This window comes from Stenotrophomonas maltophilia group sp. SKK55, assembly GCF_057179845.1.
Genome location: NZ_JBXUHP010000007.1, coordinates 56,195 through 109,668, shown reverse-complemented (window position 1 = coordinate 109,668; position 53,474 = coordinate 56,195). Strand labels below are relative to the sequence as shown.

Annotated in this window: 63 protein-coding genes and 1 tRNA gene (1 of these 64 cut by a window edge); 31 read left to right on the top strand and 33 right to left on the bottom strand. The window is 67.4% G+C overall.

The features are described from left to right. A protein-coding gene (locus AC2A1N_RS04580; RefSeq protein WP_242889960.1) for a nuclear transport factor 2 family protein crosses the window boundary here: on the top strand, positions 1-284 show its 3' portion. Its footprint begins 148 nt before the window's first position; the window shows 284 of its 432 coding nt (coding positions 149-432); its start codon lies beyond the left edge, outside the window; it ends in the stop codon at positions 282-284. Positions 285-366: 82 nt separating this feature from the next. Here AC2A1N_RS04580 and AC2A1N_RS04575 read toward each other — a convergent pair whose 3' ends face one another. Then, positions 367-1,647, bottom strand: coding sequence for an NAD(P)/FAD-dependent oxidoreductase (locus tag AC2A1N_RS04575; protein WP_061478140.1), 1,281 nt, complete (start codon positions 1,645-1,647; stop codon positions 367-369). 123 nt (positions 1,648-1,770) lie between these two features. Between AC2A1N_RS04575 and AC2A1N_RS04570 the strand changes: the two genes are divergently transcribed. Next, positions 1,771-2,550, top strand: coding sequence for an NYN domain-containing protein (locus tag AC2A1N_RS04570; RefSeq protein WP_049470953.1), 780 nt, complete (start codon positions 1,771-1,773; stop codon positions 2,548-2,550). Between the two features lie 112 nt (positions 2,551-2,662). Continuing rightward, the gene (locus AC2A1N_RS04565; RefSeq protein WP_061478139.1) at positions 2,663-3,283 is read left to right on the top strand and encodes a glutathione S-transferase family protein; all 621 of its coding nucleotides are present in this window, start codon (positions 2,663-2,665) and stop codon (positions 3,281-3,283) included. 82 nt (positions 3,284-3,365) lie between these two features. Here AC2A1N_RS04565 and AC2A1N_RS04560 read toward each other — a convergent pair whose 3' ends face one another. Next, positions 3,366-5,543, bottom strand: a complete 2,178-nt coding sequence (locus tag AC2A1N_RS04560) for a primosomal protein N' (RefSeq protein WP_072167302.1) — start codon at positions 5,541-5,543, stop codon at positions 3,366-3,368. 412 nt (positions 5,544-5,955) lie between these two features. Here AC2A1N_RS04560 and AC2A1N_RS04555 point away from each other — a divergent pair, with 412 nt between their 5' ends. The 4 genes from AC2A1N_RS04555 (at position 5,956) to sppA (ending at position 11,143) form a co-directional block, all read left to right on the top strand. Further along, positions 5,956-6,960, top strand: coding sequence for a hypothetical protein (locus tag AC2A1N_RS04555; RefSeq protein ID WP_242889962.1), 1,005 nt, complete (start codon positions 5,956-5,958; stop codon positions 6,958-6,960). After that, entirely contained in the window at positions 6,953-7,534 is a 582-nt protein-coding gene (locus AC2A1N_RS04550) for a DUF3106 domain-containing protein (protein WP_242889964.1), read from the top strand. Before AC2A1N_RS04555 ends, AC2A1N_RS04550 begins: the two co-directional genes overlap by 8 nt. A 206-nt stretch (positions 7,535-7,740) precedes the next feature. Next, positions 7,741-9,105, top strand: coding sequence for an MATE family efflux transporter (locus AC2A1N_RS04545; RefSeq protein WP_005419642.1), 1,365 nt, complete (start codon positions 7,741-7,743; stop codon positions 9,103-9,105). Between the two features lie 115 nt (positions 9,106-9,220). Beyond that, positions 9,221-11,143, top strand: coding sequence for a signal peptide peptidase SppA (gene sppA / locus AC2A1N_RS04540; RefSeq protein WP_061478137.1), 1,923 nt, complete (start codon positions 9,221-9,223; stop codon positions 11,141-11,143). A 125-nt stretch (positions 11,144-11,268) separates the two neighbouring features. Here sppA and AC2A1N_RS04535 read toward each other — a convergent pair whose 3' ends face one another. Further along, the gene (locus tag AC2A1N_RS04535; RefSeq protein ID WP_134969306.1) at positions 11,269-11,481 is read right to left on the bottom strand and encodes a hypothetical protein; all 213 of its coding nucleotides are present in this window, start codon (positions 11,479-11,481) and stop codon (positions 11,269-11,271) included. A gap of 111 nt (positions 11,482-11,592) precedes the next feature. Here AC2A1N_RS04535 and AC2A1N_RS04530 point away from each other — a divergent pair, with 111 nt between their 5' ends. Then, entirely contained in the window at positions 11,593-12,369 is a 777-nt protein-coding gene (locus tag AC2A1N_RS04530) for an SDR family oxidoreductase (protein WP_014038643.1), read from the top strand. 49 nt (positions 12,370-12,418) lie between these two features. On the opposite strand, the gene AC2A1N_RS04525 is transcribed toward AC2A1N_RS04530, so the two are convergent. The 9 genes from AC2A1N_RS04525 to AC2A1N_RS04485 all read right to left on the bottom strand — a co-directional run bounded on the left by AC2A1N_RS04525 (position 12,419) and on the right by AC2A1N_RS04485 (position 21,940). Beyond that, complete coding sequence (locus AC2A1N_RS04525) at positions 12,419-13,129, bottom strand: hypothetical protein (protein ID WP_242889966.1); 711 nt, start codon at positions 13,127-13,129, stop codon at positions 12,419-12,421. Positions 13,130-13,163: 34 nt separating this feature from the next. Beyond that, a complete protein-coding gene (locus tag AC2A1N_RS04520) occupies positions 13,164-13,853 on the bottom strand; it encodes a DUF4124 domain-containing protein (RefSeq protein WP_242889968.1) in 690 nt (229 codons plus the stop codon). Between the two features lie 43 nt (positions 13,854-13,896). Next, positions 13,897-14,487 (bottom strand): L-threonylcarbamoyladenylate synthase type 1 TsaC, encoded by a 591-nt coding sequence (gene tsaC / locus AC2A1N_RS04515; RefSeq protein ID WP_005419629.1) that lies wholly within the window; start codon positions 14,485-14,487, stop codon positions 13,897-13,899. A 98-nt stretch (positions 14,488-14,585) separates the two neighbouring features. Beyond that, positions 14,586-17,084 carry a DNA topoisomerase I gene (locus AC2A1N_RS04510; protein ID WP_242889970.1) on the bottom strand — a complete coding sequence of 833 codons (2,499 nt, stop codon included), beginning with the start codon at positions 17,082-17,084 and terminating at the stop codon, positions 14,586-14,588. Positions 17,085-17,277: 193 nt separating this feature from the next. Continuing rightward, the gene (locus AC2A1N_RS04505) at positions 17,278-18,207 is read right to left on the bottom strand and encodes an RDD family protein (RefSeq protein ID WP_061478133.1); all 930 of its coding nucleotides are present in this window, start codon (positions 18,205-18,207) and stop codon (positions 17,278-17,280) included. A gap of 49 nt (positions 18,208-18,256) precedes the next feature. Further along, a complete protein-coding gene (locus tag AC2A1N_RS04500) occupies positions 18,257-19,015 on the bottom strand; it encodes a pilin (RefSeq protein WP_242889972.1) in 759 nt (252 codons plus the stop codon). 39 nt (positions 19,016-19,054) lie between these two features. Further along, the gene (locus AC2A1N_RS04495; RefSeq protein WP_005419622.1) at positions 19,055-19,528 is read right to left on the bottom strand and encodes a DUF494 family protein; all 474 of its coding nucleotides are present in this window, start codon (positions 19,526-19,528) and stop codon (positions 19,055-19,057) included. 43 nt (positions 19,529-19,571) lie between these two features. Beyond that, complete coding sequence (dprA, locus tag AC2A1N_RS04490; RefSeq protein ID WP_154351477.1) at positions 19,572-20,699, bottom strand: DNA-processing protein DprA; 1,128 nt, start codon at positions 20,697-20,699, stop codon at positions 19,572-19,574. A 110-nt stretch (positions 20,700-20,809) separates the two neighbouring features. Continuing rightward, complete coding sequence (locus AC2A1N_RS04485; RefSeq protein ID WP_072167258.1) at positions 20,810-21,940, bottom strand: LysM peptidoglycan-binding domain-containing protein; 1,131 nt, start codon at positions 21,938-21,940, stop codon at positions 20,810-20,812. A 126-nt stretch (positions 21,941-22,066) separates the two neighbouring features. Between AC2A1N_RS04485 and def the strand changes: the two genes are divergently transcribed. The 5 genes from def (at position 22,067) to AC2A1N_RS04460 (ending at position 28,099) form a co-directional block, all read left to right on the top strand. Beyond that, complete coding sequence (def, locus tag AC2A1N_RS04480; RefSeq protein WP_005419619.1) at positions 22,067-22,579, top strand: peptide deformylase; 513 nt, start codon at positions 22,067-22,069, stop codon at positions 22,577-22,579. A gap of 120 nt (positions 22,580-22,699) precedes the next feature. Continuing rightward, positions 22,700-23,623, top strand: a complete 924-nt coding sequence (gene fmt / locus AC2A1N_RS04475; protein ID WP_061478130.1) for a methionyl-tRNA formyltransferase — start codon at positions 22,700-22,702, stop codon at positions 23,621-23,623. A gap of 3 nt (positions 23,624-23,626) precedes the next feature. Next, positions 23,627-24,958 carry a 16S rRNA (cytosine(967)-C(5))-methyltransferase RsmB gene (gene rsmB, locus AC2A1N_RS04470; RefSeq protein ID WP_061478129.1) on the top strand — a complete coding sequence of 444 codons (1,332 nt, stop codon included), beginning with the start codon at positions 23,627-23,629 and terminating at the stop codon, positions 24,956-24,958. A gap of 22 nt (positions 24,959-24,980) precedes the next feature. Then, on the top strand, positions 24,981-26,690 hold the full coding sequence (locus tag AC2A1N_RS04465; RefSeq protein ID WP_242889973.1) for an ArnT family glycosyltransferase: 1,710 nt from the start codon (positions 24,981-24,983) through the stop codon (positions 26,688-26,690). A 152-nt stretch (positions 26,691-26,842) separates the two neighbouring features. Further along, positions 26,843-28,099, top strand: coding sequence for an O-antigen ligase family protein (locus tag AC2A1N_RS04460; RefSeq protein WP_242889999.1), 1,257 nt, complete (start codon positions 26,843-26,845; stop codon positions 28,097-28,099). 30 nt (positions 28,100-28,129) lie between these two features. Here AC2A1N_RS04460 and AC2A1N_RS04455 read toward each other — a convergent pair whose 3' ends face one another. After that, positions 28,130-28,936 carry a glycosyltransferase family 2 protein gene (locus AC2A1N_RS04455; RefSeq protein WP_242889974.1) on the bottom strand — a complete coding sequence of 269 codons (807 nt, stop codon included), beginning with the start codon at positions 28,934-28,936 and terminating at the stop codon, positions 28,130-28,132. Here AC2A1N_RS04455 and AC2A1N_RS04450 point away from each other — a divergent pair. Continuing rightward, positions 28,935-29,993, top strand: a complete 1,059-nt coding sequence (locus tag AC2A1N_RS04450; protein WP_242889982.1) for a CDP-glycerol glycerophosphotransferase family protein — start codon at positions 28,935-28,937, stop codon at positions 29,991-29,993. The genes AC2A1N_RS04455 and AC2A1N_RS04450 overlap by 2 nt on opposite strands. Positions 29,994-30,062: 69 nt before the next feature. Here AC2A1N_RS04450 and AC2A1N_RS04445 read toward each other — a convergent pair whose 3' ends face one another. The 4 genes from AC2A1N_RS04445 to AC2A1N_RS04430 all read right to left on the bottom strand — a co-directional run bounded on the left by AC2A1N_RS04445 (position 30,063) and on the right by AC2A1N_RS04430 (position 34,276). After that, a complete protein-coding gene (locus AC2A1N_RS04445; RefSeq protein ID WP_111200418.1) occupies positions 30,063-31,601 on the bottom strand; it encodes a PH domain-containing protein in 1,539 nt (512 codons plus the stop codon). After that, entirely contained in the window at positions 31,598-32,098 is a 501-nt protein-coding gene (locus AC2A1N_RS04440; protein ID WP_484371629.1) for a PH domain-containing protein, read from the bottom strand. Before AC2A1N_RS04440 ends, AC2A1N_RS04445 begins: the two co-directional genes overlap by 4 nt. A 72-nt stretch (positions 32,099-32,170) precedes the next feature. After that, the gene (ribA, locus tag AC2A1N_RS04435) at positions 32,171-33,307 is read right to left on the bottom strand and encodes a GTP cyclohydrolase II RibA (protein ID WP_484371627.1); all 1,137 of its coding nucleotides are present in this window, start codon (positions 33,305-33,307) and stop codon (positions 32,171-32,173) included. 48 nt (positions 33,308-33,355) lie between these two features. Continuing rightward, the gene (locus AC2A1N_RS04430; RefSeq protein WP_242889984.1) at positions 33,356-34,276 is read right to left on the bottom strand and encodes a lauroyl acyltransferase; all 921 of its coding nucleotides are present in this window, start codon (positions 34,274-34,276) and stop codon (positions 33,356-33,358) included. A gap of 61 nt (positions 34,277-34,337) precedes the next feature. On the opposite strand from AC2A1N_RS04430, the gene dtd reads away from it, so the two are divergent. The 4 genes from dtd (at position 34,338) to AC2A1N_RS04410 (ending at position 37,415) form a co-directional block, all read left to right on the top strand. Beyond that, the gene (gene dtd / locus AC2A1N_RS04425) at positions 34,338-34,778 is read left to right on the top strand and encodes a D-aminoacyl-tRNA deacylase (protein ID WP_005419588.1); all 441 of its coding nucleotides are present in this window, start codon (positions 34,338-34,340) and stop codon (positions 34,776-34,778) included. A gap of 90 nt (positions 34,779-34,868) precedes the next feature. Next, the gene (rpoD, locus tag AC2A1N_RS04420) at positions 34,869-36,722 is read left to right on the top strand and encodes an RNA polymerase sigma factor RpoD (RefSeq protein WP_005419586.1); all 1,854 of its coding nucleotides are present in this window, start codon (positions 34,869-34,871) and stop codon (positions 36,720-36,722) included. Between the two features lie 265 nt (positions 36,723-36,987). Then, a complete protein-coding gene (locus AC2A1N_RS04415; protein WP_061478121.1) occupies positions 36,988-37,299 on the top strand; it encodes a hypothetical protein in 312 nt (103 codons plus the stop codon). Positions 37,300-37,339: 40 nt separating this feature from the next. Next, positions 37,340-37,415: transfer RNA gene (locus AC2A1N_RS04410), tRNA-Ile, on the top strand. Positions 37,416-37,492: 77 nt separating this feature from the next. Here AC2A1N_RS04410 and AC2A1N_RS04405 read toward each other — a convergent pair. The 7 genes from AC2A1N_RS04405 to AC2A1N_RS04375 are packed head-to-tail and all read right to left on the bottom strand — an operon-like array spanning position 37,493 to position 42,429. Beyond that, complete coding sequence (locus AC2A1N_RS04405; protein WP_099484461.1) at positions 37,493-37,747, bottom strand: helix-turn-helix transcriptional regulator; 255 nt, start codon at positions 37,745-37,747, stop codon at positions 37,493-37,495. Continuing rightward, positions 37,734-38,144, bottom strand: coding sequence for a hypothetical protein (locus tag AC2A1N_RS04400; protein WP_087786473.1), 411 nt, complete (start codon positions 38,142-38,144; stop codon positions 37,734-37,736). Before AC2A1N_RS04400 ends, AC2A1N_RS04405 begins: the two co-directional genes overlap by 14 nt. Continuing rightward, positions 38,141-38,713, bottom strand: a complete 573-nt coding sequence (locus AC2A1N_RS04395; protein WP_484371623.1) for a hypothetical protein — start codon at positions 38,711-38,713, stop codon at positions 38,141-38,143. The genes AC2A1N_RS04400 and AC2A1N_RS04395 overlap by 4 nt, the downstream gene beginning before the upstream one ends. After that, complete coding sequence (locus tag AC2A1N_RS04390) at positions 38,710-39,036, bottom strand: hypothetical protein (RefSeq protein WP_234413095.1); 327 nt, start codon at positions 39,034-39,036, stop codon at positions 38,710-38,712. The genes AC2A1N_RS04395 and AC2A1N_RS04390 overlap by 4 nt, the downstream gene beginning before the upstream one ends. Next, the gene (locus tag AC2A1N_RS04385) at positions 39,033-40,160 is read right to left on the bottom strand and encodes a DNA-methyltransferase (protein ID WP_484371621.1); all 1,128 of its coding nucleotides are present in this window, start codon (positions 40,158-40,160) and stop codon (positions 39,033-39,035) included. Before AC2A1N_RS04385 ends, AC2A1N_RS04390 begins: the two co-directional genes overlap by 4 nt. Next, entirely contained in the window at positions 40,157-40,351 is a 195-nt protein-coding gene (locus AC2A1N_RS04380) for a hypothetical protein (protein WP_135966550.1), read from the bottom strand. Before AC2A1N_RS04380 ends, AC2A1N_RS04385 begins: the two co-directional genes overlap by 4 nt. Further along, a complete protein-coding gene (locus AC2A1N_RS04375) occupies positions 40,348-42,429 on the bottom strand; it encodes a DNA cytosine methyltransferase (RefSeq protein ID WP_484371639.1) in 2,082 nt (693 codons plus the stop codon). The genes AC2A1N_RS04380 and AC2A1N_RS04375 overlap by 4 nt, the downstream gene beginning before the upstream one ends. A gap of 52 nt (positions 42,430-42,481) precedes the next feature. Between AC2A1N_RS04375 and AC2A1N_RS04370 the strand changes: the two genes are divergently transcribed. Next, on the top strand, positions 42,482-42,952 hold the full coding sequence (locus AC2A1N_RS04370; RefSeq protein WP_484371619.1) for a hypothetical protein: 471 nt from the start codon (positions 42,482-42,484) through the stop codon (positions 42,950-42,952). Positions 42,953-42,977: 25 nt separating this feature from the next. On the opposite strand, the gene AC2A1N_RS04365 is transcribed toward AC2A1N_RS04370, so the two are convergent. The 8 genes from AC2A1N_RS04365 to AC2A1N_RS04330 form a co-directional block, all read right to left on the bottom strand. Further along, a complete protein-coding gene (locus AC2A1N_RS04365; RefSeq protein WP_484371617.1) occupies positions 42,978-43,268 on the bottom strand; it encodes a hypothetical protein in 291 nt (96 codons plus the stop codon). After that, the gene (locus AC2A1N_RS04360; protein ID WP_484371615.1) at positions 43,265-43,627 is read right to left on the bottom strand and encodes a hypothetical protein; all 363 of its coding nucleotides are present in this window, start codon (positions 43,625-43,627) and stop codon (positions 43,265-43,267) included. The genes AC2A1N_RS04365 and AC2A1N_RS04360 overlap by 4 nt, the downstream gene beginning before the upstream one ends. Beyond that, positions 43,620-44,072, bottom strand: coding sequence for a hypothetical protein (locus AC2A1N_RS04355; protein ID WP_484371613.1), 453 nt, complete (start codon positions 44,070-44,072; stop codon positions 43,620-43,622). Before AC2A1N_RS04355 ends, AC2A1N_RS04360 begins: the two co-directional genes overlap by 8 nt. 10 nt (positions 44,073-44,082) lie before the next feature. Continuing rightward, positions 44,083-44,289 (bottom strand): hypothetical protein, encoded by a 207-nt coding sequence (locus tag AC2A1N_RS04350; RefSeq protein ID WP_484371611.1) that lies wholly within the window; start codon positions 44,287-44,289, stop codon positions 44,083-44,085. A gap of 19 nt (positions 44,290-44,308) precedes the next feature. Then, complete coding sequence (locus AC2A1N_RS04345) at positions 44,309-44,554, bottom strand: hypothetical protein (protein ID WP_484371609.1); 246 nt, start codon at positions 44,552-44,554, stop codon at positions 44,309-44,311. Between the two features lie 190 nt (positions 44,555-44,744). Beyond that, on the bottom strand, positions 44,745-44,969 hold the full coding sequence (locus AC2A1N_RS04340; protein WP_484371607.1) for a hypothetical protein: 225 nt from the start codon (positions 44,967-44,969) through the stop codon (positions 44,745-44,747). Continuing rightward, positions 44,966-45,250 (bottom strand): winged helix-turn-helix domain-containing protein, encoded by a 285-nt coding sequence (locus AC2A1N_RS04335; protein WP_484371605.1) that lies wholly within the window; start codon positions 45,248-45,250, stop codon positions 44,966-44,968. Before AC2A1N_RS04335 ends, AC2A1N_RS04340 begins: the two co-directional genes overlap by 4 nt. Next, positions 45,247-45,762 carry a hypothetical protein gene (locus AC2A1N_RS04330; RefSeq protein WP_308141366.1) on the bottom strand — a complete coding sequence of 172 codons (516 nt, stop codon included), beginning with the start codon at positions 45,760-45,762 and terminating at the stop codon, positions 45,247-45,249. Before AC2A1N_RS04330 ends, AC2A1N_RS04335 begins: the two co-directional genes overlap by 4 nt. Before the next feature lie 126 nt (positions 45,763-45,888). On the opposite strand from AC2A1N_RS04330, the gene AC2A1N_RS04325 reads away from it, so the two are divergent. After that, a complete protein-coding gene (locus AC2A1N_RS04325) occupies positions 45,889-46,563 on the top strand; it encodes a hypothetical protein (protein WP_484371603.1) in 675 nt (224 codons plus the stop codon). A gap of 2 nt (positions 46,564-46,565) precedes the next feature. Here the strand turns inward: AC2A1N_RS04325 and AC2A1N_RS04320 are convergent, their stop codons facing one another. Continuing rightward, positions 46,566-47,273, bottom strand: a complete 708-nt coding sequence (locus AC2A1N_RS04320) for a S24 family peptidase (RefSeq protein ID WP_099498178.1) — start codon at positions 47,271-47,273, stop codon at positions 46,566-46,568. Positions 47,274-47,350: 77 nt separating this feature from the next. On the opposite strand from AC2A1N_RS04320, the gene AC2A1N_RS04315 reads away from it, so the two are divergent. The 11 genes from AC2A1N_RS04315 to AC2A1N_RS04265 all read left to right on the top strand — a co-directional run bounded on the left by AC2A1N_RS04315 (position 47,351) and on the right by AC2A1N_RS04265 (position 53,201). Beyond that, positions 47,351-47,587 carry a Cro/CI family transcriptional regulator gene (locus tag AC2A1N_RS04315; protein WP_158230116.1) on the top strand — a complete coding sequence of 79 codons (237 nt, stop codon included), beginning with the start codon at positions 47,351-47,353 and terminating at the stop codon, positions 47,585-47,587. Between the two features lie 108 nt (positions 47,588-47,695). Beyond that, entirely contained in the window at positions 47,696-48,298 is a 603-nt protein-coding gene (locus AC2A1N_RS04310) for a hypothetical protein (protein WP_241898607.1), read from the top strand. Continuing rightward, positions 48,295-48,621 (top strand): hypothetical protein, encoded by a 327-nt coding sequence (locus tag AC2A1N_RS04305; protein ID WP_049468150.1) that lies wholly within the window; start codon positions 48,295-48,297, stop codon positions 48,619-48,621. The genes AC2A1N_RS04310 and AC2A1N_RS04305 overlap by 4 nt, the downstream gene beginning before the upstream one ends. 71 nt (positions 48,622-48,692) lie before the next feature. Further along, a complete protein-coding gene (locus tag AC2A1N_RS04300) occupies positions 48,693-49,007 on the top strand; it encodes a hypothetical protein (protein ID WP_143569542.1) in 315 nt (104 codons plus the stop codon). Beyond that, positions 49,004-50,005 (top strand): YdaU family protein, encoded by a 1,002-nt coding sequence (locus tag AC2A1N_RS04295; protein WP_478489671.1) that lies wholly within the window; start codon positions 49,004-49,006, stop codon positions 50,003-50,005. Before AC2A1N_RS04300 ends, AC2A1N_RS04295 begins: the two co-directional genes overlap by 4 nt. Positions 50,006-50,027: 22 nt before the next feature. Further along, complete coding sequence (locus tag AC2A1N_RS04290; protein WP_484371637.1) at positions 50,028-50,582, top strand: hypothetical protein; 555 nt, start codon at positions 50,028-50,030, stop codon at positions 50,580-50,582. Further along, entirely contained in the window at positions 50,569-51,099 is a 531-nt protein-coding gene (locus AC2A1N_RS04285; protein ID WP_484371599.1) for a hypothetical protein, read from the top strand. Before AC2A1N_RS04290 ends, AC2A1N_RS04285 begins: the two co-directional genes overlap by 14 nt. Positions 51,100-51,164: 65 nt before the next feature. Beyond that, a complete protein-coding gene (locus tag AC2A1N_RS04280) occupies positions 51,165-51,659 on the top strand; it encodes a hypothetical protein (RefSeq protein ID WP_484371597.1) in 495 nt (164 codons plus the stop codon). Further along, entirely contained in the window at positions 51,649-52,176 is a 528-nt protein-coding gene (locus AC2A1N_RS04275) for an HNH endonuclease signature motif containing protein (protein ID WP_484371595.1), read from the top strand. Before AC2A1N_RS04280 ends, AC2A1N_RS04275 begins: the two co-directional genes overlap by 11 nt. Then, positions 52,169-52,966: a phage antirepressor KilAC domain-containing protein gene (locus AC2A1N_RS04270; RefSeq protein WP_484371593.1), complete on the top strand. Its 798-nt coding sequence runs from the start codon at positions 52,169-52,171 to the stop codon at positions 52,964-52,966. Before AC2A1N_RS04275 ends, AC2A1N_RS04270 begins: the two co-directional genes overlap by 8 nt. Further along, entirely contained in the window at positions 52,959-53,201 is a 243-nt protein-coding gene (locus tag AC2A1N_RS04265; protein ID WP_484371591.1) for a hypothetical protein, read from the top strand. The genes AC2A1N_RS04270 and AC2A1N_RS04265 overlap by 8 nt, the downstream gene beginning before the upstream one ends. Positions 53,202-53,474 lie beyond the last annotated feature (273 nt).

Here is a 53,474-nt window from a genome sequence, read left to right as displayed (position 1 = left end):
ATCCGGACCTGGCCAAGCGCGCTGTGCTCGGCGATACACCCGACGAACGGCTGGGCCTGCGCCGGATGTCGAAGGAAGAGCTGGTCTCGCTGACGAAGCAGGGCGCGTTGAAGACCCCGAAGGATCAATGGGATCGTCGCTGCACGCTGCTGGACGTGACCGGCAACGCGGCCTCGGTGCGGCTGGAGACCCCGTGGTTCGTCGATTACTTCCACATGGGGCGCTTCGACCAGCGCTGGGTCATCGTCAACGCGTTGTGGTACCCGAAACCGAAGGCGCCGTAGAGCCGAGCCCATGCTCGGCTTCTGCAATCCGCGCGAAGTGCAGCCGAGCATGGCTCGGCGCTACAGGAGCATGCGTGCGCTCCTAGCGCCTCGGCCGCCGGTCATCCTGGTCATCACCGAAGATGATGCGCGCACTGCGCTGGTAGCTCCAGTACGCGACCGCCCAGTTCAGCAGCACCACGATGCGGTTGCGGAAGCCGATCAGGAAGAACACGTGCGCGGCCAGCCAGAACCACCACGCCAGCACGCCCGACAGCTGCAGTCGGCCCAGGTGCACGATGGCGGCCATGCGGCCGATGGTGGCCAGGTTGCCGTAGTCGGCGTACTTGAACGGACCGGGCTCGGGCTTGCCGTGCAGCCGTGCGCGGATCACCTCGGCCACGTACTTGCCCATCTGCTTGGCGGCCGGTGCCACACCGGGAACCGGCTTGCCGTCGGCCTGGCTCAATGCGGCCAGGTCGCCGGCCACGAACAGCTCCGGGTGATCGGGCAGGGTCAGGTCCGGTTGCACCGGCACGCGTCCGGCGCGGTCCAGTGGCACGTCCAGCGTGCGCGCCAGCGGTGAAGCGGCCACGCCGGCGGCCCAGACCACGGTGCGCGCCGGTATGAACTGTTCGCCGAGCTTGAAGCCCTGGCTGTCGATGTCGCTCACCGGGGTTCCGGTCAGCACTTCCACGCCCAGTTTTTCAAGTTGGCGGCGCGCCTTCAGCGAAAGCACATCCGGGAACGAGGACAGCACGCGCGGCCCAGCCTCGACCAGCCGCACCCTGGCGCTGGCCGGGTCGATGTGGCGGAATTCGTTGCGCAGCGTGTGGCGCGCGATCTCGGCCAGGGTGCCGGCCAGTTCGACGCCGGTGGGACCACCACCGACGATGGCGAAACTCAGCCACGCCGCCTTCTTCGCCGGGTCCGGTTCGGCCTCGGCGCGTTCGAACGCCAGCAGCAGCTTGCGGCGCAGCGCGATGGCATCGTCCAGCGTCTTCAGGCCGGGCGCATCATCGGCCCACTGATCGTTGCCGAAGTAGGCGTGGGTGGCGCCGGTGGCCAGCAGCAGGCTGTCGTAGTCCAGCGTGCTGCCATCGGCCATGCGGATCTGCCGCGCCTGCTTGTCGATGGCCACCACTTCGCCGAGGCGGACTTCCACATTGCGCTGGTGGCCGAGGATGTGGCGCAGCGGTGCGGCGATATCCGGCGCGGACAGGCCGGCGGTGGCCACCTGGTACAGCAGCGGCTGGAACAGGTGATGGTTGCGGCGATCGACCAGGGTGATGCGTATGCGCTCGCGGGCCAGGGCACGGGTGGCCCAGAGACCGGCAAAACCGCCGCCGACAACGACCAGGTGGGGAACGCGTTCGCGACTCATCGACTCACTCCAGTGGGGGCATCGGGGGAAGCGCCTGGCATCTTCGCACGGCGGCCACCTGTCACGTCAGCGCCTGCCCGGATCGGCGATACTCGGGTTCAGGCAACGGCCCGTGAGGAGCCCATGAGCGAACCGGAAAAGCGCATCGCCCTGTTGATCGACGCCGACAATGCGCCGGCCTCGAAGATCGACGAGGTCCTGGCGGAAGTCGCCCGCTACGGCGTGGCCAACGTGCGCCGTGCCTACGGCAACTGGAAGAGCCCGCGACTGAAGGGGTGGGAAGCGGTGCTGCATGAGTATGCGATCCGCCCGATCCAGCAGTTCGCCTACAGCAAGGGCAAGAACGCTTCGGACATGGCGATGGTGATCGATGCCATGGACCTGCTGTACGCGCGCAACCTTGATGGCTTCGCCATCGTCTCCAGCGATGCGGACTTCACCCCGATGGTGATGCGCCTGCTGACCGATGGCGTGAAGGTATATGGCTTCGGTGAGAAGAAGACGCCCGAGCCATTCGTCAATGCGTGCTCGAAGTTCACCTACCTGGAGGCACTGGGCCAGACCCATGCCAGCGTGCCGGATGCCGAACAGGCGTCCAGCGAGCAGGCCTCGAACGAGCCGGTGGCCAACGACGATGCGCGTCCGCGCAAGAGCGGTGCGGAAATGCGCAGTGACACCCGGCTGGTGAAGATGCTGCGCCGTGCGGTGTCCGCGGCCGAGGGTGAGGATGGCTGGTCGCACCTCGGCCCGGTCGGCAGCCAGATCGGCAACCAGGCCTCGTTCGATCCGCGCAACTATGGCTACGGCAAGCTCAGCGACCTGCTGGCGGCGATCGGCCTGTTCGAACTGAAGAAGGACGGCAAGTCGTCCTACGTGCGCGCGCTGCCAAAAAAGAATCGGTAGTGCCGGCCGCTGGCCGGCAGCGCGCAGGCGCCCGATCCCGCATCCGGCACGCACACACCCGTAACGATCAGGCGTATCGTTGCCGCTCGCATTGCCAGCAAAGGAAACCCGCATGTTGAAGATCTGGGGCCGCCGCAATTCCAGCAACGTCCGCAAGGTGCTGTGGTGTGCCGAGGAAATCGGCCTGCCGTACGAATCCATCGAGGTCGGCGGCAGCCACGGCGGCACGCAGACGCCGGAGTACCAGGCGATGAATCCCAACGGCCTGGTGCCGGTGATCGAAGACCACGGCCTGCCGCTGTGGGAATCGAACGCCATCGTGCGCTACCTGAGCGCGCGCTATGCGCTGGGCACGCTGTACGCCGCAGACCCGATGGAGCGCGCCCAGGCCGAGAAGTGGATGGACTGGAGCACTTCGCGGATGGCGCCGCTGTACAGCGACCTGGTCTGGGGCATCATGCGCACCGCGCCGGCCGACCGCGATGAAGCGCGGATCAATGCCGCCATCGTGCGCGCCGGTGACTACCTGGCGATGGCCGACGCCACCCTGGCCAGGCAGCCGTGGCTGTCGGGCGAGACGTTCGCGATGGGCGACATCCCGCTGGGCTCGCTGGTCTATGCCTGGTTCGAACTGCCGATCCAGCGACCGGAGCTTCCGCACCTGGCGGATTGGTATGCGCGCCTGCGCGAGCGGCCGGCCTACCAGCGCGGCGTGATGTCGCCGCTGACGTAAGCACTGCCCGGTACTGAAACGCAGCCGAGCACGGCTCGGCTCTACGGTAGTGCCGAGCCATGCTCGGCAGTGCTCTACGGGATCAATACAGGTCCGTTGGATCCACATCCAGCGACCAGCGCACCTTGCGTGCTTCCGGCAGCGCATAAAGCTGCGGCACCAGCTGCGCGAGCACGCCATGCAAGGGTGGCCGCTGCGGCGCCGACAGCAGCAGCTGTGTGCGCTGGTAGCCCGCGCGCCGCGGCATCGGCGCCGGCATCGGGCCGTACGCCTCCACCACGTTCTGCTCGCCCAGCAGCTGCCGCGCAGCCAGCAGGAACGCATTGGCATGCTCCACCTGCTGCGCTTCGGCACGCATCAACGCCAGGTGCGCGAAAGGCGGGAATCCTGCGGCTTGCCGCTGGTTCAACTCGGCCTGCGCGAACGGGTGGTAGCCACCGCTCACCAGGGTTTCCAGCAGCGGGTGACCCGGGTGATGGGTCTGCAGCCAGACCTCGCCGGGGTCACGTGCGCGCCCGGCGCGACCGGCCACCTGGATCAGCTGTTGCGCGAGTTTCTCACTGGCGCGGAAGTCAGCGGAGAACAGGCCTTCGTCGATGCCCACCACCACCACCAGGGTCAGCTTCGGCAGGTCATGGCCCTTGGCCAGGATCTGCGTGCCGACCAGGATGCCGGGCTGGTCGCCCAGTTTCGCCAGCTGCTGTTCCAGCGCATCGCGGCGTGAGGTGGTGCCACGGTCGATGCGCACCACCGGGAAATCGGCGAAGGCGGCGGTGAGGTGTTCTTCCAGGCGTTCGGTGCCGATGCCCTGCGGCTGCAGCGCCAGGCTGCCGCAGGCCGGGCATGCCAACGGCGCCGGTTGGCGCGCGCCACAGTGGTGGCACTGCAGGCGTCGGCCGCCGCCATGCACGGTCATCGGCGCATCGCAGCGCTGGCACGGCGCGGTCCAGCCGCAGTCGTGGCACAGCAGCACCGGTGCGTAGCCGCGGCGGTTCTTGAACACGAGCACTTGCTGGCCACGCTGCAGGTGTTCGCCGATGCCGGCCAGCACATCGGCCGAGAGGCCATCGTGCAGCGGCCGCTTGCGTACATCGAGGATGCGCACGCGCGGTGGCCGTGCATCGCCGGCGCGCTGCTTCAGGCGCAGGTGCGTGTAGCGCCCTGCGTAGGCGTTGTGCAGCGTTTCCAGCGAAGGGGTGGCGCTGCCGAGCAGTACCGGAATGCCCAGTGCCTTGGCCCGGACCAGGGCAAAATCGCGCGCGTGGTAACGGATGCCGTCCTGTTGCTTGTAGCTGCCGTCGTGTTCCTCGTCGACGATCAGCAGGCCGGCCTGCGGCAATGGCGTGAACACCGCCGAGCGGGTGCCGACGATGACCCGTGCTTCGCCACGTGAGGCGGCCGCCCAGACGCGCGCGCGCTCGTTGTCGTTCAACCCCGAATGCAAGGCGTGCACGGCGATGCCGAGGCGGCCGCGGAAACGTGCCAGGGTCTGCGGGGTCAGGCCGATTTCCGGCACCAGCACCAGCGCCTGCCTGCCCTGCGCCAGGCAATGGATGATCGCCTGCAGGTAGACCTCGGTCTTGCCGCTGCCGGTCACGCCGTCCAGCAGGAACGGCTGGAAGCCGTCGGCAGCGTTGATCGCAGCCACCGCCCCGGCCTGGTCCGGGTTGAGCGTGGGGCCGGGCAGCGGCTGCGCATGCTGCGGTGCCACCGTCATCGCCACGCGCTCGGCCAGCGCGCGCTTGGCCAGGCTGCGTGCAGCGGTGCGCCAGTCGGCCATGCGTTCGCCGAGCACGTCCTCATCCACGATCGCTCCGGCCAGCAGCTCGGCCAGCTGCCGCGGACGGCTGCCGGCGCGCAGCTTTTCGCGCTGGGCGTGGCCTTCGGTGGTCAGCTGCCAACCCCAGTGGTGGGTGTCGGGCAGGGCCTCGCCATGGCGCAGCGGTCCGGGCAGGGCGGTGCTCAGCACCTCACCCAGTGGCGCATGGGTGTAGCGCGCCAGCCACTGCAGGCTCTGCCAGAGTTCGCCCTGCAGCAGCGGCTGCCGGTCGCACCAGGCCAGCGCCTGGCGCAGTCCCTGGCCGTCGTCGGTCTGGCCGTGGCCAGCCACCACGCCGACCAGCTCGCGGTTGCCGAACGGCACCTTCAGGCGGCAGCCGACCGCGGCCGTGGGGCCATCGCCCTCCGGCGACAGGTAGTCGAACAGGCGGGGCAGGGGGACGGGCAGGGCGACCTGCAGGGTCGGAATGGGCGAAAGCATCGGGCCAGTGTAACGGGCCATGCGCGCGCGAATGGCAGGGGGCAGAGGTGCCCGGGCACGACCGTTGAATCATAAATGTCACCTAAATATCGGTGTCCATTGGAGATTCAGTCTTATCCACATGTTCTGTGGATAACGTTGTGCGTTACCGGTCGACGGCAACCCAGGAGGCCGATGGCGACGAGCTCACGCTTGGGTTGGTCAAAAAATCGCCACACTTAAAAGGCATTCAAAATCAACAACTTGAGTGTGAAACATTGCTGAAACAGAGTGAATTCAGCTGCATGCCGCAATTTCCCGCGCGGGGAGCGTGGTGCTGTGCACAACCTGCAGCACGAAGTGCCTGTGGGCGCAAGTCCTACGGGGGCCGATGGGCTGCCGCTATCATGCCGGCAGACCTTTGGAGTGACCGATGACGGCTGTGCCCGCCCCTGTTTCCTCGACCGCGGCCGGCGCGCTGTCGGCGTTCCTGCGTGGCGTCGAACGCCGCGCCCTGGTGGTGGCTGAACTGCAGTGCGGCGATGCCGCCCGTGCCGAGCAGACCCTGGTGGCAGTGATGCGCGCGTTTGCGGCGGTCGCCAGCGACCTGCCGATGGCGCAATGGCCGACCCGCTTCTGGACCCTGCTGGGCCAGCGCCAGGCGCTGCGCGAGCCGGCGGGCGGGCAGTGGGCGCCGTCGTTGGCCGCGTTGGGCGCGATGCCGCCACTTCCACGACTGGCGCTGCTGCTGCGAGTGGGCGGCAGCCTGGACGAGGGCATCGCCATGCGCGTGCTCGACCAGGACGAGGCCGGATACCAGCACCTGCTGGCTGACGCGTGCCCGCGGGATGCCCATGGCCAGCCAGACGCCGCAGCCTGGCGCCAACTGGCCGAGCAGGTGCAGACGCGTATCCGTGAACTGCCGGCCACGCGCCTGCAGCAGCTCCAGCAGCCGGCCGCACCCGCCGCCCACAACGAGGCGCCCACGTCCAGCTGGCGCGCTCCTCAGCGCGACGAGCGGGCCACCGCCAACGGCAAGCGCCGCCGCGCGAATGCCAGGCCGCGCTGGCGCGGTCCTCTGATCCTGCTGGTGACCGTGGCGGTGCTGCTGGCCGCGGCGCTGGGTTGGCGCCACCTGCAGGGACATTCGTTCGGCAGCGATGCACCCTTGCCGGAGGGCGTGGTGGCCGAAGCCGGTCCGGTGACCGTGGAAGCCCTGCCACCGAGCAGGGTCGACGCCGCACCGGACGCGGGCCAGGCGCAAGCCAATGATGACGCAGCGATGCTGGCAGACCGCGACTACCCGCTGGTCGCCGATGCCGACCTGTACGCGTGGACTGCCGCGGGCGGCCCGCTGCCGGTGGATGAATCGCAAGCCAAGCCGAGCCGGCCGGAGCCGGCCAGTGCCACGCTGGAAACTGCTGCCGCCGATGAATAAGTCCGTGCTCGCCAGCCTGCTGCTGGCCCTGCCGCTGTCGCTGTCCGCCGCACCGCAGCCGTTGAGCGTGCCGTTGCCGCCACCAGTTCCGGGCAGTTCGCCGGCCACGCCGGCGTCGGCCGCTGCAACAGCACCTGCCGAATTCGCCCAGCTGGATACGCAGCAGCAGCGACAGCGCCGTGCCGACTACGCCGCCTGGCGCGCATTGCCGGAAGCAGAGCGCGAGCGCATCCGTCAGGCGGCTGCGCGCTTCAATTCGCTGCCGGCCGATCAACAGCAGCGCATGCGGCAGCAATTCCAGGCGCAGGATCAGGCGTTCCGCGCCGGATGGCGGCTGGGCCCGCAGCTGGGCCTGGAATTCCCCAAGCTGCACGGACTGTTCGGATTCGTGCCACCGGCGCAACGCGAGACCGCGCTGGCCGTGCTGCGCCAGCTCAGCCCGGCGCAGCTGGCCCAGCTGGCCCTGGTCGCGCAGCGCACGCCGCCGCAGGAACGCGACACGGTACGCAGCGCCTTCCTCGCCGTGCCCGCCGCCGAGCGCGACAGCTGGCTGAAGCGCCAGGCCGGCCAGTAGAAAAGGGGACGGAGGGGATTAAGTCGTATCCGGCACTGACTGGCGTGATACGACTTAATCCCCTCCGTCCCTTTTTTGTGTGGGGCGGCTGAAACCCAGCATTCACGCCATGTCATGGGAATGCAGGCGCCGCCCGCGTAAGATGAGCGCCCGCAACCCGGTGCCTGTGCCCTTCGCGCGCAACCGCAGTTCGCGTCAAGCACCTTATGTCTACTGCAACCTCCACGCCGCGCTTCAGCAAGGAAGTCGGCGCCACCGGTCTGCTCGCCCTGCCGCTGGTGCTGGGCCATGTGTCCACCGGTCTGATCTCCTTCGTCGACAACGTGATTGCCGGCCACCACGCTACGGCGACCCTCGCCGCAGTCACCATCGGTACGGCGCTGTTGTGGCTGCCGATGCTGATTCCGATCGGCACCCTGATCTCGCTCACCGCCTCGGTGTCGCAGCTGCATGGCGCCGGCCGCGAGCGCGAGATCGGCCCGCTGTTCCGCCAGGCACTGTGGCTGGCGCTGGGGCTGGGGCTGATCATGTTCACCTTCCTCACCGTGGTGCCGCCGCTGCTGCCGGCCTTCGGCATCGCGCCGGACATCGTGCCGGGGGCGACCGCGTTCCTGCATGCGGTGCGCTGGGGCGGCCCGGCGCTGACCCTGTACTTCTGCATGCGTTATCTCAGCGAGGGCATGCACTGGACGCTGCCGACCATGCTGCTCGGCTTCGGTGGCCTGCTGGTGCTGGCACCGATGGGCTACGTGCTGGCCAATGGCAAGCTCGGCTTCCCGGAGTTGGGGGCCGAGGGCCTGGGCATCGCTTCGGCGGTGATGATGTGGCTGCAGGCAACCGCATTCGCCCTGTATCTGTGGCGGACCAAGCGCTTCGCCCATCTGCAGCTGTTCTCGCACTTCGAGGGACCGCGCTGGAAGGCGATCTGGGAGCTGCTGCGCACCGGCCTGCCGATCGGCATCACCGTGCTGATGGAAGGCGGCCTGTTCATCGTCACTGCCTTGCTGATCGGCCGCCTGGGTGCCAATGAAGCGGCGGCACACCAGATCGCGATCAACGTCGCGCAGCTGTGCTTCATGATCCCGATGGGCGTGGCCGAGGCCACCACCGTGCGCGTCGGCCATGCGGTCGGCCGTGGTGACGGCTTCGGCGTGCGGCGTGCGGCCTGGGCCGGCTACGCGATCATCATGGGCACGCAGACGTTGTCAGCGGCGGTGCTGCTGTTCGGCCACGATGCCATCGTCGGTGTGTACACCAACGACCTGGCAGTGGCCGGCCTGGCCTCGACCCTGCTCCTGTACGCGGCCACCTTCCAGTTCCCGGACGGCATCCAGGTGCTGTCGGCGGGTGCGCTGCGCGGCCTCAAGGACACCCGCGTGCCGATGTTCATCGCCATGTTCGCGTACTGGGGCCTGGGCATGCCGCTCGGCGCCGGGCTCGGCCTGGGGCTGGGCATGGGCCCGCAGGGCATGTGGATCGGCCTGATCGTCGGCCTGACCGCCGCTGCCATCCTGATGGGCTGGCGCCTGCGCCGCAGCAGCCAGCGCATCGGGCAGTCCGCGCTGTCCTGATCTTCCTGCCCGCCACGTTCACCCGTGACGGGCGATCCCCTGACTTGTGTCCGATGCTGCATCACGCGGCACCGGCTATGCTGGTACCACGGCAAGAAGCCATCCGGAGCGTTCCATGAATCAACCCGTGCCCCCGCTGCCCCCGGCGCGTCGCAACCCCGTCGCCAGTTTCTTCATCGGGCTGTGGGACGTCATGAACTTCACCCGCCGGTTGATCCTCAACCTGGTGTTCTTCGGCCTGCTGTTCCTGCTGCTGGTGATGTTCGTCATCGCCGCCGGCATGGGCGCCGGTGCCAGCAAGTCGCTGCAGGACCGCACCACCCTGGTGATCGCGCCGGAGGGCCGCCTGGTCGAGCAGTTCAGTGCCGATCCGGTCAGCCGCGCACTGGCCAAGGCAGTGGGTGACAACGGTGCCGAAGAGATCCAGCTGCGCGATCTGCTGCGGGTGATCGAGTCGGCCAAGGACGACAAGAAGATCGAGCGCGTGGTGCTGGAGCTGGACAAGCTGCAGCCGTCCGGCTTCGCTTCGCTGCGCGAAGTGGCCGCCGCGCTGCAGGATCTGCGTGCCTCCGGCAAGCAGCTGGTGGCCTACAGCGAGAGCATGGGCCAGTCGCAGTACCTGCTGGCCGCGCAGGCCGACGAGGTCTACCTGGACCCGATGGGTTCGGTCGTGCTCGAAGGCCTCGGCCGCTACCGACAGTACTTCCGCACCGGCCTGCAGGACAAGCTGGGCGTGGACGTGCACCTGTTCAAGGTGGGCGAGTACAAGTCCGCGGCCGAACCGTACGTGCTCGACGCCGCGTCGCCGGCCTCCAAGGAAGCCGACCTGTTCTGGATGAACGATGTGTGGCAGCGCTATCTGGGCGACATCGCCAAGGCGCGCCGCCTGGATCCGGCGCAGCTGGCTGCCGGCATCGACACGCTGCCGGAAGGCATTGCCGCCGCCGGTGGCGACCTGGCCAAGTTCGCGCTGCAGCAGAAGCTGGTGACCGCGCTGAAGACCCGCGAGGAGTTCGAGGATCTGATGATCGAGCGCGGCGTGGCCGACGAAGACGCCGACGGTGGTTTCCGCAACGTCGACTTCGGGCGTTACCTGGCCCTGCTCGACGCGCGCCGCAACCCGGTGGACTCGCGTCCGCAGGTGGCCGTGGTGGTGGCTGCCGGCGAGATCAGCGGTGGCGACCTGCCGGCCGGCCGCATCGGCGGAGAGTCGACCTCAGCGCTGTTGCGCGCCGCGCGCGACGACGACAACGTGAAGGCCGTGGTGCTGCGCGTCGATTCGCCGGGCGGTGAGGTGTTCGCCTCCGAGCAGATCCGCCGTGAAGTGGTGGCGCTGCAGGCCGCCGGCAAGCCGGTGGTGGTGTCGATGGGCGACCTGGCTGCCTCCGGCGGCTACTGGATCAGCATGAATGCCGATCGCATCTACGCCGATCCGTCGACCATCACCGGTTCGATCGGCATCTTCGGCATGGTGCCGAACTTCAGCCGCGCGCTGGACAAGATCGGCGTGCACACCGATGGTGTCGGCACCACCCGTTTCGCCGGTGCATTCGATGTCACCCGCCCGATGGATCCGGCCGTGGGCCAGGTCATCCAGTCGGTGATCAACAAGGGCTACGCCGACTTCACCGGCCGCGTCGCCGACGCCCGCAAGAAGCCGGTCGAGGCGGTGGACGAGGTGGCTCGCGGCCGCGTGTGGAGCGGTGCGCAGGCCAAGGAACGGGGCCTGGTCGATGCCTTCGGTGGCCTGAAGGATGCCGTGGCCGACGCTGCCAGCCGTGCCAAGCTGGGCAAGGCCGACGCTTATCGCGTGCGCTACATCGAGAAGGCGGCCACGCCGTTCGCACAGTTCGTCAGCGGTTTCGCCGGCAGCCGCGCCGGTGCCTGGATGCTGTCCGATTCGGGCATGGCACGGATGATGCTGGCACGCACGATGCCGGAAGTGGATACGCAGCTGCGCTTTGTCGAGAACGCGGCCCGCGAGAAGGGCAATGGCGCACCGGTGAAGGCGCTTGCTTACTGCTTCTGCGGGTTCTGACGGAAGCCATCCACGCAGGGCGTGGAACTACTGGACAGCGAAACGCCCGGCCTTGGCCGGGCGTTCTCGTTCATGGGGTCGGATCCCTTGGCTTCGCAAAGGGCTCTGACCCCATAGGCCACTCGTCATTGCGCCGCGTCGACCTCGGCCTTGCGCTCGCGAGCGGCGGCTTCATCCACGGCCTTCTGCGCGCCCTTGGCGCGGTCCAGCGGCTCCTGCATCGCACGCGACATCGCCTTGGGTACCGGTGGCTTCTCCGGGTTCGGCGTCGGCGGACGCTGGCAGGCCACCAGCAGCACGATGGCCAGCAGGGACAACGACAGGATCAGGATGCGCATGGCGGTACTCCGCGGTGGGCGTTCGCGCAGTGTCGCATCTCCGGCAACGCCCTGCCGTGAGCGCGTATCCTTGCGGCATCGAAACACAGCGGGCGCGGCCCCGGAGGACACATGACCCAGCAACGGTGGCGCCTGGACGGCCAGACTGCCCTGATTACGGGCGCCAGCGCCGGCATTGGCCTGGCCATCGCGCACGAACTGGCCGGCCTCGGTGCCGACCTGATGATCGTGGGCCGTGACATCGATATGCTGGAGACGGCGCGCGACGAACTGCTGGACGTGTATCCGCAGCACCAGGTGCACGCGCTGGCTGCCGATGTCTCCGATGACGAGGACCGCCGGCAGATCCTGGACTGGGTGGAAGACCACAGCGATGGCCTGCACATCCTGGTCAACAACGCCGGTGGCAACGTCACCAAGGCGGCCACGGAGTATTCCGAGGACGAATGGCGCAAGATCTTCGAGACCAACCTGTTCTCGGCCTTCGAGCTGTCGCGCTACGCGCATCCGCTGTTGGCGCGGCATGCGTCGTCGTCCATCGTCAACGTCGGCAGCGTATCCGGCCTGACCCACGTACGCAGTGGCGTGGTCTATGGCATGACCAAGGCCGCGATGCACCAGATGACCCGCAACCTGGCCGTCGAGTGGGCGGAGGATGGCATCCGGGTCAACGCGGTGGCGCCCTGGTACATCCGCACGCGGCGCACGTCCGGTCCGTTGTCGGACCCGGACTACTACGAGGAAGTGATCAACCGCACGCCGATGCGTCGCATCGGCGAGCCGGAGGAAGTGGCTGCCGCGGTAGGCTTCCTGTGCCTGCCGGCGGCCAGCTATGTCACCGGCGAGTGCATCGCAGTGGATGGTGGTTTCCTGCGCTACGGGTTCTGATCTTCCGAAGGGTAGCGCCGGCCAGCGGCCGGCACTGCCGGCATGTCAGTCACCCCGGTACCGGGCAGTTGCTGGCCTCCAGCACGCCCTGCAACCGTTCGCGTTCCCCCCGGGCATTGTCGCGGTTCTCCGGCGAGGCGAACCGCTCGCGGCCACGTGCGTCGCGGAAGCGTTGCTGCCAGCTGGTGCAGCGCTGCGCGTCCGGCAGTTCCTCGCAGCGGTCGCGCACCACTTCGCAGCCTGCAGCGTTGACCGGTGTGGCGCCGCCCAGGCCCTGCACGGTCATCAGTTCGCAGCGGCCGGGGGCAGCCTCGTATTCGTGCAGGTAGCCACCGCCCTGGCTGTCGGTGCACTGGAAGATGGGCGGCAGCGGCGGCTTCGGCGGCGCATTGCTGTCCGGCGCGGCATCGGCCTGGCGTGGCAGCGATGCACTGTCGAGTATCAGATCGCCGCCTTCGCGTTCGACCATGCCGGCTTCCATGATCGTGCGTCCTTCGCCGGGGCGGCGGGGGCTGGGCGCGGAAGCCGGCGGCATACCCGCCGCCGCCGGTGCGGGTGGCGACGGCACAGGGGCCGGCGTGGGCGACGCACTGGCAGCGGCCGGAATCCGCACCACCTGCTGCTTGCTGCCGGCAGGGCAGGGCGTACGTTGCAGGGTGGGCACATCGCTGTTGCTGGAGGTGCAGCGGTAGATCACCCCGTCGTCGGCCACTGCGTTGCCGGCGAACAGGCCCAGGGCCAGCCAGATCAGGTTCTTCATGCGCACAGCGTACATGCCACGGCAGGTGCTGCGCTCAGCGTTCGCAGTCGCGCGACAGGCGCGCGTCGATGCCACGCTGTTCGTTGCTGATGGCGGTGCGTTCACTCTGCAGCGCGCTGTTGTAGCGGCGGTCCAGTTCCCAGCGGCGGTCGCGCAGGCGCGCGCAGACTTCCTGTGGCGGCAGCGCATGGCAGCTGTCGCGGACCAGCACGCTGCCGGCCGGAACCTGTACACCGACACCCACCGCTGGCGGCCGGTAGCCGGTTCCTTCACCGATGGGGGTGCCGACCGGCGTGCCGAAGGCCGGGCGTGAGCCGGGATGGACCGGGCCGTGGTGCCCGTGCGGGAGCCAGACGCTGGTCCACAACGGCACCCAGCGCGGATTGCCCTCGTTGTTGTCGCTGGTGTAGCGGCGACCGTCGTCGCTTACGCACTCGTACAACGGTTGTGGTGGCTGGAGGTAGACGTGGCGGACCTCACGATCACGCATCACCGGAACCTTGTCCGGCCGGGCGGGTGCCGCGTCGCTGCGCACCACCCGGGGGGCCGGGTCGCGCGGGCGCTGCAGGTCACGCACTTCCTGCCGGCCACTGCTGCATGGCTTGTCCTGCAGGGCCACGGCGCCGTTGCTGGCGACACAGCGGTACACGCGCACGTCCTCGGCGGCGGGTGCGGTCCATGGCAGCAACAGGCACAGGCCCAGGGCGGTGCGCAGCAGGTTCATGGCGGCAGGGTGCGTGATTGTCCGCGGCAGTGCAATCGTCGGTTCAGGAGCGCAGTACGTTGCCGCTGAGCGCGTCGCGGATCGGGGTTGGCTGGGCCAGGCCGCCGGTCTCGCCGTCGAGGAGGCCATCGAGCAGGCGCAGCAGGCGCGGATCGAGCTCGGCACGGCTGCGGGCCGGCGGTTCACCGGCCAGGTTGGCGCTGGTGGAAACCAGCGGGCCACCCCAGGCGCGGCACAGGGCGGCGACCAGCGGGTGGGCGCTGATGCGCACCGCGATACCGCTGTGTTCGCCGGTGACCCAGGGCTGCGCGTGCGGACCGGCCGGCAGGATCCAGGTGTTGGCGCCCGGCCAGCTGGCCAGCACCGCGCGCTGGCGGGCGTCGGGCAATGCCTGCAGGCGGACCCAGCCCTCCAGCTGCGACAGTTCGGCGGCGACCAGGATCATGCCCTTTTCGATCGGGCGCTGCTTCAGCCGCAGCACCGCGTGCACCGCGGCTTCATGTGACGGATCGCAGCCCAGGCCCCAGACCGCTTCGGTCGGATAGGCAATCACGCCACCGGCGCGGAGCGTGGCGACAGCAGAGTTCAGGGTGAGTTCTTTCATGACGGCGACCGGCCCGGCGTGGGCCTCCATTATCCCCCCGCTGCGTGCAGAAGGGGTGGTCGGCGCGGACGGTAGGTGCGGACCGTTGGTCCGCACACCTTGCCACCTCATCCACGCATGGCGTGGATCTACTTCTTTGCGGCGGTCTTCTTGACGGCCTTCTTCTTGACGGCCTTCTTCGCCGGTGCCTTCTTTGCGGCAGCTTTCTTCACCGCCTTCTTGGCCGGCGCTTTCCTGGCCGCTGCCTTCTTCGGCGCTGCTTCCTTCTTCACTGCAGCCTTCTTGGCCGGCGCCTTCTTCGCGGCGGCTTTCTTGGCGCCGAAGCCCTTGCGCACCGGCTTGCCGGTTTCTTCCATCAGCTGTTGCACTTCGGCCAGGGTCAGCGAGGCCGGCTCGCGATCCTTGGGGATCTTGCCGTTCATCTTTCCATCGCTGATGTACGGGCCGAAGCGGCCGTTCAGCACCTGGATGTCGCTGCCCTCGAACTCCTTGATGATCCGGTTGCGCGCGATCTCTTCCTTCTCTTCGATCAGGAATACGGCGCGGGCCAGGTCGATGGTGTACGGGTCATCTTCCTTCTTCAGCGAGGCGTAGGTGCTGCCGCGCTTGGCGAACGGGCCGAAGCGGCCGATGCCGACGCTGACCGGCTCACCATTGTCCTCGCCCAGCGCGCGCGGCATCAGGAACAGTTCCAGCGCGTCTTCCAACGAGATGGTGTGCATCGACTGGCCGGGGCGCAACGAGGCGAACTTCGGCTTTTCCTCGGCGTCCTCGGCGGTGCTGCCGATGGCGGCATACGGCCCGAAACGACCCAGCCGCACGCTGACCGGCTTGCCTGTCTTGGGGTCGGTGCCGAGCTCGCGCGCGCCACTGGCCTCGGCGCGGTCGACCGATTCCTTCTTGTCTTCGACCAGTTCCTTGAACGGCTCCCAGAAACGGGCCATCAGCGGGATCCATTCTTCTTCACCGCGCGAGACGGCATCGAGCTCGTCCTCAAGCCTGGCGGTGAAGTCGTAATCCACGTACTGGGTGAAGTGGCTGGACAGGAACTTGGACACCGCGCGGCCCACGTCGGACGGGCGGAAGCTGCGGCCTTCCATTTCCACATACTTGCGGAACAGCAGGGTCTGGATGATCGAAGCGTAGGTCGAGGGACGGCCGATGCCGTACTCTTCCAGCGCCTTCACCAGCGCCGCTTCGGTGTAGCGCGGCGGTGGCTGGGTGAAATGCTGTTCGGCCAGGATGCGTTCCAGCGGGATGCGGTCGCCCGGCTTCATCGCGGGCAGCTTGCGGCCCTCATCTTCGTCCTCGGCGCTCTTGTTGTCCTTGCCTTCCTCGTACACGGCCAGGAAGCCGGGCACGACCACGGTGGTGCCGCTGGCGCGGAACACGTGTTCGCTGCCGGCCGACAGGTCGACGCTGACGGTGTTGAGCGTGGCCGGGATCATCTGGCAGGCCACCGCACGCTTCCAGATCAGCTCGTACAGGCGCCGCTCGTCGTCGGTAAGGAAGCGGGCGACCTGCGACGGCGTGCGCAGGGCCGAGGTCGGGCGCACCGCTTCGTGCGCTTCCTGGGCGTTCTTCGACTTGGTCTGGTAGGTGTTGGGCTGGTCCGGCAGCGAGGCGATGCCGTAGTCGCGGGCGATCACGTCGCGGATTTCCGCCAGCGCGTCCTGCGACAGGTTCACCGAGTCGGTACGCATGTACGAAATCAGGCCGACGGTGCCTTCGTCGCCGATGGCCACGCCCTCATACAGCTTCTGCGCCACCTGCATGGTCTTGCGGGTGGTGAAGCCGAGCTTGCGCGAGGCTTCCTGCTGCAGGGTGGAGGTGGTGAACGGCGGCGCCGGGCGGCGCTTGCGCTCCTTGCTGGCCACGTCGGTGACGTGCAGCGAACCCTGCGCGGCCTGCTGGATGCGCATGCGCGCCGCTTCAGCGGTGTCGCCATCGGTGATGGTGAACTGCTCGAACTTCTGCCCGTCCAGCTTGACCAGCTTGGCATTGAAGTGCTGGGACGGGTGCGCGCACTCGGCAGCGATCGACCAGTACTCGCGGGCGATGAAGGCTTCGATCTCTTCCTCGCGCTCGACGATCATGCGCAGCGCCGGGCTCTGCACGCGGCCGGCGGACAGGCCGCGCTGCACCTTGCGCCACAGCACCGGCGACAGGTTGAAGCCGACCAGGTAGTCCAGCGCGCGGCGGGCCTGCTGGGCGTCGACGAGGTCGCTGGCGATCGCGCGCGGCTGGCTGATCGCTTCCTTGATGGCGCGCGGGGTGATCTCGGTGAACACCACGCGCTGCATCGGCTTGTCCTTGACCAGCCCGCGCTCCTTCAGGATCTCGGCGATATGCCAGCTGATCGCTTCACCCTCGCGATCCGGGTCGGTTGCCAGCAGGATGTCGTCGGCGCCCTTGGCGGCCTTGGCGATCGCATCGACATGCTTTTCGTTCTTGTCGATCACGTCGTAGTGCATGGCGAACCCGTTGTCCGGGTCGACCGCGCCTTCCTTCGGAATCAGGTCACGCACATGCCCATACGAGGCCAGGACGGTGTAGTCCTTGCCGAGGTATTTGTTGATCGTCTTGGCCTTGGCCGGCGATTCGACGATGAGCAGGTGCTTGGGCATGGCAGCAGTGTCTGTGGGGCGAGCCGCAGGGAAGGGGCCGCTAGGGTGGAGCAAACGGCCGCATTAGTGAAGCGGCCACGGACAAATCAATACGCTGAACGCCCGGTAGTGTGCCGGGCGTTCAGGTTTCACCTTATTAGAGGAATCACGCCCGGCCAGCCCCTGTCAAGCAGCCAGACGTGAGGATGGCCGTTCATGAGGCCATCTTGGCGATGAAGCCGACCGCAGCCACCAGCAGCACCAGGCCCGCCACCGTCAGCAGGCCGGTCAGTACCAGGATCACGATGGTGACCGTACCCAGCTCATGGCGCTGCAGCTGCGGCTGGTCAGTGTAGGCCCAGCGGTCGACCACCAGGGTGTCGCAGATCATGTCGTGCAGGCCCTGCTTGCGCTCGGTGAAGGCGGCCATCAGGAAGCCGATGCCCAGGGTGAAGCTGCTCAGCAGCATGGCCCAGTAGCGACCGAAGGCGCGGCCACGGGTCAGGCGGTCACCGTTGCTGCGCACGACCTTGATGCCGACCGCCATCTTGCCCAGCGTGGCGCCGCCCGGCGAGGAATGGAACCAGGTGTAGTAGGCCACGCCGATGGCCATGTTGATCAGCGCGCTGGCCAGCTGCGCGACGATTTCGATGGAGGTTTCGCCACTGCCCACCGCGCCCATGCTGGCGCCAAGCACCACACCGATGATGGCGCCGATGATGCCGCCCGGCACGGCCAGCACGAAGTAGTCGATCATGTAGGCCGCGACGCGCTTCCAGAAGCCGGCGTAGACCACCTCGCCGCCGATCACCGGCCGCGCGCCACCGGCAGCGGCGGCGGCCGGGGCGTTGTAGGGCGAGCTGCTGAGCGCGCCCGTGCCAGGCAGCGGCGCAGTGCCGTTGTCGATGGCGGCGTAGTCGCTGCGCAGGTCGAAGCCGCCACTGGCAGTGGCGGTGCTGGCGTCGGCCAGCGTCTGCAGGCCCAGTTCATCGACCACCTGGCGCAGTGCAGCCCACTGGGCCATGCCTTCGCGCCAGACCAGGGTGTCCAGGTTCAGTTCGCCGCGCTGGAAGCGCTGGCGGATCTCCTGGACCGACAGCGGGCCCTGGCGTTGCTGTCCTACGGCGTAGTACCACTCAGTCATTGCATGTTCCCTGTTGGATCGTCCTTGGAGGTGCTGCCGTGCGCGTGGCTCAGCCGCGGCATGACGTCGGCAGGTACTTGTCGTCGCTTTCACCGCTGCATTCCCAGCGGCCGCTGTCGCGATCATATTCCAGCCACAGCAGGTCGCCATCGAGGCTCTTGCCGGGCACGGCCAGTGTTGCTTCGATGCCACAGTGGCCGTTGTTGAAGCGGCCGATGTTCACCGCCGACAGGCCGGCCTGGGTGAAGTCACCCGGGGCCGGGAAACCGGCATCGTTGGCGCCGGGGCAGCGGCCTTCATCGTCGGCGAAGTGCTGCACCTGCTGTTTCAGCGGCTGCAGGGCATTGACCGCGGTCGCGATCCTGGCACGCACGGTGTAGTCGTTGTATGCGGGCAGCGCGATCGCCGCGAGGATGGCCAGGATCGGTACCAGTACCAGCAGCAGGCCGCCGCCGATGATCGCGGTCAGGGCGCAACCGGAGAGCTTCTTCTTCGGCGGCGGCAGGACCCCGGCCGCCGCCTGGGTGGCATAGGGCGTGGACGGCGGCAGTACAGGCGGCTGCGGCGGAGGCGGGGCCACCGGTTCCGGTTCCGGCTCGGGTTGCTGGGCCGGCGCAGCAACGTCCAGCGCCGGCACGATCAGGCCCAGCTCGTCGACAACGGTGCGCAAGGGCTGCCATTGCGTCAGGCCGTCGCGCCAGACCAGGGTGTCCAGGGAGATCTGGTTGTTTCGGAACAACTCGACCAACTGTTCCGCCGGCAGCGGGCCTTGCTGCCGGTTGCCTTCTGCATGGAACCACTCGCTCACGGGGACGCTCCTGAATGCGCTATGCCCCCAAGTGTACGGTCAGTGAAGGGGTTCTGGCTCGTCCATGAACATCTGCGTCTCCATCCAGGCATAGGCCGCTTCGGAGCCGGGCTGGTTGAACAGCACCATCAGCACGACCCATTTCAGGTCGTCCAGGTCCAGTTCGTCCTGGTCCAGGGCCATCGCCCGGTCCAGCACCAGCTCGCGCTGGTCGGCGTCGAGGATGCCGTGCTGTTCCAGGTACAGCAGGAAGCCGCGGCATTCCACATCCAGCTTGTCCAGCTCGGGGCCATGGTAGATGCGCACGGGGCCGTCGACCCGCGCCTGGGCCACGCTCGGCCGCTGGGCGGCCAGGGCATCGAGCCAGTCGAACGCCTTGTTGATCTCGGTGGGGCTGAAACCGGCCTGGATCAGGCCGTTCTGCAGCGAATCGCGGTCACGGATCAGGTCCGCATCTTCGCTGAAATAGTGTTCAAACAGGTACAGCAGTACATCCAGGATGCTCTCTTTCATTGCCCCTCGGCCTGCGTCGCGCGACGCTGTGGAGGTGAAGAAACTAGGGAGTTCGACAGTAGCGGCCGTGTACGCACACCACGATTCCCGCCAGTTCCATGGCCAGCAGCATGGAGGACACCTGGGACGCCGTCAATCCACAGCGCGTGATCAGTGAATCCATACCGCTTGGGTTGTGGTCCAGGGCTCGCCACAAGCACTGGTAGTCAGGGTCGTCGGCCCAGCGCGCCGGCAGGACGGCCGGCAGTGCCTGTTCAGTGGGGGTGGCCAGCCGCGATTGCAAGCCCGGCAGTTGCTGGCGAAGGGCGGGGGCGAGCAGTTCCAGAACCTCCTCGGGGCGCTCGACCAGCGCCGCGCCCTCGCGGATCAGGCGGTGGCAGCCAGCCGCGCGCGGGTTGAGCACCGACCCGGGCAGGGCACAGACCTCGCGGCCTGCCTCGGCGGCCAGGCGCGCGGTGATCAGCGCGCCCGAACGCTGCGCGGCCTCGACCACCACGGTGGCCAGCGCCAGCCCGGCTACCAGCCGGTTGCGCGCGGGGAAGTGGCCTGGGCGGGCCGCCGTACCCGGCAGGTACTCACTGAGCACCACGCCCTCGGCGGCGATGCGCGCCTGCAGCCGGGCGTGGCTGTCCGGATAGGCGCGGTCAGGGCCCGTGCCGATCACCGCCACGGTGCAGCCACCGGCCTCCAGCGTGGCCTGGTGCGCAGCCGCATCGATGCCTGCGGCCAGGCCGCTGGTCACCGCCAGGCCCGCCTCGACGAAACAGCCGGCAAAACGCGCGGCCAGTGCGCGCCCACCCGGGGTGGGGGAACGGCTGCCGACCAGCGCCACCGACGGGCGCCAGGCCAGGCTGGGGTCACCGGCGACGAACAGCGCCAGCGGTGGGTTGGGCACCTCCAGCAACGAGGGTGGAAAGGCCGGATCGGTGCAGGGCAGCAGGTGATGGTTGTCCTGTTCCAGCCAGCGCAGGGCGGATGCACACGCCCGGGCGTCGGGACGTTCCAGCGCGGCGCATTGCTCCGGCGTGCAGCCGTGCGCGCGCCAGTTCGCCGGGCCTTGCGCGATGGCGGCTTGCGCACCGCCCGCGGCCTGCAGCAGGGCCCGTCGTGGCGCCAGTGCGCCTCCCGCCATCAACAGGCGCAGCAGCGCCTCATATGCATGCGTGGTCATCCCCCACTATCGGCCGCACCCAACAAAGGCGCCCTAGGGCGCCTTCGCATGTGATCGTCAGGTTTTCCCGCAGACGCCTGCCGGGCAGCGGCCGGCACGCCCGGCAACGGTTACTTTGCGTCCGGGTGCAGCGCGTTGTAACCCACCTGCACCGGCTTCACGCCCTGCATCACCAGCGCGTAGCTGACGTTGTCGAAGGTACGGAACACCATCGCGTGCGCGGCATACTCGTCCGGCAACGAGACCCGGCCCGCGCCGGTGCTGAGCGAGTCGTCCATGCGCGAGGAGCCCGGGTACTTCATGCGGTGCGCCACATGGCGGCCCGGGCGCCACAGCGAGAACACGGTGCCGTTGTCCACGCCCTGGGCACGGCCGGCCGAGATCGCGATCACGTCGCGCGGGCCACCGGCATTGAACATGTCGGTGACGGCCAGCACGCGCACGTCCACACCCTCGACACCGGCAGCGGGTACATGAGGGATGAACTGCAGGTCGTACGGCTTGGCTTCGACCGGCACCAGGCGGTCACCGGCGCGCACTTCGCGGCCGCCGTCGTTCTTGTCCAGCACCAGCGTGGAGGCCTCGACCTTGCCGCCGGCAATCTGGGTGATGGTGCCGGTAGCGACCTGGGCCAGCTCGTAGCCGAGCACGCCACGGCGGGCGTTGGGCGCGTTGTAGGCCTTCCACAGGTTGCCGCTGCCCGGGGTCACGTCGCCATTGGCGGTCAGGTCTTCGGTCGGCTTGGGCTGGGCGTACCGCACGGTCGGGCGTACCACGGCCCAGCGCTGGCCCACCTGGGCATCGGCCAGGCGCACGTAGACGGTGTCACCGCCGGACACGCGCAGGCGGCTGTCCTCCAGGCCGACCACGTAGGGCAGCTGCTTGATGCTGTCGACAACGCTCAGCTGCTTCAGGAACGGCTCGACCTGGGCCAGCGGAATGGCGTCGATCGGGGCCTCCTGGCGCGGGCCGGCCTGGGATACGGTCACCCGGTCCAGGTAGGCCAGGCTCAGCACGTCACCTGGATAGATCAGGTGCGGGTTGGCGATCTGCGGATTGGCTTGCCAGATCTCCGGCCACAGCCAAGGCTTCTGCAGGAAACGTGCGGCGATATCCCACAACGTATCCCCTTTTCGGACCACATAGGTGTCCGGGTGCCCGCCATTCACTTCCACGGCGGTAGCATAGGCAGCCACGGTCAGCATCGCCGCGGCGACGACCGTACGAAAACGAAGCAACATAGGTGTGAAGCCCTGATTCCCCAACAGGTCCGCGCACTATAGTCCAGAAACCGGGGCGCAAGGCAAGCGTTGGAGCTAGAATCTGCGACGTATGCCGGCGTGCCGGCCCCCTATCCGGAAACAGCCATGGCCCTTCTCCCCATTCTCGAGTTCCCCGATCCGCGCCTGCGTACCAAGGCTGCGCTGATCGACGCCGCCGAAGTCACCACGCCGGCCTTCCAGGAACTGATCGACAACATGTTCCAGACCATGTACGACGCCCCGGGCATCGGCCTGGCGGCCACCCAGGTGGACGTGCACAAGCGCTTCATGGTCATCGATGTCAGCGAAGAAAAGAATGAACCGCATGTGTTCATCAACCCGGAAATCGTCGCCAGGGACGGGGGCCGGGTGTACCAGGAGGGCTGCCTGTCGGTCCCGGGCATCTTCGCCGACGTCACCCGCGCCGACACCATCACCGTGAAGTATCTGGACCGCAACGGCCAGGAACAGCAGCTGGAGGCCGGTGAAGTGCTGGCCACCTGCATCCAGCATGAGATGGACCACCTGGACGGCAAGCTGTTCATTGACTACCTGTCGCCGCTCAAGCGCGAGATGGTCCGCAAGAAGCTGGCCAAGCAGCGCAAGCACGTGGCGTGATCGCCCATCCGGGCCGCCCTTCGGGTGGCCCGTGCCTGCGCGACGCGCGCGGGCTGCACGGCGCCGGCCGACGGCGCCGTTTTCTTTCCTGCACGAATCCATCCTGCAAGTGGGGTAGCCATGAGGATTGTCTTTGCCGGTACGCCGGAATTCGCGGTGTCGTCGCTGCGCGCCGCGGCGCGCCACCACGAGGTCGTGGCCGTCTATACCCAGCCTGACCGGCCGGCCGGCCGTGGCCGTGGCCTGGCGCCGTCGCCGGTCAAGCTGGAAGCCGTGGCCCGTGGCATTCCGGTCTACCAGCCCGAATCACTGAAGGACGAGGCTGCCCAGCAGCAGCTGCGCGACCTGCAGCCGGACCTGATGGTGGTGGTGGCCTACGGCCTGATCCTGCCCAAGGCAGTACTGGCGATCCCGACCCACGGCTGCTGGAACGTGCATGCCTCTCTGCTGCCGCGCTGGCGCGGTGCTGCGCCGATCCAGCGCGCGATCCAGGCCGGTGACGCAAAGACCGGTGTGTGCCTGATGCAGATGGAAGCGGGCCTGGATACCGGCCCGGTGCTGCTGCACCAGGAACTGCCGATCGCTGCCACCGATACCGGTGGCCAGCTGCATGACAAGATGGCCGAGCTGGGTGCACAGGTCCTGTCCGACGGCCTGGGCCTGCTGCGGGCCGGCATCAAGCCGATCGCGCGGCCGCAGCCGGAGCAGGGCGTGACCTATGCGCACAAGCTGGACAAGGCCGAAGCCCGTCTGGACTGGGCGCAGGGCGCCGATGTGCTGGCGCGTACCGTGCGTGCCTTCAATCCGTGGCCGATCGCCGAAGCGACGCTGGCTGGCGAACGCGTGCGCATCCATGGCGCGGTGGCGCTGGATGCGGCCCACGGCCAAGCGCCGGGCACGGTGCTGGCGGCCAGCCGCGATGGCATCGACATCGCCTGTGGCCAGGGCGCACTGCGCTTGCGTACGCTGCAGCGCGAAGGCGGCAAGGCGATCACCGCCGCCGACTACCTCAACGCCCGCCGTGATCTGCGCGTGGGAGCATAAGGGGTGTCGAAGCAGAACGATTTCTCCGTGGCCAAGGCGGCGCCGGGCGCGGCCACGCGCATGCTGGCCGCGCGTGTGCTGGCACAGGTGTTCACCCGTGGCCGTTCATTGAAGGCCGAACTGGCCTGGGCGCTGCCGAAGCTGGCCGACAGCCGCGATCGTGCCCTGCTGGAAGCGCTGTGCTTTGCGGTCCTGCGTCGCCGCAGTACCTATGACGCTGCCTTGCAGTCGTGGATGCAGAAGCCGCTGTCGGCGCGCGACGCCGACCTGCGCACCCTGTTGATGGTGGGCTTCGCCCAGCTGGACGTGCTGGAACTGCCGGCGCATGCGGCGCTGTCGGCCACGGTCGATGCCGCGCGTGCGCTGGGCCGTGAGCGCCAGGCCGGCCTGGTCAATGCGATCCTGCGCCGCGCGCAACGCGAGGGTTTCCCGGAGCAGCCGGCGCGCGATGCCTTCCCGGAATGGCTGGCCGATGCGGTGGAACGCGATTGGCCGGCACAGGCCGAGGCGATCTTCAGCGCCAGCCTGCAACCGGCACCGTTGTGGCTGCGTGCCAACCGCCAGCACGGTGGCCGCGACAAGGCACTGGCGGCACTGGCCGAGGCGGGCATTGCCGCCGAACCCAGCGCGCTCTGCGCCGATGCATTGCGCCTGGCAGCCCCCGTTGCGGTGAACCAGCTGCCGGGTTTTGCCGACGGTGCACTGTCGGTGCAGGACCTGTCGGCGCAATGCGCAGCCGACGCGCTGGCGCCCGCGACCGGCGCCCGCGTGCTGGACGCCTGTGCGGCGCCCGGTGGCAAGTCGGCGCACCTGCTGGAACGTGACCCCAGTCTGCGCCTGCTGGCGCTCGATATCGATGCGCGTCGCCTCGCGCGCGCCCGCGATACCTACACCCGCACCGGTGTGGGTGAGGGCGCGCAGACCCGGGTGGCCGATGCCAGCGATCCCGGGGCCTGGTGGGACGGCACGCCGTTCGACGCCATCCTGCTCGATGCCCCGTGCTCGGCCACCGGCGTGATCCGCCGCCAGCCGGACGTGATGTTCCACCGCCGCGCCGAGGACATCGATGCGCTGGTCGGCGTGCAGGCCCGCCTGCTGGAGGCCTGCTGGTCGATGCTGCGCCCGGGAGGCGTGCTGCTGTACGCCACCTGTTCGATCCTGCGCGCCGAGAACGTCGATCAGGTGCGAGCCTTCCTGAAGTGGCATCCGGACGCAGCGGCACAGCCTCTGGATGACACATTCGGCCTCGATTGCGAGGGGATTGCGCGCCAGCGCCTGCCGGGTGACAACGATGCTGACGGTTTCTTTTACGCGCGTCTGCTAAAAACAGCCTGACCCCGCTGACGTTCCGAGTCCCATGCTGAAATCCCGCGCGTCGCGCGAGACGTGGTTGTTCGTGGTGATGGCCCTGCTGGTGCTGGGGGCCGGGCTGGGCCTTCGTGATCCGTGGCCGTCGGACGAACCGCGCTTTGCGCTGGTGGCCAAGCAGATGTTCGACAGCGGGCAGTGGCTGTTCCCGCATCGCGGCACCGAGCTGTACTCGGACAAGCCGCCGATGCTGATGTGGTGGCAGGCCACGCTGTACAGCCTGGTCGGGCAGTGGCGCGTGGCCTTCCTGCTGCCGTCGCTGCTGGCGGCCCTGGGCACGCTGTGGTGCGTGGTCGACCTGGGGCGGCGCCTGTGGACGCGGCGGGTGGGGCTGTATGCCGGCTGGGCGCTGCTGTTCGCGCTGCAGTTCACCTTCCAGGCGAAGAAGGCGCAGATCGACCCACTGCTGCTGCTGTTCATCACCCTGGCCAACTACGGCCTGCTGCGCCACCTTCTGCTGGGACCCAGCTGGCGCTGGTGGTGGCTGGGCTGGTTCTTTGCTGGCATCGGCGTGATCACCAAGGGCGTGGGGATGCTGGCGCTGCTGATGCTCGTGCCTGCGGCGATCGCCGCGGCGCTGCAGTGGCCACGGGTGGGACTGCATGCGCGCGATGCGCGCTTCTGGCTGGCGCCGCTGGCCTTCCTGCTGGCGGTGTCGTTGTGGCTGGCGCCGATGCTGCTGGCCGGCTTTGCCACCGGCTCGGACGAGTACCGGGCCTACATGGACGACATCCTGTTCCAGCAGACGGCGCGGCGCTACGCCCATTCCTGGGACCACCACCAGCCCGCCTGGTACTTCCTGGCGACGATGCCGCTGATGTGGATCCCGGCGTTCCTGGCCCTGCCCTGGGCGATTCCGGCGTGGCGCCGCCGGCTGCGCCGCCGCGACCCGCGCTACCTGCTGCCGCTGGCCTGGTGGCTGATGGTGGTGCTGTTCTTCTCGATTCCGGCCGGCAAGCGCGATGTGTACATCCTGCCGGCGCTGCCGATGTTCTGCCTGGTGCTGGCGCCGCTGTTGCCTGGATTGCTGAGGCGGCGCGATGTGCAGGCCGTGGTGGGGGTGTTCACCGGCCTGCTGTCACTGGGCCTGGCCCTGGCCGGTGCGATGGCGGTGCTGGGCGACCCGGCCTTCGAGCTGCGCCTGACCCACAGCCGCGGGCTGGGGCCCGGCGCTGTCGACGCACTGGCCTGGACGATCCTGGCGATGGGCGTGTGGGGCGGATTGAGCCTGCTGGCCTGCGGCGGTCGCCGGCATCTGGCGCTGGTGTCGACCCTGGCGATGGTCTGGGTGCTGTACAGCCTGGTCGGCTATCCGCTGCTGAACGATTCCAGTTCCGCCCGCGGCCTGATGCGCACGGTTGGTAGCCGTCTGGGTCCGGATGCCGAATTGGGGCTGGTGGCCTGGAAGGAGCAGCATCTGCTGCTGGCCGACCGTCCTGCAGCGACCTTCGGTTTCGAGACGGACTGGGACGAGCAGCTGTTTGCGGCCACGCGCTGGCAGCGGCTGGCGCCCGGACGCCGCTGGTTGCTGGTGCACGAATACGCGATGCTGTCGTGCGTCGACCGCAACCGTTCTGAACTGGCCGGCGTGGCCAACCGGCGGCGCTGGTGGCTGGTGCCGGCAGCAGCGGTGAAGGTTCCCTGCGTGGTCACTGCAGAGGAGCGCGAACGTGAACGGCGTTTGCAGGAACATGACTAGCCACCACGATTCCGGCTTGTCCAGTCTGCCCAAGCGGGCCCAAAGGCAGTAAAACAGCAGGCTGGGACGGCCTGCGTTGGCCCGTCCCGTTCTTCCCGCAGATTGCAGCGATACTTCCCGACGTGCCAGCTTCACCGGACAACCTGAACCCCTTGGCCGGAAACCCGCTGGGCGTTCCCGCCGGTGGGCGCCATGGGGCCGCGCATGCGCTGGCCCAGCTGGGCCTGTTCTGCCTGCCGGCACTGGTGCTGACCGTGCCGATCAACCTGCTGCCGTATGGCCTGCTGCTGCTGCTCAGCACGCTGCTCGCGCCGGAGCTGCTGTGGCGCGCGCGCGGCATGGCCGGTCAGCCGGTGAAAGTGCTGGCCTGGCTGATGCTGGCGGTGCTGGCGCTCGGCGTACTGTCGGTGGTGTTGTTCGAGCAGGGCCTGCGTGACGTCGACAACCGCTCGCGATTCGTGGTGATCCCGTGGATCGCGCTCTGGGTCTGCGCGCTGCGTCCCAACCTGCGGTGGCTCTGGTACGGATCATTGACCGGCCTGCTCGCCACCTTCGCGATGTCGCTGTGGCAGGTGCTGGGTGGCGCCCCGCGCGCAGAGTTGTTCACCAACGCCATCGTGCTGGCCGACATCGTGATGGTGTTGATGGTGCTGCTGGTGTTCTGTCGCCCATCGCGGCGCTGGTCGCTGGTGATCCTCGGCATGGCCGCCGGCTGCGGCACCATCGTGCTGACCGGCAGCCGCGGCGTGTTCGCCGCCCTGCTGGCGCTGCTGGTGGTGCTGGCACTGAGCCTGCGCTGGCGCACCGGTGCGGCGCGCCTGTCGGTGCTGGCCGGCATGCTGGCGATCGGTGCGACCCTGCTGCTGTCGGTACCGGAGCTGCGTCACCAGGTTCGCCTGAGCGAGCTGCACAGTGACGTGCAGCGGATGGAACTGGGTGACAGTGATTCTTCCGCCGGTGCCCGCGTGGAACGCCTGCAGGTGGCCTGGGAGACCTTCCTCGATCACCCGCTGGTGGGCGTTGGCATCGGTCATTTCGACAGCGCGATGCTGCGCGTGCCGGTCTGCCGTGAGAATCCGGAAGAGTTGCGTTGCCACCTGGGGCATGCACACAACGATGTTGCCGAATGGGCAGCGACCCAGGGCGTACCGGGCCTGCTGCTGTTGCTGGCGGTGTATGGCATCCCGCTAGGGGTGTTCGTGCGGCTTCATCGCCGCAGCGGACGGTCGACCTTCCGGGGGCCGGCCGCAGCCGGCATCATGCTGGTGATCACCTATGCGCTGTGCGGCCTGACCCAGTCGATGTTCGCGCACCAGATGACGGCCAGTTTCTACGTGACCCTGGTCGGCCTGCTGACCGGCCTGTCGATCGTCGAAGGCGCGCGCCACCGGGCAGTCACCGGGGCGTGATGCATCGGCGCGCCGGGCAGGGCCCGGCGATCAGGGGTTCGGCGGGTCGGCTACGGCCTGGCCGTTGCCCAGCATCCACAGCATGATGGTCTTCTGGCGCACGTAGTTGGCGCGCACATAAGCGTAGACCAGGCCATGCCAGCCGTCGCGGAAGCCGCCACGGAACACGAAGCCGCGCCAGAACCGCCAGGCCGGTGCCAGCACCAGCTTGGCCAGGGTGGCCCGCTTGCCGCGCGCGAACTCGTGCTCGGCCATCATCCGCGCGTACTTCTCGGTCTTGGCCAGCTGCTGCTGCAAGGAGCGGTAGGGGTAGTGGACCAGGTCGCCGCGCAGGGTACCGACACTGCCATCGACGCTGGCGGCCTCGTGGATCTCGCGCTTGCCGCGCCAGCCGCCACGGCGGCGGTCGAACAGGCGCATCACCCGGTCCGGGTAGGCATTGCCATGGCGCAGGAACTTGCCGAAGTACTCCGACAGGCGTGCGAAGCGATAGCCGGCATGGCCAGCGAAGCCACCGTCGCGGGCCTGTTCGATGGCCGCACGCAGTTCCGGGCTGATCCGCTCATCGGCGTCCAGGCACAGCACCCAGTCGTGGCCGGCCTGCTCGACGCAGTACGCCTTCTGGCTGCGGAAGCCGTCGAACGGGCGCTGCAGCACGCGGGCGCCTGCGGCCTCGGCGATGGCCACGGTGGCATCGGTGGAGTAGGAGTCCACGACGACGATCTCATCGCAGAAGGCCAGCGAGGCCAGGCAGTCGCCGATGCGGCCGGCCTCGTTGAACGCGATAATGCAGGCCGAGATGCGAGGCCGTTCGATGGGAGCGGTCGTGGAGGACATGATGGCCGGGTACCTGTTGTTTGCGACGGAGCGCTATGCGCTGCCTATTCTCGCCCCGTTGGCGCAGGCCTTGCACGCCTCCGGGCAGGAGGTGGCGGCCTGGTTCGAGGGCGGCGCGGCCGGCAGCCAGCTGCCGGGCGTGCCCAACATCGGCCTCAAGCAGGCGCTGGCAATGCGGCCGCGGGCGGTGTTCAGCGCCGCCAACTGGGTGCCCACCTTCCTTTCGGGAGCCAAGGTGCAGCTGTTCCATGGCTTCAACGTGGAGAAGCGGGACAGTGCGCGCGGCCACTTCCGGGTGCGCGGCATGTTCGACCTGTACTGCACGCAGGGGCCGGCCACCACCGGGCCGTTTCGTGAGATCGCGGCCCTGCAGGGCCACTTCGCGGTGGCCGAGACCGGCTGGCCGAAGCTGGATCCGCTGTTCCGCGACGATGGTGGCGAGAGCGCCGCGCTGCGCGCCGCCGCTGGAGGACGTCCGGTGATCCTGTTCGGTTCGACCTTCACCGAACGCCTGAGCGCAGCCCCGCACCTGCATGCGCAGATTGCTGCCGACATCGCAAAGGGCAACCGCTACTGGCTGCTGACCCTGCACCCGAAGTGCCCACCGGAATTGTTCGAACGCTACCGCGCGCTGGCCGGTGCCAATGCGCGCTTCATCGAGCCGGAGCAGGTGATGGCCGCACAGCGCGCCGCCGATGTGCTGGTGTCCGATACGTCCTCGATCGTTTCGGAGTTCATCGTCCAGCACAAGCCGGTGGTGACCTTCCGCAACCGGGTGCCCAAGCCGCACATGATCGACTTCGATGACCCGGTGCAGCTGCCGGCGATGCTGCAGCGCGCGCTGCATCCCGACGCCGCGCTGCAGGCGGAGATCGTGCGCTACGCCGATGCCATCCATCCGTACCGCGATGGCCTGTCCAGCGAGCGCGTGATTGCGGCTACCGAGGATTTCCTGTCCGGTGAAATGGGCGTGCTGCGGCGCAAGCCGTTCGGCAGCTGGGTGCGCGACCTGCAGATCCGCAAGGACCTGGGGTATTGGGGGCCGTCGCAGCGGTAAGCCGAGCGTGGGCTCGGCTCTACAGTAGATCCACGCCATGCGTGGATGCGCGACCCCGGCCGGCGCTACCTACCAGCGCAGCTTGCGCCGCGCCAGCGCGGCCGCCAGTTGATCCATCACCTGTTGCGCCTGCGCCTGCGGCAGGTAGTGCAGGATCAACGCCACATCACCATGCGCGCCGGCGGTATCCAGCTGCAGGCTGCTGGTGCCCAACAGCTTGTCCAGTGGCGAGCGCAGCAGGCGCAGGCCCTGCACCTTGTCCAGCTCGGCCCAGCGCCACCAGCGCTTCCACCAGCCGCCGCGCACGGCGACGTAGTGGTCATCCAGATACCAGCCCATGCGCGCCATCTGCCGGTGGGCCACCAGCAGCGCCAGCGGCAGCCAGGCCAGCACGATCAGGCCCCATGATCCCCAGCGCCAGTACGCGGCGGCGGCCAGCAGGGGAACCAGCAGCAGCGCGCCCAGGCACAGCCGCCACCAGCCACGCTGCGGAATGGACTGCCATTGCGCCGGCGGCCACTGCAGTTGAGGCAACAGGTGCTGCACCAGCTGCTCGCAGCGCATTGCCGGGGCCAGCGGTGCCAGCTCGCGCAGAGCGCGGTCCTGGTCCCGCGAAGGGCCGCCGGCGGCGCTGTCGACGCGCAGCTGGCGCAGGCCGAACCAGCGATGCAGGGTGGTCTCGTACAGCGTCCAGGCCTGGATGCGGCGACGCGCGACACTGCTGCGGGTTCGGCTGACCAGGCCAGCCGAGACGGTCAGCCGGCGATCCTGCTCGCTGAGAGTGAAGCCGTGATAGCGCAGCAGGGTCAGCACCACCGACAACGCACGCAGCGCCAGCCAGCCCAGCAGCAGGGCTGCGGCCAGCAGCAGGAAGGCGCCGGCCACGCCGGGATGCAGGTGGCTTGCGTAGCCGAAGGCCTCCCTGCCACCACGCTGGATGGCCGCGTCCATCACCGGCCGCGGCACGGTCTGGAACAGCACGCCGAAGGCGGCGATCGCCAGTGCCCATCCGCGGTTGGAGAGCAGGCCCATGCGCACCACGTCCCAGCTCGACAGGCGCAGCAGCACCTGTTCGGTGTCGGCCCCGGTGATCGAGGGAGTGGCAACGGCGCCGGCGGGCTGCGGTGCCTGCCCACGCTGGCGCACCAGCCGTTCCAGCGCCAGCGCCTGGTCCAGCCTCAGTACCCGCATCTCGGCTTCCGGCCGCACGCCGCCGGCCGATTCCAGGCGCAGCTCGGCCACACCGAACAGCCGGTGCAACGGGTTCTGCCGCACTTCCACGTTGTGGATGCGGGCGAACGGGATCTCGCGGCGGTTGCGCGCCAGCAGCCCGCTGCGCACGGTGATGGCATCGCTGCCGATGCGGTAGCGGTAGCTGAGGTACTGCAGCACCGAGACCAGCACCAGTGCCGCGATCGCCGACAGTGGAATCAACTGCGCCCACATCGGGTCGCGCTCGCCACGCTGGCCGAACACCAGCAGCGCGACCAGCGGCAGGAAGTAGTGGCGCAGCTGCATCAGCAGCACGAACAACCACGACCACGGGTGCAGGCGATGGTCCTCGCCACCGGCAGGCAGCGATGCGGGCAGGGGCGGCGGCAGGCTCACAGGGCGTCGGCGTCCTGGTCGAGCTGGTGCGAGAGGGTGTCGCGCAGGTGCTCGGCGTCGGCTTCATCCAGGCCGTTGACGGTGACCGCGCTCATGCGGGTACCGGCAGTGTGCACGATCAGCGTGGCCAGGCCGGCGCGTCGCTCCAACGGGCCCCGGCGCAGGTCCAGGTGCTGTACGCGCGATATGGGAATGCGGGTTTCCAGCTGCCACATCAGGTCGCGGCGCAGGCCCAGGCCCTGGTCATCCAGGCGCCAGCGGGTGCGGGTCAGTCGCCGGCGGCCGAGCCAGGCGCCGAAGAGGATGCCGATCAGCAGCCCCAGGGCGGCAGTCCACAGGCCGCCGGGCAGATCGAAGAACCAGGCAGCTGCGGCCAGTGGCAGACCCGGTACGAACAGTCCGCCGAAGGCGCCTTCCAGTGCGGCCAGGCGGGCGGCACGTTGCGGCAGCGATTGCCAGGCTTCGGTGGTCGGGGCGATAGGGGCGACGTCGGTCACGCGGGCTCCGTCAGGTGGCAGGGCGAGCGGCGGCGGTGGCCGCACCGCGCAGACGGTAGCAGGTCGGCTGTGTTACTGGGCAGCCTGGATCAGCGCATCGACATCCAGCAGGTGACCAGCACGATCGGCCTTGGTGCGCAGGTAGTGTTCGTTTTCGGCGGTGATCTCGCCGGTGACCGGAATGCAGTCCAGCACCTCGATGCCGGCATTGCGCAGGCGCTGTGCCTTGGTCGGGTTGTTGCTGAGCAGAGCCACGCGCGAAATGCCCAGGCCATGCAGCATCGCCACCGCACTGCCGTAGCGGCGTTCGTCGGCACCGAAGCCCAGCTGTGCATCGGCGTCGATGGTGTCCAGGCCGTCGTGCTGGTAGCCGTAGGCGCGCATCTTGGCGGCGATGCCGGTGCCGCGGCCTTCCTGGTCCAGGTACAGGAGCACGCCACCGCCCAGTTCCTTCAGCTTGCGCAGCCCGCGCCGCAGCTGGTCGCCGCAGTCGCACTTGAGCGAGCCGAACAGGTCGCCGGTCAGGCACGAGGAGTGCACGCGTACCGGTACCACCGCCGACAGGTCCGGTTCGCCGACGATGATCGCGACCTGGTCACGCTGGGCCACGCCGCCGCGGAACACCGCGAAGGTGGTCATGCCGACGTCGCGCAGCGGTACCGGCGAACGCGCCACCAGTTCGTAGTCGTGGGCCGCATGTGCTGCGCCTTCGGCGAGGTCGCACAGGGCCACCTCGGCGGCACCGTCGAACGTGTGGTCATCCACGTCCAGGCGCACCGCGACCATCGCCGGCAGCAGCAGGCCCAGGCGGGTCAGCTCCACCGCGCCGGCATCGAAGGCGTCGCCGGCCGCCCAGCCGTCGGGCATGGGGCCGGGCTCGCGCAGGTAACCCAGCGAGGGCAGGGTATCGAAGGCAATGCCGGCCAGCGGCAGGCGCGCGCCTTCCGGTGCTTCCACGCCGAGCACGCGGGCGCGGGTGGCGGTCAGGAACAGGTAGTGGCGCTCGCGCGCGGCAGCGGCGAACGTGGCAAAGCTGCTGGCAGTGGCGCTGTCCAGTGCAATCACCGCCAGGCGCTGGCCCTGGCCATCGTGGAGCAGTACCGGGCGACCGGCACGCAGTTCGGCCACCGCGCGTTCGCAGCGGATCGCGGCGGGGTCGCCGAACAGGGAAGAGGCAGCAGGCATGGCAGGACCGGGGGAGGCGGACATCGCAGTCTCTATGGGGGCGACGGCGTCGTATTCAACGTGGTGCGACCGTCAGTGCGGATGCTCTTCGGTCGCGTACGGGTCTTCCTCGCCGCTGCCTGGTGGCCGCAGCGTATAGCGCTTGTAGGTCCACTGGTACTGCGTCGGGTCGCGGCGGGCGATGCGCTCGATGCCGGCGTTGAGCGCGGTGGCCGCCAGCTGCGGGTCCGGGTCGGCCACGGCGGGGTCGGTCGGCTCGATGTGCAGGGCGAATTCCATGTCCGGCCCGATGCGCTCGCACCAGCCATACAGCACGGTGGCGCCGGTGCGCTCGGCCAGCCGGTTGACCAGGGTCATGGTCAGTGCCTGCACGCCGAAGAACGGCACGAACACGCCGTCGCCGGCCTTGGGTTGCTGGTCGGGCAGGATGCCGGTGGCACCGCCGTCCTTGAGCACCTTGAACAGCTGGCGCACGGCGGGGCCCTCGGCGCGCACCTGCTGCACGTTCTGGCCGCCCCGCACCAGCTGCAGGAAGGCGTCGCTGGCCTCGTCCTCCGGTGGCTTGTAGACGATGGCGATGTGCCCGCGCGAGGCCAGCCACTGGTTCAGCAGCTCCCAGTTGCCGAAGTGGGGTGCGGCCACGATCACGCCCTTCCCGCCGGCCAGCGCCGCGTCGTACAGGGCTTCGCCGTGGCGCTGCTTCAGGTGCAGGCGCAGGTTGTCGGCCGGCCTCTGGCTCCACAGCCGCAGCGTCTCGATGGCCTGCAGGGCGGTGGAGCGCAGCAGCTCGCGGTGCAGGCGGTCGCGCGCCGGACCGTCCAGTTCCGGGTAAGCCAGTTCCAGGTTGCGCCGGGTGACGCGGCTCTCGCGAGCGTTGAGACGGACCCACGTCCACGCCAGGGCATGCGCGAACCCCCGCAGCACTGGCCAGGGCAGGCGGGCGAACAGAGTGGTGGCGCGGTAGACCAGCCGGGCTTTGCGTTGCGGATTCATCGGCGCCAGTTTAGCCAAGGGCGCTGCTATCGTGGCCGGCCCTGTTCATTGGAAGCCCACGATGCTCGTCCTGATCCAGCGCGTCAGCCAGGCCGCCGTCCATGTCGACCAGGAAGTGGTGGGGCAGATCGGCCCCGGCCTGCTGGCCCTGGTCGGCATGGAACCGGGCGATACCGAGGCCCAGTTGCGACGGATGGCCGAGCGCCTGCTGGGCTACCGGGTATTCGCCGACGAGGCCGGGAAGATGAACCGGTCGCTGCGCGACACCGGCGGCGGCCTGCTGCTGGTCAGCCAGTTCACCCTGGCCGCCGATACCCGTTCGGGCATGCGCCCCAGTTTCACGACCGCCGCACCGCCGGACGAGGCTGAACGCGGGTTCAATCGATTTGTCGAGATCTGTCGTGAAAATCACGCGCCCGGGGTGGAAACGGGCCGATTTGGTGCCCATATGGTCGTCAGCCTGGTCAATGACGGTCCCGTGACCTTCCTTCTCAGGCCCTGAGCCTGCGGGACCACCGCCCGGCAGGCGGGGCCCCGGGATGGTATAATGCTACGTTCCCTATTTCTCCCTAGCCGGTGGCGCGAGCACTACATGGCCAACGAACGTCCTGCCCAATCCGAAATCAAGCAACTGATCAGCAAGGGCCTGGAACAGGGCTACCTGACCTACGCCGAAGTCAATGACCATCTGCCGGACGACATGGTCGACCCGGAACAGATCGAAGACATCATCGGCATGATCAACGGCATGGGCATTGATGTCCATGAAGTTGCGCCGGATGTGGAAACCCTGCTTCTCAACGATGGCAACACCGGCAACCGCGAAGTCGATGACACCGCGGCTGAAGAAGCTGCCGCCGCGCTGAGCGCGCTCGACACCGAAGGTGGCCGTACCACCGACCCGGTGCGCATGTACATGCGCGAAATGGGCACCGTCGAGCTGCTGACCCGCGAAGGCGAAATCGCCATCGCCAAGCGCATCGAGGAAGGCCTTTCGCAGGTCCAGGCGGCCCTGGGCCAGTTCCCGGTTTCGGTCGAGTCGCTGCTGAACGACTACGAAGCCCACAAGGAAGGCAAGAAGCGCCTGGCCGAAGTGATCGTCGGCTTCAACGACCTGGTCGACGAAGAGCCGGCACCGCCGGCGGTCGTTGCCGATGACAGCGCCGATGCGGACGCCGAAGGCGACGAGGACGAGGACGACGATGTCGACGGTGGCGATGAAGAAGCCGCACCGACCGGTCCGGATCCGGAGGAAGTCGCCGCGCGCATGCAGGCACTGAGCGATGCCTTCAACGCTTTCAAGAAGGCCGCGACCAAGGGCGACAAGAAGAACCTGCCGCGCCTGCGCGAAGAGATGTCGGCGGTGTTCGTCACCCTGAAGCTGCCGCTGCCGCTGACCGACGTGCTGACCAAGCAGTTGCGCGACACCATGGCCGACATCAAGTCGCATGAGCGCCGTGTGCTGAACCTGGCCACCGTCACCGCGCGCATGCCGCGCAAGGACTTCATCCGTTCCTGGGAAGGCAACCAGACCAACCTGGAGTGGGTGGAAGACGCACTGAAGCGCAAGCAGAAGTGGTCGTCGGCCCTGCGCGAAGTGAAGGACCAGATCATCGCCGAACAGCAGGCGACGATCGACATCGAGAAGCTGACCCAGCTGGACCTGGAAGAGCTGAAGGAAATCAGCCGTGCCATGGCCTACGGTGAAGCCAAGGCGCGCAAGGCCAAGAAGGAAATGGTCGAGGCCAACCTGCGCCTGGTGATCTCGATTGCCAAGAAGTACACCAACCGTGGCCTGCAGTTCCTCGACCTGATCCAGGAAGGCAACATCGGCCTGATGAAGGCCGTGGACAAGTTCGAGTACCGCCGCGGCTACAAGTTCTCGACCTACGCCACCTGGTGGATCCGCCAGGCGATTACCCGCTCGATCGCCGACCAGGCGCGCACCATCCGTATTCCGGTGCACATGATCGAGACGATCAACAAGTTGAACCGCATTTCCCGCCAGATGCTCCAGCAGTACGGCCGCGAGGCTACGCCGGAGGAGCTGGCCAAGGAAATGGACATGCCGGAAGACAAGATCCGCAAGGTGATGAAGATCGCCAAGGAGCCGATCTCGATGGAAACCCCGATCGGCGACGACGAGGATTCCCATCTGGGCGACTTCATCGAGGACACCAACGTGGAGTCCCCGATCGAGAACACCACCAACATCAACTTGTCTGAAACCGTTCGCGACGTGCTGGCCGGCCTCACCCCGAGGGAAGCCAAGGTGCTGCGCATGCGCTTCGGCATTGACATGAACACCGACCACACGCTGGAAGAGGTCGGCAAGCAGTTCGACGTGACCCGCGAGCGCATCCGCCAGATCGAAGCGAAGGCCCTGCGCAAGCTGCGTCACCCGAGCCGTTCGGAGCAGCTGCGCAGCTTCCTGGATATCGATTGATAGCCAGCGGCTGTTGAAGCGTTGAGAGAGACCCCGCCTGGTGCGGGGTTTTTCTTTGGTCGTTCCCGGCCATGCCGCTCGGATCCTGACGATGTCGCGTCTGCCATTTGATTACGTCCTGCGGTGGCCGCACGCTGACCGTGCAGATGCTCAACACATCGCGTAGGCAGGCCGGTCTCCATCGGCGCTGATGCAAGCGCGCAGCAGGTCACGTACATCACATGCGGCCTGCGGCACTGATTTGCCATGCATCCGGAGTAACGCCATGAATGATGTGGAGCACGATCTGTCTGATTCCCGGCAGACTGATTTTTCGTCGCTGCTTGATTGGGATGAGGTGATGCAGGATGAGCGTGAGGATCGGCTGGGGTTTGCCCGCCGCACGACGTATGCGTTGCTGACGCTGTCTGGTGCGGAACTGGTCGAGGGCTTTGACGGCGGCAACCAGAAGGCACTGGAAGAGGCCAGGAGGACGGTGGCGCTGTTCCAGGCACATCTGCGGCGGCAGATGTGGTTTGCGGAAGCGGCGGAGAAGCGGTTGGGGCGCGTTGCTGAGGCTCTTGCTGCTGCCGGGTAGCCGATCGAGCATGGCCTCCACTACACTGTGGCGCTGCGCAGGGCCTATAGCTCAACGGTTAGAGCAGGGGACTCATAATCCCTTGGTTTCAGGTTCGAATCCTGATGGGCCCACCATCGAATCAGGCACTTAGGATCATCCGCAGTGCCTTCTTCGTCAAGCCAGCGCCGCACGGTGACCGCTCGGTGACCGTTTACGCTCCGCTGCTGTCGCAGTTGGCCGCTGGTCGCCCCACATCCTCGGGCGTCCACTGCGGGGCGCTCCTACGTGCGCGAATCCAACGCTGGATGTCGCTCTGGTACCAGCGAGTGCCGCCGCCGACCTTGTGCCTGGGCGGGAAAGTGCCCTTCTCCATCTCGCGGTAGATGTAGCTCTTCTTCATCCCGGTCTGGGCTTCGACCTGTTCGAGCTTCAGCAGGACTTCGGGGATGTTCTCAGCTGCGCCCATCTCGGGCCTCCGTTACTTCAGTGGTGGGCGCCAACAGCAGCGCAGTGTGCGATTCCAACCGCGCCGTGGACACAAGGTTTGCGATCTGTGTCAGGTCCATGGTGGGGTCATCGAAAAGGGCAAGGCCGATCTGGGCCGTCAGCCGCTGGGCCGCCGTCTCCGCCAGCGGCGCCTGCGTGTCGATGGTGGCGAGGGCGTATGCGCGCCAGGCGTCGCACGCGGCCTGCAGCTGCGGCTCACCGGCAAAGGTGAAGGTCAATGCGCGGCCGCCGCCGCTGGCGGGGCGCGTGCTGGTCAGGGCGGTTTCGAGAGCTGCTGCAACCGCTATGGCCGCGCGCTGCTGGTGGATCAGTGGTGACCGCTCGCCAGCGGCGGCCTTGATGTGCTCAACGGTCAATGTGATTTCTCCTTCGTATGCTCTTCGATTGACTTACGCATCTGCGCAATTCGGAAACCCCACTCGTCCCTTTCCCGCTTGCCTTCACGCTTCAACGCTCGCTCCAGTCGGTCGAGCAGCGGGAGAACCCAGGACGGATTGAACGGCTGGGGCTTCAGCACGATCGGCGCCGGTGGCTTGGGTGGGTTGCAGTACGGATCGGCCCAATCGAAGGGGTCGTTACAGACGGTGCAGTGCGTTCGATCCGCCGACCAGATGTGATCCCGATCATTGCCGGCCCTGCGGACCTCGTGGAGAAGCGGCTGGGTGTAAAGAGCCCGGACCTGTTCGCCAGCTGCGAGGGCTCGGTACCACTGCCTTTCATCGATCTGGTACCAGAACGATCCGCCCCATTGCTCGAGCCTGACGGCTCGCTGCTGACCGAACAGACGCATCAGCGTGGTGGCCCATCGATTCACCTGATCGGCCGGCACCGCATGACCGGCGCGGCCTGCTGCTCGCATCTCGCGCACGGCGTCACTCGCAGTCTGCGGCGGTGCTGTGCTGATGGTCGAGGCATCGCCGCTCATGCTCCGCCCTCGAGCAGCATCTTGGGATCGATGTGCCACCCGGCCTCGCGAGCAGCGCGCAGCCGTAGCTCGTTCGCATCGAACTCGTCCAGCTGCAGCGTTGTGATCGCGCCCTCAACCTGATGCGGCTGCAGGGGGCGAGACGTCCGGCCGAATGCGCGCCAAACGCTGAACACCTGGCAGCCCCAGGCGGGCGCAAGGCAGGCAAGCTGCTTGCCGTGCTCACGGCAGTGGCGGCGGATCATGTCGCGCGCTGTTACGTGCGCGGGCGCCGGGCCGCGAAGAGCGGCGCGGATTGATGCGGCGTTGCGTCCTGGGCTCATGCGACGTCTCCAAACGAAAGGCCAGGCTGTGCGACCCGGATTCGTGCCTCGGCGATTGCGGCGTAGACGGGGTCCTGCTCGATGCCGACGAACTGGAAACCTTCGAGTACTGCCGCCTTGCCGGTGCTGCCGCTTCCCATGAACGGATCCAGCACCAGGCCGCCGGCCGGGGTGACCAGTCGACACAGGTAGCGCATGAGGTTTGTTGGCTTCACGGTGGGGTGGTGGTTCCCGTTCCGCTCTGACCAGTCGGCAGTCTCGCGATCGCGCATTGTCGCGCCGGCGGAGACAGCCGGTACCGGGCCAGAATCCAGGCCGTCGTTGCGGTCCTCGCGCGTAGCCTTAGCGCAGTAGAAGAACCGCGCTGCGCTGCCGGAGTCGCCTCGAGCTCGATGCTCAGAAACCGCGGCGAACTCGCCGTAGACCTGAGCGGATCGTGCAAACAGCGGGCCAGTGTCTCGCTGCTGCCCTGGTGCGTCAGGGAACTCAGCGAGTACTTCAGCACTCCCGTCGTGAACCAGGTTGGCAGGCCATCGGCCGAGCGCTTCTGCTTTGGCGACGTTGGCATTGCAACGATGGGCATGCGCCGCTTTGGCCTGCTCGTCCTGCATCCACGGGCGATGCCATCCATCGGGACCGACCTTCGGCGCGGACGACTGATCGCCGCCGCCGAGCTTGTCCATCGTCTCGATCCGGCAAGCGTCGATGTTGAGCCCACCGGTGCCGTGCTGATGCCAGTTGGCAGCCACCGTGCCTGTAAGCGGCTTGCGGGCGACGGTAATCGGCTCGAGCGCTGGTTTCAGCGCGGTGCCGCCCCAGGGCCCATTGTGCGACTTCGGGAAGCCGCTGCCGTAGACCCACGCGATCATGTCGCGGATCTCGAAGCCTGCGTCCTCGATGCGCACGGCCATGCGGTGCTGCGTGCGGGTGCCGGCGAAGGCCAGCAGATGGCCGCCAGGCTTCAACAAGCGCAGGCACTCGGCCCAAATCTCGGTGCTGGGTACGTCGTAATCCCAGCGCTTGCCCATGAACGACAGGCCGTAGGGTGGATCGGTCACGACGGCATCAACCGAGTTGTCGGCCATACCTCGCATTACTTGCAGGCAGTCTCCGATGTGGATCATGCGAAGAGGTCCAGTTGGGCCGGCAGTGCCGGTGCGCGCGGCGATGCCGGCAGTGGTGCGGGAGCGGTCGCGCGCATGCGCGCGCGCTGTGCAGCGTTGAAGGCAAACCAGAAGCCGAGGCCGTGTCGGCGCACTCGGCATTCGGTCAGCAGCACGCGGGCGACGTGCTTGGCCAGGGCAGCGCCGGTCATGCCGCCACCGCCATGTCGGCCGGAACCGGGTCAAGGTTGGCCTCTGCGATCGCGAACATCGGTGGCGGGCTGACGCTGTTGCCGCACATGCGGACCTGCGCTGTGGTCTTCAGCTCGGTGCCGTCGGCGGTGCGGTCGATGATGTAGGTCCGTGGGAAGCCCTGCGCACGGAAAAGCTCATGCGGCTTGAGCATGCGCAGGCCGATATCCACGATCACGTAGGGCGTGCCCTTGATGACCACGGTGACCAGCGCCAAGCGGTCCTTGGTGGTGACCGTGTCTACGGGGTCATGAAGCCCCACGGCGATGCCGCTGCCGTAGTACTTCACCAGGAACGCTGCCACGCGCAGGGCGCCTGCCTCTTGCTCCGGGGAAAGTTGCGCCAGCTCCGCCTCCGCAACGGCATGCCCGCCGTTGCCACTGGCGGTGACCGTGCCGACCGGCGAGCGAGCATCCTTGCTGCCAGTTCCCCAGCGCTGGACGCCGCCAGTTCGACCTTCGCCGTGTGCGGCCTGGACCATGAAGGCACTCGATACCGCGTGGTGTTCGGCCTGAGCGGCTACGGTGGTGAGCGGCGTTCGCGCATCGGCGCCGACCATATTCCGCCGCAGCGTTACCAGCGAGGCGGCGGCTACACCGAGGGCATGCGCTGCGCCGGCCGGCCTGGCTGCACCAGCACCAGAAGTGATCGTCGGCACGGGCTCGGTGGCCGCCGTGCCGATGCTGTTGCCACGGAACTTCACCAGGTGCGGCGCGGCCACAGCGTGCTTCACACCGCCCGCGACAATCGTGCCCAGCGGCTGCTTCAGGTCCAGCGCACGCGGGGCCTGGCCCTCGCGCTCGCCATACCCGGTCTGGACAAGCGTCGGGGATACCACCGAGAAGTGCCCACCCTTCACCCCGGCGCAGACAGTGGGAAGTGGCTCGTCCGCTGCCATCGTCCGCTGACGGCTTGCGTTGGCATGCTCGGTGAGGAACGGCGCCAGCTCCGGCGCCACCAGCATCAGCTCGCCGCGATTGGCGGCGGTGATGGTGCGCATGGGGTCGCGCACGCTGTGCACGCGATCGCCGCCCTGGTGTGTTGCAGGGACGATGAAGGGATCGGCCGAGTTGATGACGTGCCGCATGACGCCCTTGGCGATGCGGCGCATGGTGGCGTCGGCCAGCGGCCGGTCCCGAGTAAAGATGGACGGGCAGGGAATCGAGAAGTCCAGGCAGTCAGCAGCAGTCACGCGCGGCTTCTTTCCCGGGGCTGTGCCATGGGTCGGCTCAGGCCACACGATGGGCTGGCCATCCCGGCGGCCGAGCAGGAACAGACGTTCGCGGCTGGTGCCGGCGCCGTAATCGCTGGCCACCAGCTTCCGCCACTCCACCGCGTAGCCCAGCGCCCGCAGTGCTGCGACGAACTGCCTCCAAGTGCGGCCGCTGTAGCGCTTATGGGGAACAAGAGCCTGGCGCTCGACGGGCACCCGCTCGCCCTTGTCGGCGACTCGGTTGACCATGACCGGCTTGCCGCGCCGGAATAGCGGCTTTCCCGACTCCGGATGCACGGCCTGGACCAAGTCTAGGGTGATCACCCGGCCGGTCTTGGAGCAGCGCTTTGCCACCAGCGGACCCCAGGTCAGGATCTGCCACACGTTCTCCATGGAGATGATGCGAGGCGCGGTGTTGGTCCCGTGCAGGCGATCAGCACGCAGCAGCTGGCCAACCCACTTCAGCACCACCCACGACAATGCGCGGGTCTTGCGGCTGCGCGGCTGGCCGCCCTTGGCCTGGCTGAAGTGCGTGCAGTCCGGAGAGGCATGGAACCAGCCGATGGGCCGGCCGGCCACGTCCACGCGTGGGTCGGCGTGCCAGATATCCTCGCGGTGATGCTGGGTCAGCGGGTGGTTGGCGGCGTGCATGCCGATGGCCAGCTCGTCGTGGTTGTAGGCCAGGGCGGGATCGATGCCGAGGGCCTGCTTGAGCCCTTCCGATGCGCCACCACCGCCGGCGAACAGATCCACGACGATCTCGCCGGGGCGCAGCCGGGAGCGCTGCGGCATGGGGAAGTTGAAAGCGTGGGAGCCGTCAGCCATTGGAACGATCTCCGCGGTGATAAGCTCGGGCAAACCCCAGCGAGCTGATGCCATGTCGCACATCCAACCCGATCATTCCGAAGTCTTTCTCGTTCATCAGGACGGTCTCTTTGCAAAGGTCGACGTGAAGAAGACAACCAACGGTTGGTCTGTGCATGTCGTGGAGGTCAAACAGCCGAATGGAAATACAGTCAGATTTGGGCATGGGCTTGCTGTTCCAGGCTCGCTGGAAGATGCGCGCGAAGCTGGCGTTCGCACCGCCCGTTCGCAGATTGCTCAGACACTGCATCGCGAGATCAACGAGAGCGGGCACGTGCTCCAAGCGCGTTGCCAGCAGCGATCGGATGGCACTGGCTACTTCGACGCTTACGTGGAAGTGAGCCAAGGCGATTCCGTTGTGCACAGGCACTTGATGGAGCCTGTGCCGAGCCGTCAGATGGCTGATCGCGAAGCGATAGATTTTGCTGCGCAGCTGCTGCGACATGTGACGAGCATTCGTGGAGACGGCACGCTGGTCATTTGAGAGCAGCAGGCCAATAGGTCGCGGCTCAGCCATTGCACACCGCATGGCTGAGCGGAGCCATCAGCTGCACGAAGGTGACCCACGGATGCGCCTCATGGGCTTTCACGCCCTTGCAGCCGGCAACGTGCGGGAACGGGTAGCGTGCGTAGCTGGTCAGCTGTGGGCGTTGGCAGATCCGGCAGCGCATGTAGTCGCCATCGAGTTCCCATCGCATCGAGAACGAGCAGAGTTTTCCGTTTGCCTCAGCGATAGCGTCGCCGCCGATGATCTCTGGCCTATCCATTGCGCTGTGCGTGTCTGTGGTGATCGTAGTCATCGCCAGCCCCGCAGAAATTCGCCGAACGTCACACCACCGTCGTAGCGCAGGAACTGCTGGTAGCGCTGCTGCGACCTGGTCAGTTTCGGCGGCGGCGGAGTGCGCTCCTGCACCGCTGCTCGGCCGGCCTCGGTGACGTTGAACAGGTCGCTCCCGCCGGTAATCGCGTTCCCCGCGCGCTGGACCATGAACCCGCGCGCTACGAGCGCCACGCAGTGCTTGTGGTCGGCGCCGCCTGGGCCGGTGACGAAGTGATTTCGGTAGCTGCGCTCCCTACCGCAGTCGCCGACGCCCAGGGCATGGCGAAGGATCTCCAGTTCTGCATCCGGCAGAGCGCCGGCGATCGCCTGGTTAGCCACAGCGCACCTCCGGAGTACCCATCAGCACAACTTCACGCACGGCGGCGTCGGTCAGCAGGCGCGCACGGTCGGCCATATCGCTGAATACCTGTCGTAGGTGGTGCTGCACGCCGATCGGAAGCGTGGTCAAAACTGGACCGCTGCGGCGGCGTACCTCCTGCTGACACTGGCTCAGAAGATCAGCCAGCACCGGCTCGCGCGCTGCGGCGGCTTCACCATTCAGGGCAATGTCCAGCTGGCGCACCAGGTAGGCCTGCGCATCCTGCTCGAGCGAGAGCAGAGCGTCATGGCTGATCAGTGGCGCTGCGGCGGCGAGGCCGGCACGGATGGCTTCCGCGTAGCCCTTTTGGGTGCCATGGGTGGCGTAGGCAGCGCGGAACGCTTCAATCGCGCTATCGGTGATCGGTATTGAAGGTTTGGCGTCGCTGGGCTGAGGCTGTTTCATTCGGGAGATCTCAGGCTGCGGTGGTGGCCGGCTTCTCGGCCATGGCTGCCAAGCGCTCAAGGCGTTCGGCTTCGGCGATGTAGTAGTCGTGACGGTCCTTTCGGACCTTCTGGGAGAAGAACGGATCGGTCAGGGCGTTCTCGGCCGCAACGCGGTTGGCCTTGGCCAGGCGGGCTGGGTCGTGGTCGAAGATGTCGAGCTGGTTGCGGTGGTCCATGGATGCCGCCGGCGAAGCGTCAGCGGAGTCGTGTGCGTGGCCAGAGGGCCGGCATCTGCCGTTGCCACGCTGCGTAGCCCACCTGGTTGCCGTTCTTGAGCGAGCGCTGCAGGATCTGGCCGAACTGCACGCGGAGCGAGAACCAGCGGCACGGGTGTACAGCAACTGCTGCCGCGTACCGCTGCAGCCTCTCTTCAGGCGTTGGCGTGGCCGTGCTGACGATCACCGCGTCCAGGCCGCCGCCGATCGGATGCAGGCCGTCCATCAGCGCACCAACCTGTGCAGGTTCGGCGCGACGCGCTGGCGCTGCTCTTCTGCCTCGCGCTGACGCTGCGCGCTCGCCTGGTGCGTGCAGTACACGCGGTAGGGATGCCGGCGGGGGCGCTTCGCGCGCTCCAAGGCCGCGCGCTGGTCCGGTGTCAGGTCAGGTGCTGGGAGCTTGATCGCTGGCGCCCTCATGCTGCACCGCCTTGTGCGCGCACCATGCGGCGCAGGCTCTTGCGCACGTCGGCGATGGCTCGGCCGGCGCTGGCGCGGCGCTCCAGCACTGCGCGCGCGGCAACGTCAGCGGCTGCGGCGACCAGATTCGGGGCGAACCCCATACCAGTGGCGGCGGTGGCGGCTGCCTTGGCGGCGACGGCCGCTCGCTGGGCGAGTAGGTAGGTGATGGCGGCGATCATGCTGCACCGGCCTGGCTGATCGTGTAGCCACGGCTGCGGGTGGCATTGATGCGGTAGCCGTGCTGGGCCAGCTTCTGGCGCAGGCGGCAGATGGTCACCTCGACGGTGTTCGACTTGCGGCCGGAGGCGCCGTAGATCTCCCGCTCGATCTGGAACCGGCTGATCGGGGTGTCACCTGCGTTGATGATCAGCTGCAGCACCCTAGATTCGGTGGGGCTCAGGGGCAGGCGCTGTGCGCCGATCATCGCGGCGCGGGGTTCAGTAAGGAGGCCGGTGATCACGGCGCCACCTCCACGAAGGCCAGTTCGTGCATGACGCACTGCGCCCGGGCCAGCACCGGGGAGGTGCTCGGCTCTTTGCCGTCTGCGGTCGACAGGGGGACAACCGCATTGGCCCGGACGCATGCCGCCGGGGAAATCTCATAGGAGCCGCTCAGGACGGCATCTGCCGCGTCGAGGGCAAGCTGCCAGCGCGCCGGCTCGAAGTTTTGCGTCAGCGCCGCAGTGACGCCTGCCGCACAGTCGGGCACCCGGTCTGCATCGCGGAAGGCGTTGAGGGTCGTGTTGGCGACGGTGGCACGCAGTGCCCAATCGTCCCCGGCGGCCAGCTCATACACAGCCAGAGCGGCGCAGATGCGGGGGCTGGTGATCACCAGCCCGTTCGGCGCGTCGTCTGTAGCCGCGGCGGGTGCATCGGAGGGGGTGGCCCAGGCAACCACGCCCAGGGCGATGAAGCACGCCAAGGCGGCCATGCCGACGCGGGCGGTGCGCTTGGTGCTGAGGGTCAGGGGCATTGCTAGGTCTCCGTAGGCGGCGGAAGCCGGCTGTGGCTCTATAAAAGCACGCTAATACGAAGAATGCAAGCACGCTTATTCAGCGTGCTTCTACGCTAATCGCTGATTGGAGCGGGGGATGTAGAGATGGACTGGCGGAAAGCCTTTGTTTTTTTGGCCGGCGGAGTCATAGGAGCGGCCCATGCAGCGGCGCAGCCGTTGGTTGTCGTCAAAGAGGGAACGGAAGAGACGAACCCAGTCGAGCGCTCCCTTGCTGCAACTGCGGGGGCTCCGTTTGAATTCATGGGCATCACGATTGGAGCGCCATTGGGTCCCGAGTGCCCGCGCGAGCAGATCCCGCATGCTGGGGCGGTCTACAACCTGGGTGCTGCGAAGTCAGCGTGCTGGGTGGCAACCGGCATGCAGCCAGGGGCACGGACCAACACGATCAACAATGACCTGTTGACGGTGGTGCCGCTCAGCAACAAGAGGCCCACTGGAACAGGATCGGTCACGGCGGTCGTCGTCAACGGGGTGGTCGAAGGCCTGACAATCTCGACCGATGGTTTCGTGCACGCTCAAGAACTGTTCGAGCAGCTGAAAGTGAAGCTGGGCGCGCCGACAAAGCACGACACAGTGCAAGTGGTTTCCGGTGTTGGCGCCAACTTCGTTGGTCCGAGAGCAGTTTGGGAACTGCCCGGCACGTATGTCCAGTTCAACGGCATTGTCGGAGCCGTCAACTCAGGGATCATCCTGGTGTATACCGAGAAGGGCAAAGCTCGAGAAGCGGCGCGCCAGAAGCAGCGCGCTAAGTCCTTCTGATTTCAGACTTCTTGGGCACTTCGTAGCAGCGCCAGGCCCAGGATCTTGCCGCCCACATGAAGCTGATCCGCTTCTTGTGGCGGCACAACCTCGCTCAGGTACTTCCTGTTGGTGCTGATGACGTGCAGGCCATCCCGCAGCAGCTGCAGGCGTTTGACGTAGGTCAGCCCATGCAGATTGATCAGGTACAGGCCATCGCCGTCGAAGTAATCCTTGGCGACGTCCACGAACACCACGTCGCCATTCTTGATGTCGGGATACATCGAGTCCCCGCGCACGGTCACCAGGCGCACACGGTCACCCTCGGGCACGAACCCCAGCTGCTGGCGCACCTGCCACTCTGCGATGTCGAGCTCCCGGACGACGTCCGGGTAATCCTGATTCATTGCGCCAAAGCCCCCTGAAGCCTCGCCTTCCATTACTCGAAGGCGAACATAGCCAGCGGGTGTCTCACTGACTGATATCGAGGACCCGTGAGACTCGTCCGAGCGCTCGGGCAGCTCACCAGTGATCAGCCATTCGACCCGGAAAGGCCTGTAGACACGGGCCAGCTTCACCGCCGTCTCGCCGCTGAGCGACTTCGTCTTGCCGTCCTCCAGCTGGTAGAGCGCTGATGCGGTGATGCCGGCACGACGCGCGGCATCGGCGGGTTCGGTAATGCCGCACTCAGTTCGTGCGCGCTTCAGGCGGGTAGCGAGGGCTGTAGTCATGTTAGCGAGCTTATTAGTCCGTTAAGTAAGCGTGCTTGCACAGGCAATGAAAGCGTGCTTATATAGGTGGCATGAACATGCCCCGGATCACCAAGGAAGAAGCCATTGCCGCTTACGACGGCAATGCCGCCGCGCTCGCACGCGCTCTCGGAATCACGCCGTCGGCTGTCTATCAGTGGCCCGATGGGCAGATCGACGATCTGTGGGCGCTGAAGCTGCGCTTCGTGCTGATGCCAGCCCACTTCCAGGCACTTGAGCGACCTCCGGAAAACGACCCGGACGCTGACCGGATCGTGCCGGTCGACGCGGTGTGACCGCCTTCCCACCAGACCGCTGTGCCGCGATCCGCCAGCCACCAAATCCATGAATTTCGGTCGTCCTGTCCATGGCGACCACTTTGCATCGCCTCCCGAGGTGCGTAAATGAAGCCTGATCCTCAGTACCACGAGCCGCGCTCTGCGGTGGTGTTCCGCCACACGACCGACGCCGTCCGCAACAGCGGCCACACCGACAGCAGCCTCGCCCAGGCGATCGCCGAGCAGTACATGGCGGACGTAGCGCCAGCCGAGCGCATCCTGCACTTCCATGTCGGTGTAGACGCCGACAGCACCGAAAAAGCGCTGAAGTCCAACGGCCAGCTCATTGCCCGCATCCGCAATGGCACAGTCAAGATGCCTGTTGATCTGGAAGAGTCGTGGGTTCGTGCGCTGCCGCCGCACTGGCGCGACGCCTGCTCGCGCGAGCTGGCCCAGCGCTATGGCTTTCTCGGTGCCCGTATTCCGATGATGGAGCCGCATGCCGGCGTGCTGGCTGTGGCCCGCCTGTCGGTGGAGTTCGGTCACACGCTCGAAGCGATCACCAACGTCCTGGCCGACGGCCGCATCTGCCCGAAGGACATACCCGAGCTGCGCCGCGCGCTGGACGAGATCGGTCAGCTCGAGGCGGAACTGGTGACGGCCAAGCGCTACGTGTCGGGCCACCTGCAGGATCTGGCGCCGCGAGCGGTGCAGGGTGCGCAGCGATGAGCGGCGGTGCAATGGTGAGCTGGGCAATCGCCGTGGTCAGCGAATTCGACAGTGCCGGCCGTCGCATCCCCGAAAGTGTGGTGCCTCTTCTGCCCATGGTGGATGTAGTCCTCTGGGCCAAAGAGCAGCCGCAGCCGGTGCGGGTTGATGCGCTCCAGAAGCGATTCAGCCTTTCGCGTGCGACGGCATACCGCTGGCAGCTCGCGCTGCAGGACCTCAACGACCCGGCGGCCGCGAGGCGGCGGCTTCCCAGCCTGCGGCAGCTGAGCACCGCGATGGGGCGTGAGGTTCCCGTGTCGGGCCATGCGGGGGCGACAGGATGAACATCAGTCCGACCCTCGGTCTGCGCTGTGGCACTGCGCTCTGCGCCGCTCCGGCCGAGCGAGAGCCAGCCGTGGCGCCCGTAGCCTCGGCGTTGTCTGTACAGAAGCCGCGGCGCAGCGCGCCGCAGCACGCCCTTGCCGGCTACAACACCACCAGGATCGTCATGGAGTTCATGCGCTGGGCAATCGAGCTCAGCGATTTCCCAACCGTTGAGGCCATTGTCCGGCACTTCGGCGTGAGCCGCGCCACGGCGTACCGCTGGCGCAACAGCCTGGGTGAGACCTACCGGCTGGAGACGCTGCCGCCCAACGAGCATGAGCTGACCAGGGTCGGCAGCCCCGGCGCTGCGGCACGCGGCAAGCACGGTGCCGGGGAGATCCGATGATCTACTTCGAGATGTATCCAGGCGATTACCTCAAGGACACGACCCGACTGTCCCTGACCGATCACGGCGTCTACTTCAAGCTGATGCTGGCCTACTACTCGGAAGAGCAGGCGCTGCCAGAGAGCCTGGCCGAGCTGTACATCATCGCCGGCGCAATCACTGCGGCGGACAAGGCCGCGGTCAAGAAGGTCGCCGAGCGCTACTTCCCCGTGACAGCAGACGGATTGCGGCACAGCAAGCGCTGCGATGAGCAAATTGCCAAGGCGCAAGGCCGTATTGCCGAGGGCCAAGGCCGCCGCGATGCCCGAAAGAGCAATGAAACTGAGCGCCAGGCGCGCACCCGAGCACGCAGAACCATGCTGTTCGAAGACCTGCGCGCGGTCGGCGTCGTGCCGGACGGCATGGTCACGATGGCACAGCTGAAGGCGCTCCATGTCACGCATGTCACGGGCGACGAGCGCGTGACGCTCGACCAGTTGTCACGCGTGACATGTCACGCAGAGTCACGCGTGACAGGTGGTGTGAACACAGGTGTGAACACGGGTACCCAGACCCCAGACCCCATTACTACTCCAGATACATCACATCTCACTCAAGGATCTCTGGGAGGCGTGACCGACGCGGGGCGTGCGTGCTTGCTGATGCGCAAGGCCGGTTGCCATTCCACCAACCCGAGCCACCCCGACCTGCTGGCCGCACTGAAGGAGGGCGTGACGCCCGAGACGCTGGGGCACACGGTCGCTGAAGGGCTGGCGCGATCGCCACCGGTCACGAACCCGTTCCCTTGGGCAATCAAGACCGCCCGCAATCGCCATGCGGCAGGCGCAATGCCCGTAAACCCCAATACCACCGGAGGCACCAATGCAAGCCATCAGCCAGGTTCTGCCGATCAGGTCACAGAGCAGCGGCGACAATTCGAGCAGCGCGCGGGAGTTGGCGGCTTTGGCGGAACGGGCGGCGACGTCATCGACGTCGAGTTCGAGCCCGTCCACCACTGAGCCGGACCAGCGCGCGGTGAGCATGCTGTGGACGGTGTGGGAACGGATGGCCGGCATGTTTCCCGGGAAGTGGGTGCGTGAGAACGGCTCAGCCCCAGTGAACAACGCGGGCAGCCTGACCACCGCCGGTGAATTGTGGTTCCAGGTGCTGGTTGGCATCACCCCGCGACAGGTGGCCGACGGTATGGGCAACTGCCTGCGCAGTGCGCTGCAGTGGCCGCCGAACCCCGGGCAGTTCCGGGCCATGTGCCTGGGCGTGCCGTCGCTGGCAGAGGTTGATGGCCAGATGCGACCCGGCCAAGCACATAGCGGGTTCACCGTGCTGGTGCGGTCGAATCTGGACCTGCACGCCTACAACACGGCCGAGAGCGGCGCGCAGCAGCAGCGCATGTTGGCCAACGCCTACGAGAGGGCGGTGAAGCACGTCATGGACGGCGGCGCCGTGCCCGAGGCGATGACTGCATTGCCTGCACCCAAGCCAGAACTGCACGTGGTGCGCAACCGCGACGCCGCCCGCAGCGCCATGGCGCAGGCCGCGGCGGATCTGGGTTTCGGAGGCACGCATGGAGCCGGCTGAAATCCGCGCCTACCAGCGGCAGCTGCTGCTGTTCTGCTTGGGCATCCACGGCGAGAGCACTGCAGCGGAGGCCTTGGAGCTGATGGGCAACGCCGCGCTCGAGTCAGGCGCGCCGCGCGAGGTGATGCTGCTGAGCACGGCCGCCGTGGCTGGCCTTTTGCGAGAGCTGGATGGTGATGGGCTGGTGCGCAGGTGCGAGAACCGCGTCAGCGGCCGCGATGGGCGGCCGGTGGCGACGTGGGCTGCGACCGAGGCCGGCCGCGTTGAGCGTGCGCCGGCGCCGCCCTCGGGCCAGCAGCAGCTGGCCATGCCAATGCTCGCGCCAGCATCGGGTCAGCGCACGCGCGGCGGGTTGTCCATGGAACAGCTGATGGCACTGCTTAACGTCGAATTCGACTGCATGCTCGAGCAGATGGACCGCGAGCACCAGGCCGCGCAGCAACGGGCCCGGCAGGAGTTCGACGCATTCCGGCAGCGAGCAATGCGCGTGTGGAGCGCTATGGGGCCATCTGCCTGATGCCCCCAAAGAAGACATCCAGCCGTTCCCTGCGCTACGCAACCGTGCAGGACATGCCGGACGGCATGCGCCGCCTCGTGCAGGCCAGTGCGCCGGCAGCCGGGCCAGCACCGGCCGCGCCGCGCGCCTACCGGCCAAATGGCGTCGCTCAGCTCGCCGGAAGCGCTGCCCCCATCGGCAAGGTGGCTCGCGGTCGCGTGCGGCATCAGATCGGGGAAATGAACAAGACCGAGCAGTGCTACGCCGACTGGTTGCAGGCAATGAGACAGCGAGGGGAGATCCTGTGGTTTGGCTTCGAATGCTGGACATTCAAGCTTGCCAAGGACACTAGGTATACGCCGGACTTTGTGGTTCAGCTGGCTAACGGCGAGCTCCTTCTCGTAGAAGTAAAAGGGCGTGCGAAGGGCGGCAAGTACTTCGCCGAGGACGACGCGAAGGTGAAGGTCAAGGTCGCAGCAGCGGCATTTCCCATGCTTCGAATCAAGATCGTCTGGCCAAGCGGAGACGGTGGCTGGGATGAAGAAAACATCGGATGGAAGGAGCCGAACTATGATCGTTGAAGTTGAACCCGGGTACGGGGTTGACGCCGCTGGCGTGGTGTACTGCTGCAGGCCGATCAACGGCAAAGGGGCGATGCGTACGCAGTGGCGTGTCGTTAAAGGTCTCCCATGCAGCGGTGGCCGATACCTCCAGATCGCGATCGACCGCAAGAAGCACCTCGTTCACCGTCTAGTCGCCCGTGCATTCCACGGGGAGGCCGGGCCTGGCCTGGAGGTCGCACACATCAACGGCGACGGTCATGACAACCGTTCGGCCAATCTGATGTACGTCTCGCATGCTGCGAACGAAGCGATGAAGCAATTGCATGGCACGGCGCCAACTGGCTCAAAGAACGGCGCTGCTGTCCTTAACGCGACCTCAGTCCGGACCATCAGACGCTTGGTGCGGGATGGCGGACGCGGCGTTCAGCGGCGAATGGCTGAGCAGTACGGTGTTTCGGAGGCGGCCATTTCCATGGTGGTGACAGGTCGCCGTTGGGCCGGACCCGAACAACGGGAGTGCGGGAACGATGAATGAACTGAGGATCGGCGGGGTCACTGTGCGCCGCGACGACGTGGGCAGGTTCTGCCTGAACGACCTGCACCAGGCATCCGGTGGTGCGAAGCGCCACCAGCCCAGCGACTGGCAGCGCCTGAAGCAGACCGAGGAACTGGTGGCCGAGCTGGTCAACTCCGGTGATTCCCGGATTTACCCGGTGCACTCGGTGGCCGGCCGCAACGGCGGCAGCTACGTGGTGCGCGAGCTGGTCTATGCCTACGCTATGTGGATCAGCCCCAGCTTCAGCCTGCAGGTGATCCGCGCCTATGACGCGCTCACGGCCGGGGCGGCGGCGCCTGACCCGATGCAGGCGCTGACCGATCCGGCGACGCTGCGCGCGCTGCTGCTGTCTTACAGCGAGAAGGCCGAGATCCTTGAGGCGCGCGTGCAGTACCAGGAACCGCAGGTCCGCGCGCTGCTGCGGCTGACCCAGGCTGACGGTGCCTTCAACATCAGCACCGCCGCCAAGATGCTGCAGGTCCAGCCGCGTCAGCTGTTCGCCTGGCTGTCCGAGCAAGGCTGGATCTACCGCCGGGCGGGTAGCAAGAACTGGCTGGCGTACCAGAACCGCCTGCAGCAGGGTGTGCTGGTGCACAAGGCATGCATCCAGCGTACCGACGGTGAGCAGGAGCGCGTATACGAGCAGGTGCTGGTGACCGCGAAGGGCCTGTCGCGACTGGCAGAGAGCATCGACCGTGACCAGATGACCTGGGCCCAGGCCGACGCGGCCACCGGTTTGCAGCTGGCTGCGGAGGTGGTCCATGGCTGACCATCCGAGCCTTGCGGACCGCGCAGTGCATGCGCTGGCCGCAGTTGCGGCAATGGATCGAGACGTGCGCAGCAATGATTCGGAATGCCTTGTCGTGTGGAACCTGAAGGACGAGGCCCAACAGATTTTGGCCGAGGCCTTCACCCGCGCGGCTCGCCTTGCCTGTCTGGCCCAAGCGGTGCGCAGAGACATGCGCCAAGCAATTGAGGCCGCACAGCGGCCGGAGGTGAGCTGATGGCCGGGGAAGTCGTCATGCGCCGGGAGGTGACACCGTGTGGCAACTGCGGGAGCGACGAGGTGCGCATGCGCGCGCGGGGCAGGTCCAGCGGCCGGCGCACCGCGCAGGTCGTCTGCGCGCGCTGCGGCGCCCGCGGTGAGCTGTGCGTTGGCGCAGATGCGGAAGCCCAGGCTTCCAGGGCTTGGGGACACAAACCCCACGTGCCCACGGCGCCGCCGGCAGTTGAAATGGTGCGGGGCAGAATGCCGATGGCGGAACCCGCCACACAGC

Bases quoted from the DNA above. Each gene is read 5' to 3' on its own strand.
- AC2A1N_RS04575 (WP_061478140.1), bottom strand. From the start codon at position 1,647: ATGAGTCGCGAACGCGTTCCCCACCTGGTCGTTGTCGGCGGCGGTTTT.
- AC2A1N_RS04570 (WP_049470953.1), top strand. From the start codon at position 1,771: ATGAGCGAACCGGAAAAGCGCATCGCCCTGTTGATCGACGCCGACAAT.
- AC2A1N_RS04565 (WP_061478139.1), top strand. From the start codon at position 2,663: ATGTTGAAGATCTGGGGCCGCCGCAATTCCAGCAACGTCCGCAAGGTG.
- AC2A1N_RS04560 (WP_072167302.1), bottom strand. From the start codon at position 5,543: ATGCTTTCGCCCATTCCGACCCTGCAGGTCGCCCTGCCCGTCCCCCTG.
- AC2A1N_RS04555 (WP_242889962.1), top strand. From the start codon at position 5,956: ATGACGGCTGTGCCCGCCCCTGTTTCCTCGACCGCGGCCGGCGCGCTG.
- AC2A1N_RS04550 (WP_242889964.1), top strand. From the start codon at position 6,953: ATGAATAAGTCCGTGCTCGCCAGCCTGCTGCTGGCCCTGCCGCTGTCG.
- AC2A1N_RS04545 (WP_005419642.1), top strand. From the start codon at position 7,741: ATGTCTACTGCAACCTCCACGCCGCGCTTCAGCAAGGAAGTCGGCGCC.
- sppA (WP_061478137.1), top strand. From the start codon at position 9,221: ATGAATCAACCCGTGCCCCCGCTGCCCCCGGCGCGTCGCAACCCCGTC.
- AC2A1N_RS04535 (WP_134969306.1), bottom strand. From the start codon at position 11,481: ATGCGCATCCTGATCCTGTCGTTGTCCCTGCTGGCCATCGTGCTGCTG.
- AC2A1N_RS04530 (WP_014038643.1), top strand. From the start codon at position 11,593: ATGACCCAGCAACGGTGGCGCCTGGACGGCCAGACTGCCCTGATTACG.
- AC2A1N_RS04525 (WP_242889966.1), bottom strand. From the start codon at position 13,129: ATGAAGAACCTGATCTGGCTGGCCCTGGGCCTGTTCGCCGGCAACGCA.
- AC2A1N_RS04520 (WP_242889968.1), bottom strand. From the start codon at position 13,853: ATGAACCTGCTGCGCACCGCCCTGGGCCTGTGCCTGTTGCTGCCATGG.
- tsaC (WP_005419629.1), bottom strand. From the start codon at position 14,487: ATGGAGGCCCACGCCGGGCCGGTCGCCGTCATGAAAGAACTCACCCTG.
- AC2A1N_RS04510 (WP_242889970.1), bottom strand. From the start codon at position 17,084: ATGCCCAAGCACCTGCTCATCGTCGAATCGCCGGCCAAGGCCAAGACG.
- AC2A1N_RS04505 (WP_061478133.1), bottom strand. From the start codon at position 18,207: ATGACTGAGTGGTACTACGCCGTAGGACAGCAACGCCAGGGCCCGCTG.
- AC2A1N_RS04495 (WP_005419622.1), bottom strand. From the start codon at position 19,528: ATGAAAGAGAGCATCCTGGATGTACTGCTGTACCTGTTTGAACACTAT.
- dprA (WP_154351477.1), bottom strand. From the start codon at position 20,699: ATGACCACGCATGCATATGAGGCGCTGCTGCGCCTGTTGATGGCGGGA.
- AC2A1N_RS04485 (WP_072167258.1), bottom strand. From the start codon at position 21,940: ATGTTGCTTCGTTTTCGTACGGTCGTCGCCGCGGCGATGCTGACCGTG.
- def (WP_005419619.1), top strand. From the start codon at position 22,067: ATGGCCCTTCTCCCCATTCTCGAGTTCCCCGATCCGCGCCTGCGTACC.
- fmt (WP_061478130.1), top strand. From the start codon at position 22,700: ATGAGGATTGTCTTTGCCGGTACGCCGGAATTCGCGGTGTCGTCGCTG.
- AC2A1N_RS04465 (WP_242889973.1), top strand. From the start codon at position 24,981: ATGCTGAAATCCCGCGCGTCGCGCGAGACGTGGTTGTTCGTGGTGATG.
- AC2A1N_RS04450 (WP_242889982.1), top strand. From the start codon at position 28,935: ATGATGGCCGGGTACCTGTTGTTTGCGACGGAGCGCTATGCGCTGCCT.
- AC2A1N_RS04455 (WP_242889974.1), bottom strand. From the start codon at position 28,936: ATGTCCTCCACGACCGCTCCCATCGAACGGCCTCGCATCTCGGCCTGC.
- ribA (WP_484371627.1), bottom strand. From the start codon at position 33,307: ATGTCCGCCTCCCCCGGTCCTGCCATGCCTGCTGCCTCTTCCCTGTTC.
- AC2A1N_RS04430 (WP_242889984.1), bottom strand. From the start codon at position 34,276: ATGAATCCGCAACGCAAAGCCCGGCTGGTCTACCGCGCCACCACTCTG.
- dtd (WP_005419588.1), top strand. From the start codon at position 34,338: ATGCTCGTCCTGATCCAGCGCGTCAGCCAGGCCGCCGTCCATGTCGAC.
- rpoD (WP_005419586.1), top strand. From the start codon at position 34,869: ATGGCCAACGAACGTCCTGCCCAATCCGAAATCAAGCAACTGATCAGC.
- AC2A1N_RS04415 (WP_061478121.1), top strand. From the start codon at position 36,988: ATGAATGATGTGGAGCACGATCTGTCTGATTCCCGGCAGACTGATTTT.
- AC2A1N_RS04405 (WP_099484461.1), bottom strand. From the start codon at position 37,747: ATGGGCGCAGCTGAGAACATCCCCGAAGTCCTGCTGAAGCTCGAACAG.
- AC2A1N_RS04395 (WP_484371623.1), bottom strand. From the start codon at position 38,713: ATGAGCGGCGATGCCTCGACCATCAGCACAGCACCGCCGCAGACTGCG.
- AC2A1N_RS04390 (WP_234413095.1), bottom strand. From the start codon at position 39,036: ATGAGCCCAGGACGCAACGCCGCATCAATCCGCGCCGCTCTTCGCGGC.
- AC2A1N_RS04385 (WP_484371621.1), bottom strand. From the start codon at position 40,160: ATGATCCACATCGGAGACTGCCTGCAAGTAATGCGAGGTATGGCCGAC.
- AC2A1N_RS04380 (WP_135966550.1), bottom strand. From the start codon at position 40,351: ATGACCGGCGCTGCCCTGGCCAAGCACGTCGCCCGCGTGCTGCTGACC.
- AC2A1N_RS04375 (WP_484371639.1), bottom strand. From the start codon at position 42,429: ATGGCTGACGGCTCCCACGCTTTCAACTTCCCCATGCCGCAGCGCTCC.
- AC2A1N_RS04370 (WP_484371619.1), top strand. From the start codon at position 42,482: ATGTCGCACATCCAACCCGATCATTCCGAAGTCTTTCTCGTTCATCAG.
- AC2A1N_RS04365 (WP_484371617.1), bottom strand. From the start codon at position 43,268: ATGACTACGATCACCACAGACACGCACAGCGCAATGGATAGGCCAGAG.
- AC2A1N_RS04355 (WP_484371613.1), bottom strand. From the start codon at position 44,072: ATGAAACAGCCTCAGCCCAGCGACGCCAAACCTTCAATACCGATCACC.
- AC2A1N_RS04350 (WP_484371611.1), bottom strand. From the start codon at position 44,289: ATGGACCACCGCAACCAGCTCGACATCTTCGACCACGACCCAGCCCGC.
- AC2A1N_RS04345 (WP_484371609.1), bottom strand. From the start codon at position 44,554: ATGGACGGCCTGCATCCGATCGGCGGCGGCCTGGACGCGGTGATCGTC.
- AC2A1N_RS04340 (WP_484371607.1), bottom strand. From the start codon at position 44,969: ATGATCGCCGCCATCACCTACCTACTCGCCCAGCGAGCGGCCGTCGCC.
- AC2A1N_RS04330 (WP_308141366.1), bottom strand. From the start codon at position 45,762: ATGCCCCTGACCCTCAGCACCAAGCGCACCGCCCGCGTCGGCATGGCC.
- AC2A1N_RS04325 (WP_484371603.1), top strand. From the start codon at position 45,889: ATGGACTGGCGGAAAGCCTTTGTTTTTTTGGCCGGCGGAGTCATAGGA.
- AC2A1N_RS04320 (WP_099498178.1), bottom strand. From the start codon at position 47,273: ATGACTACAGCCCTCGCTACCCGCCTGAAGCGCGCACGAACTGAGTGC.
- AC2A1N_RS04315 (WP_158230116.1), top strand. From the start codon at position 47,351: ATGCCCCGGATCACCAAGGAAGAAGCCATTGCCGCTTACGACGGCAAT.
- AC2A1N_RS04310 (WP_241898607.1), top strand. From the start codon at position 47,696: ATGAAGCCTGATCCTCAGTACCACGAGCCGCGCTCTGCGGTGGTGTTC.
- AC2A1N_RS04305 (WP_049468150.1), top strand. From the start codon at position 48,295: ATGAGCGGCGGTGCAATGGTGAGCTGGGCAATCGCCGTGGTCAGCGAA.
- AC2A1N_RS04295 (WP_478489671.1), top strand. From the start codon at position 49,004: ATGATCTACTTCGAGATGTATCCAGGCGATTACCTCAAGGACACGACC.
- AC2A1N_RS04290 (WP_484371637.1), top strand. From the start codon at position 50,028: ATGCTGTGGACGGTGTGGGAACGGATGGCCGGCATGTTTCCCGGGAAG.
- AC2A1N_RS04285 (WP_484371599.1), top strand. From the start codon at position 50,569: ATGGAGCCGGCTGAAATCCGCGCCTACCAGCGGCAGCTGCTGCTGTTC.
- AC2A1N_RS04280 (WP_484371597.1), top strand. From the start codon at position 51,165: ATGCGCCGCCTCGTGCAGGCCAGTGCGCCGGCAGCCGGGCCAGCACCG.
- AC2A1N_RS04275 (WP_484371595.1), top strand. From the start codon at position 51,649: ATGATCGTTGAAGTTGAACCCGGGTACGGGGTTGACGCCGCTGGCGTG.
- AC2A1N_RS04270 (WP_484371593.1), top strand. From the start codon at position 52,169: ATGAATGAACTGAGGATCGGCGGGGTCACTGTGCGCCGCGACGACGTG.
- AC2A1N_RS04265 (WP_484371591.1), top strand. From the start codon at position 52,959: ATGGCTGACCATCCGAGCCTTGCGGACCGCGCAGTGCATGCGCTGGCC.